The organism is Streptomyces sp. NPDC126497 (assembly GCF_040302425.1).
GTDB lineage: Bacteria > Actinomycetota > Actinomycetes > Streptomycetales > Streptomycetaceae > Streptomyces.
This window is the reverse complement of sequence record NZ_JBEORT010000004.1, coordinates 10,448-67,467: the sequence shown is the minus strand read 5'-3', so window position 1 is coordinate 67,467 and position 57,020 is coordinate 10,448. Positions and strand designations below refer to the sequence as shown.

The window sequence follows — 57,020 nt, the reverse complement described above, 5'->3', positions numbered from 1 at the left end:
CCGCGCAGGTGATCACTGCGGGCGGCCCGGCACGGGGAGGATCTTCCTGGAACAAGCCTTCGGGTTGCCACGACGATGAACCGAGGCGCCGGTCGTCCCGTTGAGTGGTCGAACGAACGTCTTCCAGAGTGAGGAAAACCATGGTCACCGTCGAAGGAACCAGTACCGCCCGGTTCGAACCGGTCCGAGCGGCACTGGCAGCGCACCTCAAGTCCGGCGAGGAGCTGGGGGCGTCGATCGCCGTCGACGTCGACGGCGTCATGGAAGTCGACCTATGGGGTGGCCACGTCGATGAGGCACGGGCCGTTCCGTGGAGCCGGGACACACTGGTCAGCCTGTGGTCGACCACCAAGACCCTCAGCAGTCTGGCGGCCCTCGTCCTCGTCGACCGGGGAGCGCTGGACCTCCACCGTCCGGTCGCGGAGTACTGGCCCGAATTCGCCGCCGGCGGCAAGCAGGACATCGAGGTGCGGCACGTCCTGGGGCACACCTCGGGGCTCTCCGGCTGGCAGCAGCCCTTCACCATGGACGATCTGTACGACTGGCCGACGGCGAGCGCCCGGCTGGCCGCACAGGCGCCCTGGTGGAAGCCGGGGACCGCCTCGGGCTATCACATGCAGACCCAGGGGCAGCTCGTGGGAGAACTCGTCCGGCGGGTCAGCGGCCGTACCCTGACCGAGTTCGTCGACACCGAGATCGCCGGACCGCTGGACGCCGACGTCCAGATCGGTGCGCGGGAGACCGACTGGCCGCGTATCGCCGCGCTGGTGTCGCCGACGCAGATCTCCGCGGTACCGGCCGGTCTCGATCCCGACGCGGTCCTCACCAGGACGATGCTCGGAAGCCCCGCCCGGGACGAGCACGTCGACACCCCGCAGTGGCGCCGCGCCGAACTCGGAGCCGTCAACGGACACGGCAACGCACGCGGCATGGCCCGCGCCCTCTCCGTGATCTCACGACGCGGCGAGGCGAACGGCCACCGGCTGCTCTCCCCGGACACCGTGGACAAGATCTTCGACGTACAGGCCGACGGAGTGGACCTGTTCCTGGGCGTTCCCGTGCGCTGGGGCGTCGGCTACGCACTCGCCGACCCCAGGACGATGCCGGGCATGCCCACCGGAACGATCTGCTTCTGGGTCGGCTGGGGCGGGTCGGTCGTCATGATGGACCTCGACCGGCGCGTCACGTTCGCGTACACGATGAACCGGCTGGGTGCCGGGATCCTCGGCTCGGAGCGCACGCACAGCTACATCCGGCACGTTTACGAAGCCCTCGACGCCGCGAACTGACCCCCAAGGGCCCGTTTGTCCCGGGAGGGCGGACGGCGGGAACCCGTACGGTCCTCCCTGCCGGGGACGGACCGGCATACGCCCCGAGGGCTCCGGCCCGGGAGGATGTCGCGGGCCCGCTCCGGTGCGCCCCCGGCGCCTGCTTCCTTCCCACACGGGCTTCCGCAGCACCTGCGGACGCGCACGGCACGCCGGCCCGACCCCTTCTTCAATCCCTCTGGCACCATCCACAACGCCCGCAACGTCGGGAAGGTGACGACGATGATGCTGTCCGCCTACGTCGTCGACGAGACCAAGCCTCTGGTAACCACCCCCAGCCATTGACCGAGCCTCCTCCGTCCTGTCTTCGAAGGACGAACGGGCTGGTCGGGCAGGTGGTGGCGTGACGGGGGTCCTTAGCCGTCCCCCCGTTCCAGCGGTCATTGCGTCACCTCGGCCCAGAGGGTGCGACGGACTTCGGGATCCGCCGGAACAGGAAGCCCCGGGCTGGGAACTCGGCCCGTGAGCGGGCCGCGTGCTTCCAGCTCGTGGAACAGGAGCACAGCACCCAGGAAGCGGCCCGGCCTCGCCCCGGGCCGGACCGGCGGTCGGGCCTTCGACCGGCGTCTGTGACGGCACCCTTCGGGCCCGGTAGCACCATCCCCGGGTCATCCGGTCGGCAGGGGACACAGTCGTGCCGGGCCCGGGGACCGGCGGCCCTCTTGCAGAACCGCGAGAACATGACGGGGCGGGATCCGCCGAGATGTGAGGGCGGGGATGACGGAGGGAAAGGTCGCACTGACCCGTGGACGGGCGGAGATCCGCGCGAGGATGCCCACGGGAACGGGGCTGCTGCCCGCGATCTGGATGCTGGGCGACAACGGAGCCCAATGGCCCGGACAGGGGGAGATCGACATCTGCGAGGTGGTCGGCGGAGAACCGCGGACGGTGTACGGCACCGCCCACGGACCGACCTACTCCAACGAGAACGGGATCGGCGGAGCCGCCACCTTGACCGCGGATGCTTCGACGGCCTTCCACACCTACGCCGTCGACAAGCAGCCGCACCGCATCACCTGGTCCGTCGACGGAAAGCCGTACTTCACCCTGACCCCGTCGAAGCTCCCCCCACCACGCGACTGGGTCTTCGAACAGGACATGCACCTGCTGCTCAACGTCGCCGTCGGAGGAGACTGGCCGGGCCCGCCCGACGCCTCGACGCCGTCCCCCGCGACGATGACCGTCGACTACGTCCGCCTCTACGGCGAGGGCCACGCCCGAGGGTCCGAGGGGCCCGCCGGGCCGGACGGCGGGAGCGCCGGCCCGCAGGCTTCCGATTCGGCCATGCGCGTGCCGGAGAGGTCCTCCGGAGGGCCGGCGCCCCGTTCGCCGCAGCCGGAACCCTCTCGTCCCGCTTCCATGACCGGCGTTGACCGCTGTCTCGCGATGGTGGCCGCCGTGGCGGCTGCCGGGATACTCGGTTCCTCGTGGCTCGGGGGTGACGCCGAGGCACCGGTCGTGGGTCCGGCCCGGGCCGTCCGGACGGGCACGGATCGCGGCCGGGCCGGACACGGCGGGGTGGGCGCCGTCGCCGAACCAGGTCGGCGGCGGGAGTGCGTGGCCAGGTGTGGGGCCGAGAGATGACGTGCACCGGCTCATTGACGTCCGGCCGTCATCTGCCTGCGCCCGACGAGAGGGCGTCCGTGGCCGGAGGCGGCAGGACACCGTACGCAAGCACGGCATGACCGCTGTTCTGGCCGGCTTCGACCGGGCAGAACTCGTCACCGAGTGTGACTTCGCAGGGCCGCTTGTCACCGAGGGTGCAGGTGACGGTGTCGCGTGCCCTCGTCCGCGGCATCCGCGCTGCGGGCGAGGGCAGGGAGCCGCCCGCGCGCCGGGGCGGGGTGGCCCCGGTGCACGGCGTCCGTCCGACGTGGTGGGTCAGCGGATCTGCAGGATGTACAGCGTCGAGTTGAGACCCTCGACGTCGACGATGCTCGACCACTTGGGCAGGGTCCGCACCTCGTTGCCCAGGACCACGTCGATGTGGTTGTCGCCGGAGCGGATCCGCGAGACGTTGGGAAGCTGGGGGGCTATGACACCCTGGTTGGCGTAGCACGCGGTCTGGCCGCCGTTGTACCAGACCTTGACGAAGTCCTCCCTGTCGCCACAGCTGGTCTGGTTGATCGCGGAAGCCGAGGAGACAGGCGCCAGGACGGTGATGACGCCCGCCGCCGCTGCGGTGAGCGCGATGCGCGAAATGGAGCGCTTCATGGGGGAACTTTCCTTCCGTGGAGGTGCGGTACTGCGGAGCAGCACGGTGCACGGCCGACGTCCGCCCTCGCCGTTCGCGTGAGGGACAGCCGGGTGATTCATGAGGTGAACGGGTGGCCGACCGGCTGCGGTCGGCCGTTGTGCCCTGGGGCGGCGAGACGAGGAGTCGTTCGCCTGGTCCCGCCGACCGGATGCACACATGTCCAGTCGGTTCAACGCCGTGTGAAGGGTTCCGGTTCACCCCGCAGGCGAAGTCATGTGTCGAGTTGTCGTCCCGGATCTCATCAGGTGCAGCGACCCGTCTCCCGTGCGAGCGCCACCCGCTCCTTCCTGCACGAGCCGGAGCCAGGAGGCCCGTACCAGCGGACTCTGCTCGGAGTGCGGGAAAACTCCATGACGGTGGCCCTCACGACCTGCCGCGACAGCCGTCCGCACCCGCGGCGGCCCGGACGAGGCCACGCTCTCTTCCGACCACGGGGCGCCCTGCCTTCCCCGGGCCCTTGCCGACCCCTGCGACCGGCTCGGGGTCCCCCACCGGCATGCGCCTCCGAGCAGAAGACCGCACGAGCCGCCGCGCATCCGGGTGCGCCGGCCGATTCGCGCGATCAGGAACTGACGAGAACGGAGGCCTGCCCTGGAGCGCTGACGGAGTCGGCATCGGGTTTCTGGAACGTCGTGACGAGCTGTCCCGAGCCGTCGGCGAAGTTCATCGCACCGCCGGAGACGGTCCCGTGGTACTTCACCTCCGGCCGGTCTGCGAAGGGCGCCACCGTCAGAGGTGACGCGGTGTACTTCGCCCACACCTGGTTGATGTAGTCATCCACGGCATTGCCCGGCAGCACACCGGAAGTGACGCCGTGGCCCGGTGACAGAGCCCGCGGTACGGTGCCGTCGGCCCAGGTCTGCGCCAGCTTGTCCCATCCGCCGGGCTGACTGCGCAGGCCCTCGAAGAAGGCCCGATGCCCACCGGGCTTGAGCCGACCGGTCTCCGCGACGCTTCCGTCGGAGCGCAGCAGGCCGACGGCGTAGGGGGTGGACGGCGCTGTCACGTTGGCTGATCGGGTGGAATCATTTTCTGGTTGGTCGTGCCGGGAGGGGGCGTCCGTGGACAACGCACCGCCGTCGTACGAGGGGTACCGGTACCCGGTCGAGGTGATCGCGCACTGCGTGTGGCTGTACTTCCGCTTCCCGCTCGGCTTCCGCGAGGTCGAGGAGCTGATGCTCGAGCGCGGCGTGATGATGTCCCATGAGACGGTCCGCCGCCGGTGCGCGAAGTTCGGGCAGTCCTACGCCAACGGCCTGCGCCGCAGGCGGCCCCGGCCCGGGGACAAGTGGCACCTGGACGAGGTCTTCCTCAGGGTCAACGGCGAGTGGAAGTACCTGTGGCGGGCCGTCGACGCCGACGGCACCGTGCTCGACATCCTGGTCCAGAACCAGCGGGACACCGCTGCGGCCCCGCGGTTCTTCCGCAGGTTGCTCAAGAAGGCCTGCTCGGTGCCGCGGGTGGTGGTCACCGACAGGCTCCGCTCCTGCAGCGCGGCCCACCGCGAGGTGATGCCCTCCGTGGAACACCGCTCGCACAAGGGCCCGGACAACCGGGCCGAGAACTCCCACCAGCCCACCCGGCAGCGCGAGCGTGCCATGAAGGGCTTCCGCAGCGTCGGCGGAACCCAGCGGTTCCCGTCCGCGTTCAACGGCATCTCACCCCATTTCCGGCCCCACCGCCATCTGATGACCGCCGCCCACTACCGCGTCGAGATGACCATCCGCTTCGCCATCTGGGACCAGATCACTGGCGCCACCGCCCCGCCCACCGCAACGTAATCCAGGCCCCGCCCGCCCCCTCCACACCCTGGCACGCCCTCAATCGGTCAACACCCCACCAACGTGACAACGCCTTCGCGCGGCACAACGCGGTAAGGGCGGGGCCGGTTCAATGAACCCCTCGCAGCGAGGTCATGTAGCCGCGTTGGACAACTGCAGCTGCGCCCGGCCGCGCCCCCACCTTCCAGAACTAAGTGCCTGAGCCCTCGCTGACGAGGACCCGCTGTCACCTCATTCGCGGCAACAGGTGCTACCAGATCCTGATCTTCGTGATCTTGTGGATGGGTTCACCGGGGACGTTACCGAATTGCCACTTATCCACGGTCGCGCTGGTCGCCGGCGCGCCCAGCCTCGGCACGTACTCCAACGTGACCTTGTTGTCTCCGGTCCAAATCCGGTCCACGCCGTAGATCGCCACGCTCTGCTCGCCCGCGTTGGCGAAGCAGAGGGAGCCGCCTGCGTTGTGAAGCAACAGGAGACCCAATCCATTGCAATCGGTGCGGTTGATGGCGGACGCCGACGAAGTAGGCAGCACAACGGCCATAGCTCCGGCCGCCGCAACTACCGCGAGGCGTGTGATGAAACGCTTCATGATGAGTTGTTCCTTCCATGGTGGTGTGGTACCGCCGAGGGCCACAGCGCACGGCGGCATCGCAGGGACGCACGCGCGTCCAATCAGCGCAACGTGGGAAAAGGCGCTCCCGTTCACCACTTGAGCGCCTTTCTTCGGACGCAGTCGCGACCTCCCTCAATGTCTGTTGGCCCCTCGCCCGAAGGCGCGTCTCCACGCTCCCTGCGAAGTGCCGGAACCGGTCGCGCCCCGCCGGCCGGATGCCCGACCATCCAGCCCTGCGCGACCCCTCCGGCGTCACCCCCTGTCCTACGGCGCCCTGGACGCACGCCTCGCGCGGCGTGCCCTGGCCGCCCACCTCGCAGGCGAGGCCCTGCCCGAAGCGTGGATGGAGGAGATCACCGTCCCCGGCGAGGACGACGAGGACGAGCAGCGCACCTACACCAAGCTCCTGACCGCCATCGGCGACTACCGACGCCGTCACCACCACGCCGGCCCCGACATCCTGGGCCCGCGCCCGGCGGGCCTGGACGGCGAGGAATGGGACCACCTCACCGCCGCCATCGACCTCTACACCCACGCCCGCGTCCAACGCCGCCTGGAACAGTTGCGCGCCCGCACCGCCGCCGCCTGCGCCACCCTCCTGCCCCCCACCTCACCCCTGCACCCCCGACCACCGAACGACGCCCCCGGCCCGGCCGACGCCCCTCAGGACGCTGACCTGACGTCCTCGGCCGGGGTCCGAACGGTGTCCCGGCTGGTGACGGTGCCGTGGTCACCATTCGCACCACCGGCCCAGTTCGTCCGGCGCCCCTGTCCGGATGAAGGCGTTCACGAGGACCCACGCGCGATCGACCGTCAGGACGAAGTCGCCGCTGAAGGCAGCCGAATCGTCCATCACCGGGACGTCGACCATGGCATCCGCCGCGACGCTGCCGTCCCCGACGAGCAGGAACGACCGCTCTGCATCGTCGAACAGATGGATGACCGCCCGGTCACCTCGAAAGCCAAGAGTCAGCCAGGGGAACTCACTACCGGACGGCCGGACCTCAAGGTGCCCCTGACCGCGGGAGCGCAGTTCGGCGAAGTGCTCCGCCAGCTCCCTGAGGACCGAATCCCTCTCCACGACGCAGTGCCCTCCCGACGGCTCCAGTGCCGTCGCCGTTCACGTCACGCGCATCCCCGCTCCTCCACCCCCGGGCCGCCTCTGCTTCACCGCCCCTCTGAATAGTGCCCGCCCGCGACCGCTGCCCGCGGCCGTCCGCGGGACGGGACGCCGCACCGGCCGACCGATTCACCACCTCGAACCCGCGCCGCTCCCGACAGGAAAATGCTGCACGGCCGACGGGCGGGTATCCCATAGTGAACCGACACCCTTCGACCCACCAGGAACGGACGGCCGTGACCACCGCCTACAGCGAAACTCCCACCGAGCGCGTCCCCGGACGGGCCTGGACCGTCCGGCTCACCGGACACAGCGACCGCACCGCCACCGTCTCCTGCAGCACACCCGCCTGCCGGATGCCGCCCCGCTCCAAGGACCTCGCCGCCTTGCGCGCGTTCGCCGCCCGGCATGCCGCCGCCCACGCCAAGGCCGCCACCGTCCGCCCCCACGCCTGGTGCCACTGCGGTTTCCAGCGCTGCGCCGCCCACCCGGAGACGACAACGCACTGCGCGGGCGCCGTGCTGCTCATCCTGCGCCACGATCCGACCGTCGGACGCGTCTGGAGCGTTGAGGAGGTCTGCGAAACCTGCGCCCCGCTTCTGGCGCACGCCACCGTCCTGGCCCGCGCCGCCCAGCCGCGGCGCCGCACCGACCGGCCCGCCGCCGTGGTACCGGCCGCCCGGCCGGGCGTTCCGGGCGGCTTTTCCTCACCTGCGGCCGGGCCTGCCGAGGCCGACAGCCGTACCACACCGGCACGACGCTCCTCTCGCCGCGCACCACAGCGCACCCGCGGCCGGCGCCCGGGCCAGAGCCGCTGACCTTCGGGCCGCGCGGTGAGGCGCACCGCCGGCCCTGCTCTCACCTCACAGGCGCCTCACCGCGGTGCGTCTCACCGGGTGGGCGCGCTCGAAGGTGCGCCGGCCGCGCATGTCTTGTCGGGAAGCTGCCGCACGCAGACGCGCGGGGCCCCGTGCGCGGGCGGGGATATACGGAAGGCGTAACAGCCCTCCACCACGGTCTCGTGCACGAAGATGAACGTCCTTGGCGGTCCAAGGCCGAGCATCTCCGCGATGACGGTGACCGATTCCCCCTGCCTTCTGATGTCGACCAGTCCCTTGGCCGGCTTCCCGGGAGGGAAGATCTGGACGATCTCCGCATCGTGCAGGACCCCGTCAGCCGCGGCCCGGACGAGGCGCTGCTGGCGTGCTTCCACGTTGGCCCGCAGGTCCGCGCGGGCCTTGGCCTCGTCACGCGCTGGTCGAGTCGCCACCCAGATCCAGGCGCTGACGACGGTCACGAGCAAAAGGACACACAGGGTCAGACACCCGTTGAATAAGCAGCCGCCGGCGGTGCCGGTCTGGACCTGCGGTCTTCTCGCCATGCACGCAGCCTCCGGCACGAGCACGCCCGCACGCGGGGCGCGCTGCCGAACCGTGACGACAACGAGCCGTCGAGGTGACAGGCGATGCGGTCCCTCACCGGAGAACCAGCCGGAACTCGAAGATCGAGCGTCAGGCTGAGCCGGAGCGGCCGCCTGCAAAGCGTCGCAAGCCGGCTCGACCACGCGCCGCCTAGCTCTGTCCATGACAACGGGTTCCGGCGCGAGTTGTGTGACGCGGGCGCACGTTCAACGACGGCGCTGTGCCTAGGAGATGTGGTCGTCGGCGCGTTCGTCCTCGGGCGTCCGTCGGAGACGCCACGCACCGAAGCCGACCCCAAGAGCCCCGCCCATGAGAGCTGCCGCTCCTGCCCACACGCCGCTGGGCGAGAGCGCCGCAGCGAGCAAGCCGGCCAACAGGGCGCCAACCAGCAGGTACATGACGACGATAAAGCACGCAGCGAGGTAGCGATTCCTCAGAGGCGTCATGCCACCTTGCACGAGGTCCTCCTGTCCCCTTCGGCTGGTTCCCTTCTCGCATGTCCCCGAACGTTCACGACAATCCGGCTCACGGGGTCCAGCGGATCCGAGCCGGCGGCACCCAGCCGGGCCAATACGTCCGCCTCCCCCAGGCCCCGGACCGCTGTCACGCAGAACCACTCGTCCCCAGCACATCGAACGACGTGGAAGCCATGACGGCCCGCACCCTCCTGGGAGGCATCTGCCTGGCGACCGCCAACGCTGCGACACATACCTGGACTCCCGGTGACGAACGCTGACACCATGAAACCGGCAAGGGGCTGGTAGCCGATCCTCCGGTTCCCGGGCCGCAACAGACCGCTTCGCTTCGGATCCCCGTCCGCCGGGCCAGCTGGGCCGAACCCTCCTCCGACTCGACAGCAGGCCGACGGGACGGCATGAAGCGCTCCGGGTCCGTTGGATCAGTCAATTCTCCAGCAACCCGACTCCGTCAGACCCGGGGCGGACCACCTACGCACCCGCATCCTCGGCGGAGTGATCAACGAGTACCGATATGCGGCTTGACCAGCAGCGAGGACTCTCCAAGCGGCACAGGCTGGGTGAAGGTGCCGGCGGAGGCGCCCACTTGGGGTGTCGCGGGCCGAGTGCGGCAGTCCGTCCTTCAGGTGCGCAGGAAGTCGGCATGGCGGGCGTGGGGTCCGGCCGTCTTCCGGCCGACGACGGTGGAGAGCACGCTGCGGTGGAGCCGGGCTCCCTGCCGGTCGCACCGGAGCCGGTACGGCACTCGGTTCGACGGTCCGGTCGGCGTCCAGCCGTGCGTGGACGTCGAGCGGTACGTCTTCACGGAGTCCGTCTTCACGGAGTCCGTCGAGAAGGTGGCTCTCCCGGCACCGCACCCGGCTGCACGTGCGACTCCGTGTTTCACTTCCGAACCCCGAGTATCTGGTTGGTATTAATCATTTGTAGATTGAATGTAAATCGGGGCCCATGAGGATGCCTGTGCCGTCTGATCACAGACTGCTACGCCAAGAGGAAAGGCATACTCATGAGATACGGCAGAACCAGCCTGTGGGCTGCGGGTTCGGCCCTGGCCGCGGCGATGGCGCTCGTCGGCACCCTCGCCCCGGGCGCCAGCGCCGAGCAGCAGCGCGACGGTAACAGCGAGAAGAGCGTCCCGATCTCACAGGCTGTCGGCGCCGACAACCTACGGAAGATGAACGAGCAGCGACCCCTCGTCGCCGCTGCGAGCATCCTGGCCAAGGCCCAGGAGCGGGGCCACTACGGGGGCTACACGGGCATCGGCCTTCAGGAAGACCACGTCACCCTGTGGTGGAAGGGCGACCTGCCCGAGCCCGTACAGCGGGCCGCGGAGCGGGCCCGCAGAACCGCCCCCGTGCACATCGTCGCCGCGGACCACTCGTTGGCCGAACTCAAGGACGCCTCCGAGCTGTTACAAGCCCGGCTGGAGAAGGACCCCTCGCTCGGTCACAGCGTCAAGATCCCCACTGACGGCAGCGGACTGGTCCTGGCACAGGACGCCACCCGCGCAGCACGCACCGCCTCCGTCGCGCAGGACCACAGCACGGTCGACCGGATCGCCGGCGTGTCCGTGAAGACGATCAGCGAAGAGCCTCTCCAGGAACGCTCGCGTGTGAACGACGGTGCGCCGTGGTCGGGCGGAGCGCAGATAAACTTCAATGGCGGGGCGTGCACGGCCGGGTTCGGTGTGCGTGACGCAAGCGCGACCTACCTGCTCACCGCTGAGCACTGCGGTCGGAGCGGCAATCGGTTCACCAACCCGCAGGGCACCTACATCGGCACCTCCACCAAGTCCAGTGACGCCCACGACGTGATGCTCATCCCCACGAACTCCGACAACTTCATGTACACCGGGGGACCCGACAGCGACGCGGGCGTGCGGGTCGACGGCTGGGACCACGTCTTCCCGGGTGAGTACCTGTGCCAGTCCGGAATCACCAGCGCACGGGCCACGGGCGGCCCGGTCTGCAACATGAAGGTCCTCTTCTTCTACAACGACTCCGAAGACCTGGTGGAGGCGGAGCAGATGGACGGCCGGGAGGCGGCCCGCAGCGGTGACAGCGGCGGCCCGATCTACACCGCCTCGGCCGCCGGCGGCGCGATCGCCAAGGGCACGGTGACCCGTAGTGCGGGGGCGCGCCTGGGCTTCCAGGACTTCTACACGGCCACGCGGGACTTCGGCATCTGGATCAACAGGTAGATCCGTCCTCGCGGCCCGTGCCAGGGCCCGCCCGGCGTCCTCGGCGGCCGTGAAGGTCGGGAGGACGCCGGCTTCCGTTGGCTGATCAGCGGCCTGGCCGCATTCAGGCGCTTGTTGTAGGCGGACTGCTGGGGCAGGTAGCGGAACAGGTGCCTCAGCCGGGCATGTGCGAAGCGGATCCAGTGGCGAGCCGAGGGGAAACCGAGCAGGACCTGGGCGACCGCGAGGCACAACAGTTCGGCGTCCGTCAGTTTCGGGGGTCGCCCGATCCGGCGACGGGGAGCCACATGGTCGTCGATGAACACGTACAGTGCCACCAGAAGGGCGTCCAGGTTCGTGTTCACACACTGACCAATGGGCGCCCTTCGCCATAGTCGCGGCCGGCACAAACATCGGACTCACCCATCCAGGCTCTCGCACGCGGCAATGAAGGAACGGGAGACAAACACCGCACCTTGGTCGACCACCACCGTCTCCGGCATGATCACCGACCGGGCCGCTGCCCCTTCCAGCCGCGCATCCAACGACACCAACCGCTCACAGGGGATGACTGACCGGGACATCGCCAGCGCCGTCTCCCACCCCGGGCGCATCCGCATGGGCGTGACCATCTGCGCCGGCAGCACCGCCGCATCCACCGATCTCGTGCCCACCGGACGCACGACCGCAGCACAGATACTGCGCGTTGCCACGTCCAACGTGATCGACAACTCAACCGACCCCGTCACCCCGTCGGCGAGCACCACCAGCACATCCAGCGGCGTACTGTCCAGCATCACCAGCTCACCCGGCCGCAGCGCCACGGTCGGGGTGAAGGGAGGGGCCGCCCGCGACGTGCGCTGCTGCTGCGCCGCCGACCCCAGCAGCCCGTGGCCGTCGGCGAGCGCGTGCGCCAGCCGGTTGAACGTCGTCACCGGCTGCAGCTCCACCGCGCCGGGACCGTGGGCTTCCTCCAGAATCCACCCGACCATGCGCCGCAGCCGGCTCAGCGTGCCACTGGAGCGTTCCCGCTGCTCCTCCAGCACCTGAATGACCGCAGCGACCACACGCTCATCGGCCCGTCCCACCGCAGAACGCCTGCGCGCCGTGCGCTGGTCGACCAGCCCCCACAGCCCCTTCTCGCGGTAACGGGCCCGCATCCGCCGCACGGTCACCGCACTCGTCGGCTGCCCCGCCGCGGTCAACTCCGCTGCCTTGGCCTCCTCCCGTTCCGCCATAGTCCGATGCGCCGGATCGAACTCCGTCCGCGGCACACCGCCCTGCCCCGGCACAGGAAAGCCGGTCTCCACCTCGAGCACGTGCCGCTCCCAGGCCTCAGCACGCTCGCGCGCCTGCGCAGGCAGTTCCTCCAGGAGGCCGAACGGAGGCACGTGGCGGCGGGATGCTCCTACGAGGTCGAAGTCAGGAGCAGCGAACAGATGGTTCACCAGCACCGTTGCCGTGGAGTTCTCCGAACCGACCAGCCGTACACGGGCCCTTCGAGCATCACCACCGTCCAAGAGCGGTCCTCGAACCGCACCTGGCTCCCCACCTCAAGGACTGCCGCCGTCACGCAGACGCCCAATCGCCCGGGCCTGCTGTCACGGTCACCCGTTCATGCAAGGGCTCGTTCAGCGGGGCTGGCAGTGCCCCGGTCCATAGGGCGTGGAAGAGGGCCGGGAGAAGCCTCATGGTGTCCCCGAGGTCACGCGCCCCTTCGATCAGCGGCCGAGGACGGGCAAAGGCCCGCACCGCCCCCTCCATGAGCTCGGTGTCCCGGTAGCGAGGGTGCCGGTATCCCGACAGCCGGCTCAGGTTGGCAGCGACAACCGGTTCGGGAGGCGAGGCGACCCTGTACTGCCATCCCACCGCACGTGCCGCCGCCGCCATGACGTCAGCACGGTGTGCAAGCCGGGGAGAGATCTCCCCTCGTCCGGCGCAGTCGAGCAGCAGACCGCCGCCGTCGCCGAACCGTGCCATCAGATGCGGCGTATGCGACAGCACGGTCCCATCAGATTCCCGCCAGGACAGCTCTACAGGGCGGCATGCCATCGCCATGACCGAAGGATCATGGTCCAGCAGCATCACCTGGGTGCGCATGACACCCGACCCGTAGTGCACCGGTCGCCCGGTGGTAGCCGACCACCACCAGCCCGGCGCGAAACGACGGCCAGGACCCACGGGAAAAGGCCGCACAGGGCCGCGGTCCTCCAAAGCGACACCGCGCGACGTCCCGCCAGCGCATCAGCCGCTCGTCCCCCACGGGATCGACGAAGCGCGCCATCAGGTGATTGCCGGTCTCGTCCGCGAACTCCCCGCCTGCTCTGCAGCCTCGTTGCCTCACGTCTGACAGCCAAGTGCATGCCAGACGGCCGAGGGTGCGATCCGGCTGCTCCCGCCCTGAACGGGTGAACGCACCGCGATCCGCCGCCGAAGACGGAGACCCCAGTGAACCTCTTTCATCCTGTGCTGGAGGGTGAAATGGGCTGGTCAGCGGGTGTCGTGACGAGGCAGGGCCCCTCGTCGTTGGCGTGGTGATTCCACTCAGCACACCGGCGACCGGAGGGGCCCTGTTGGTTCCGTCTCCTGCTACGCTCGACGTCCCGCACGAGCTCGTCGAACATGTTGCCTGGCTGCTGTACGAACACCGCCGGGCCCGCAACACACGCCGGCGCAAACTCGGCTGCTTCCCTCAGGCGTTGCTCACGCTGGTCCATCTACGTAAGAACGAGACGTTCTCGCAGCTCGGAGCAGGTTTCGGGATATCCCAGGCCACCGCCTGGCGATACGTGGACGAGGCCCTGGACGTTCTGGTCTCCTGGGCGCCCGGCCTCCACGAAGCCCTCACCGGTCTCGGTGAGGGCGACCACGTCATCGTTGACGGCATCCTGATTCCCACCGACCGGATCCGCGCGGACGAGCCGTACTACTCGATGAAGCACCGCAAGCACGGCATGAACGTGCAGGTCACCGCCCGTCCCGACGGCACCTTGCTGTGGTTCTCCCGCGCGACGCCGGGCAGGACCCATGACCTGACCGCAGCCCGTGCCCACGGCACCGTCCAGGCCTGCCTGACCCGGCAGATCCTCGTCCTCGCGGACCGCGCCTACCAGGGCGCCGGCGCCGCCTTCCGCACCCCCTACTACCACCACAGCGAACAACCCGAGCACTACCAGCAGTTCAACCGCGACCACCCGACTGAGAGCCCCTGGCGAACGCGCCTTCGCGCAGTTGAAATCCTGGCGGCTGCTCCGACGAGCCGGATGCTCCACACGCCGCATCGGCACCATCGTCCAAGCCGTTCACACACTGCTGATCTGCAACTATTCAGAATGAAAAAGGTTCATTGATCATGTTCTGGACACCCGTGCGGGTGGCTGTTCCCCGGCGCGGTGCGGAGGCGTGCCGTCGAGCAGGCGCGGAGCCGACCGCGCGGTGGAGTCGTGACGTACCGGTGTCCTGCCCCACCCCCGTGCGTGGTCACCGCGAGCCTTCCGGTGCCGCGTGGGTCCGCGACCTGATCCGTGGTGCCGGCAGGATCGCCACCGGCGACGGCCTCGCGGGGCGCGGCGCCCGCCGTCGGCCGGGGTGTGTTCCGGAGGGTCCCCCTTGGCAACGTGGTGCGGCCGGCGAGCGAACGGGACCTTGTGTCGCCTTCCGTTCATCTCGCCAGGGTTTGGATGCAACCAGGTGTCATTCAGAGTTAGTTGAGTGAGTCGTGAGCCGACGGAGCGGCCGTCCGGCCCGGTGCCGTGCACGGATGACCGGCCGGCGGCACCGGCGGCACCGACGACATCGCACCGTCCGCCCCCACCTTCGACAAGGAGCAGTGCTCATGCCGCGTCAGCATGAACCCCGGGCCGGTGAGACGACGCCTTCCCTGGCCGTCCGCCGCGCGGTCGCCGTACCCGTGCCGGGCGAGGATCCCGGCGCGGACCTGAGACCGCGCACGCCGGAGTCCGCCCCGGCTCCCGACTCCGCCGCCGATCCGGACGCCTCGGTGTCGACGGTGTCGTCCTCCGAGCCCGCTCCCGGGCGGAGCACCCGATGGGGCTTCCGGTCCACCACCGAGGAACCGGCGGCAGCCGAGCAGGAGGAGGAACGGCAGGAGAAAGAGCGGCAGCCGGAGGAACAGCGGCGGCAGGCGGCGGAGCCCGGCGAAGCGGGAGCCGGGGTGGTGGCCGGTGCGGTCGCGGCCGGGAACGGTGACGGCGGGAAGGCGGACGCGGACGCCGCCGGGACGGGGCCGGGACGTCTGCGCGGGCCCATGGTGGCCGCGGCCGCCATCATCGGGGCGGTGCTGATCTGCGTACCGCTGTTGGTACTCGGACTGAACCGTGAGGACGAGCGCACGGTCGAGACGGCTCCCGCCGGCGGAACGACGCTCGACCCCGGTACGTCCGACGGCATCCCGGCCGTCGACTACCAGGCCGCGTCCCCGTCCCCCTCGGCGTCGCCGAGCGGATCCGAGTCCGCGTCCGGCTCACCGGCCGAGTCCGAGTCCGAGGCCGAGCCCGAGCCCGAGCCCGAGCCCGAGTCCAAGTCCAAGTCCAAGTCTGCGCCGCCCCGTTCGGCCGAGGTGAAGGGGGCCGAGGCACCGGAGAGGAGCGCGGCGAGCGCCGTCCAGCGACTGGCCGCGGAGGATCCGGGCGGACGACACATCTGCTACCGGGTCCATGTGGCGGGTCGGGGCTGGAGCGATGCGGTGTGCGACGGCGGGACAGCGGGCACGGCGGGCTCGGGGGCACCGATCACGGCCGTCAACATCGCCGTGTCCGGAACCAGGGGCACGTCCGGCGGTGCCTTCGTCCACGACCCCGCGTCGACCAACGGCGAGGGACACTTCCCCGAGCCGTGGTCGAACGCCGTCGACGGCATCGACAACTACGTCGGCAGTACCGAGAAGGACGCCCCGCACATGCTGGGGTTCACCATCAACGTCGACGGTGGCGCCGGCGCCGTCTGCCAGTCCTCCTACGTCCACGACGACGCCTGGCTCGGCCTGGCGTGCGACGAGCCCGGGACCGGATACGACTTCACCTACGCCGGCACCCACGACAACGAGTCGTGGATCGAGGCGGTCCGGCTCACGGTGTGATCCGGGCCGTCCGCGGGGGCCCGGCAAAGGTCTGGAGGGCACATGCCGTTCAGCCCGTTGACACAGGAGCGCGACAACGGGGCATTCGGGACAGGGAACCTCTTTCATCCTGAATAGTTGCAGAAGGTGGCGCCGGCGCCCTGGTAGGCGCGGTCCGCGAGGACGAGGATCTGCCGGGTCAGGCAGGCCTGGACGATGCCGTGGGCACGGGCTGCGGTCAGGTCATGGGTCCTGTCCGGCGTCGCGCGGGAGAACCACAGCGGGGTGCCGTCGGGGCGGGTGATGACCTGCACGTTCATGCCGTGACCGGGCCTTGCGCCGCGACGCTCGCCCTGCCGAGGAGCCACAGACCCACCTCGCAGCAGCTGCTTGACATAGGAGCAAGCGGACGTGACCCACGTTGGCTGAGTTGGTGGGATGATCTTCTGGTTGATCATGCGGAGGGGTTGTCCGTGGACAGCGCGTCGCCGTCGTACAAGGGGCACCGGTACCCGGTCGAGGTCATCTCCCATTGCGTGCGGCTGTACTTCCGCTTCCCGCTGTCGTTTTGGGAGGTCGAGGAGCTGATGCTTGGACGCGGTGTGGTCGTCTCGTACGAGACGGTCCGGCGGTGGTGCGCCGAGTTCGGGCAGGCCTATGCGAACGGACTGCGCCACCGCCGGCCGAGGCCCGGGGGCAGATGGCATCTGGACGAGGTGTTCGTGAAGATCAACGGAGAGCGGAAGTACCTGTGGCGGGCCGTCGACCAGGACGGCACCGTGCTGGACATCCTCGTGCAGAACCGGCGGGACACGGCCGCCGCCAGGCGCTTCTTCCGCAGGCTGCTGAAGAGGACCGGTGCGGTGCCGCGGGCGGTCGTCATCGACAAGCTGCATTTCTACGGCGCCGCCCACCGCGAGGTCATGCCCTCGGTCGAGTACCGCTCCCACAAGGGCCTGAACAACCGGGCCGAGAACAGCCACCAGCCCACCCGGCAACACGAACGCGCCATGAAAGGCTTCCGCAGCACCGGCGGGGCGCAGCGGTTCCGGGCCGCGTTCAGCGGCATCTCACCCCATTTCAGACCCCGCCGACACCTGATGACCGCACACGACTACCGCGCCGAGACGACCGTCCGCTTCGCCATCTGGGACCAGGTCACCGGCGTCGTCGGCCTGCCCACCGAGGCCTGAGCCCGGAACCGGAACCCGGCTCCACCACACACGACATACCGTCAGGCACTCGCACACTCAACAACGTGACGGCGCTCCCGTACGTGCCTCGTCCCCACGGGACGAGGCACGTACGGGATCCGGCTCAGAGGCCGATGGTGCCCGGGCCCGCGCCACGCATCACGGCGTCCTTGACGGTCCGGGGGTCGTCGACGGTGTAGTCGTAGTAGTCCGCCGGGTCCTCGACGCTGCCGCCCGTGACCGGCTCACCGGTGTCGCCGACGAAAACGTTGTTCCGTTCGACGATGTTGCCCTCCGGCCCCGAATAGCTGTTGGTCATGGGCTCTTCGACGTCGTCGAAGTGGTTGCCCTCGATGAAGCAGCCGGAGTCCGCGTTGCAGGCGGGGCCGGTGTCGCTGTTGTCGAGGAAGTAGTTGTTGTAGATGTGCACGGGGTCGCCGAAGCGGGTGCGCGGATTGCGCTGCGGGGTGCGGTCGTACCAGTTGTGGTGGTAGGTCACCTTCAGCCGGCCGGTGTCCTGGGCGCTGTTCTTGTCGGAGTGGCCCAGCAGCATGTTCTTGGCGTGGTGGTGGGTGTGGTTCCAGGAGACGGTGATGTAGCTGGAGCCCCGCTTGATGTCGAGCAGCCCGTCGTATCCGGCGGACAGGTCGTTGTGGTCGATCCAGATGTGGTGCGAGAACATCTGGATGTTGATGGAGTCGTCACTGGCGTTCTTGAACGTCAGGTTGCGGACGATGACGTTGTGCACGGCGTTCGCGGGCGGTGCGGTGACGTTGTCGCTCGCCGGGAGGCCGATGTTGAGGCCGCCGCCGGTGATGCCGGAACTCGCGCCGACGCCGACGATCGTCTTGTCGGAGCTGACGTCGTACATGCCTGCGGGCAGCGTGATCATGCCGTCGACGCGGACGGTGCGCGGGCCCTCGGCCCTGACGGCGGCGATGAGGTCGGCGGCGGTGGAGACGGTCACGGTCGGTCCGCCCGCGCCGCCGGTGGTCCCCTTCTGGCCCCATGCGTCGACGCTCGCGAATCCGGTGGGTGCCGACTCCGCCAGTGGGGCAGGGGCCGCAGGGGCGGGTGAGGGGGCGGCGGCCGTGGCGGTCAGTGCGGCCAGGGCCGTGAGGAGGAGAGTGTTTCCGCGGTGCATCGTGTGCCTCCTGGTCAGGCGATCCTGCCGACACCGACGCCGGCCGGGACGGTGGTGGGGATGGTCGACGGGGCGTCGAGGGTGTACGTGTAGAAGGTGCGCGGCTCGATCACCGTGCCCAGCGTCTGGGGCGCCCCGGAACCGACGTAGAGGTTGTTCCGCTCGACCACCCGGCCGGGTCCGCTGTCGTCGTAGCCGGAGTAGATGGGGTGGGCGACGTTCTCGAAGTAGTTGCCCTCCACCAGCACGCCCGCGTCCTCGGTGGAGGCCACGCCGTAGAGGGTGTTGTTCCGGTAGTAGTTGTTGTAGACGTGCACCGGCTCGGCGAACCGGACGCGCGGGTGGCGCTGGTCGGTGCCGTCGAAGAAGTTGTGGTGGTACGTCACGCGCAGCCTGCCCCGGTCGGCGGTGTAGCTGTCGTTGTGGCCGAGCAGACACGTCTTGCTGTGGTCGTGGAAGTGGTTCCAGGAGACGGTGACGTAGTCCGACTCCCGCTTGATGTCGAGCAGTCCGTCGTAGCCCTGCGAGAAGTCGCAGTGGTCGATCCACACGTGGTGGGCGCGGTTGGTGACGCTGACGGAGTCGTCGGAGGCGCGGGTGAAACGGATGTTGCGGATGATGACATTGTTGCCGGGCCTGGTCGTGGAGCCGAGTTGGAGACCACCGCCGGTGATCTCGGCGGCGGAGCCGACGCCGAGGATCGACTTGTCGGCCACCACGGTGATCATGCCGTCGATCTCGATGCGGCCGGAAACCAGTATGGTCCAGGGGGAGTTGCGGCCCGCGTAGTTGGCGAGCTGGGCGCCGGTGGTCACCGTGACGGTGGGCCCGGCGACACCGCCCGTGGTGCCGGTCAGACCGAGCGCGCTGACGCTCGCGAAGCCGTCGGCGCTCTGTGCCGCCGTGGTGGCGAGCAGGCCCGGGACGGTGGCGGCCCGGGCGCGCGGGGCCGCGCCGACGGCCAACAGGGCGGCGGCCGCGGTGGCGGTGGTGCCCGTGAGCAGGCCGCGGCGGGTGATCGGTGGAATTTCTGACACGAGGACTCCTTCAGATCCGGCCGGCGCCGGCACCGGCGGGAACGATGGCGGGGAGGTCTACGGGGTCGTCGAGGGTGTACGCGTAGTAGGTGCGTGGTTCGACGACGGTGCCGAGCGTCTCGGGCTGTCCGCAGCGCACGTAGAGGTTGTTCCGTTCCACCACCCGGCCGGGTCCGCTCTCGTCGTAGCCGGAGTAGATGGGGTGGGCGACGTCCTCGAAGTAGTTGCCCTCCACCAGCACGCCCGCGTCCTCGGTGGACGCCACGCCGTAGAGGGTGTTGTTCCGGTAGTAGTTGTTGTAGACGTGCACGGGTTCGCCGAAGCGGACGCGTGGATGGCGCTGGGCCGTGCCGTCGAAGAAGTTGTGGTGGAAGCTGACCCGCAGCCTGCCTCGGTCCTGACTGCCGTTGGCGTCCGAGTGACCGATCAGCATGGTCTTGCTGTGGTCCTGGAAGTGGTTCCAGGAGACGGTCACGCAGTCCGCGCCGCGCACGATGTCGATCAGACCGTCCGCGCCCGTGCTGAAGGTGCAGTGGTCGATCCAGATGTGGTGCGAGGACTGCTGGATGCTGAGGGAGTCGTCCTCGGCACCGGTGAATCGCAGGTTCCGGATGATGACGTTCTGCCTGCGGTACATGTCCAGGCCGCCGCCGGTGATCTCCGCGTCGGTGCCCAGACCGATGATGGTCTTGTTCGAGCGGACGCCCTGCTTGCTGCTGATGCGCAGGGTGCCCGAGACCTGAACCACGTAGGGCTCGTTGCGGTCGCAGTAGTCCAGGAACGTGTCGGCGTCGGTGACGGTGACCACCGGGCCGCCCGCGCCGCCGGTGGTGCCGGACAGGCCCAGCGCGGGGACGCCCGCGAAGCCGTCGGCGGTCTGCGCCGCCAGGGCGGCTCGCGCCCGCCGTACGGCAGCGGGCGCGGCGGCCCACGCGCGCCCGCCCGTGCCGGTGGCCGGCAGGGCGGCGACGGCCGCGGTGGCGGCGGTGCCCACGAACAGGCCGCGGCGGGTGAGGGAGGGGAGGTTCCTCATCGTTGTCTCCGTTCCTCAGATCTTTCCGACGCCGGCGCCGGCCGGGACGACGGTCGGGACCTCGGCCGCCCGGTGCGGGGTGTAGGGGTAGTACGTGCGCGGCTCGACGACCGAACCCCGCGTCTCAACGGGGTGGTTGCACTCGACGAGGACGTTGTCGCGCGCGACCAGGCGGCCGAGGTCACCGCTGAAGTCCACGCGGGCGGGGTTGTTGACGCTGTGGAAGTAGTTGCCTTCCAGGACCACCCCGGCGTCCATGGCGGAGGCGACGCCGTAACTGTTGTCGCGGTAGTAGTTGTTGTAGACGTGCACCGGCTCGGCGAACCGGACGCGGGGATTGCGCTGGTCGGAGGCGTCGAAGTAGTTGTGGTGGTAGGTGACGCGCAGCCGTCCGCGGTCCTGTGCGGCGTTGTCGTCGTCGTGTCCGAGCAGCAGGGTCTTGTCGTGGTCGTGGAAGTGGTTCCAGGAGACGGTGACGAAGTCCGAGCCGCGCTTGATGTCCACGGCGCCGTCGTCGCCGTCGGAGAAGTCGTTGTGGTCAATCCAGATGTGGTGCGAGAACATCTGGACGTTGATCAGGTCGTCCGTGGCGCCGTCGAACGACAGGTTGCGGATGATGATGTTGTGCACCGTGTCAGCAGGGGGCGAGGTGACGGCGTCACTCGCCGGGAGGCCGATGTGCAGCCCGCCGCCGGTCAACCGGGCGGTGCTTCCCAGGCCGACGATGGTCTTGTCCGAGGCGACCGGGTGCATGCCGTCGCGGGAGCCGGTGGGCAGCGTGATCGTGCCACTGACCTGCACGACCAGGGGTTCGGGGCGGGAGATGTAGTCGAGGAACTGTGCGGTGGTGGCGGCGGTGACGACCGAGCCGCCCGTGCCGCCAGTGGTGCCGTTCTGCCCCAGTGCGCTGACACCCGCGAAGCCGTCGGCGGTCGTGGCGGAGGAGGAGGGAGGGGCGGAAAGGGCCGCGGTGGGGGAGGGGGAGCCGAACGGCGGGATGGTGAGGGCGGAGGCGATCAGCGCGGCGGCGATCAGTCCGGCTCGAGACGCGCGGCGTCTGAATAATCGCATGAGAGATAGCCCTTTCTGTACCGTCTTTCGGACGTGCCGAAGATGACGTTCCTTAACGGGCTGTACTGAGCGAATGACGACTCTCTTGAGAGCAAGCGCTTTCTGTGGAAAGTAGGGGCCTTGTCCTGGGCGCGTCAACAGGCGTGCACGCATGTGAAAGCGGACGTTCTCAACAGGAGCAGACAGGAGCGTGCGTGAGTGAACAGACGTCACACCCGTGGCGGCAGTCCGTGTCCGTACGGCCCGGCCACCCCGGCTTCCGGCAGGGCGCACCGGAGTGCCGCAACAGGTCGTCGCTGTCGCTGGTTCGGATGCCGGCTGATCGCCGTCCCGGTCTCGTCGCGTCGGGTGATGACGGCCCGGTCGCCGCCGTCGTACGCGGCCGCCAGGTTCACTTCCGGGGCGAAACGACGGCGGGGCACCGTCCGCAGCGCGTCGCGGACGGGCTCGGACGGGGCCCAGCCGCCGTCGACCACCGTCTGGGCCATCACCTGGCGCAGCCGGACGGCCTCACCCGGCTCACCCGGCCGGGCGCCGTTCGGGCTGGTGGCCCGCTGGCTGCCGTCGGTGCCGAACTGGAGTCGGAAGACCGCCGGTGCACCGGCCCGCCCGCCACCGGCCGGCGACATCCTGGATCTCCGCCCAGATGTCCCGCGGCCCCGAAGTCGTCACGTCCCACCGGCGGTGGCCGACAGCCCGCACGCGCATCCACGACCGGCACTCGGGCGCGCCGATCGTCAGGTTCTCGGCGCCGAAGTCGCGCACCAGGCCCGGATACAGGTGGTCCAGGGCCTTCCGTAGGGCGCGGATCGGGGAGCGGGCGAGGACGACGAGCGGGATCAGGAGCAGGAGGGTTCCGGCAGTCAGGGCGGGCCGGACACCGATCCACGTGCCCAAGGCGCCGGCGAGGAGCGCGGCCACGGGCCGGACGCCGGACGTCAGACAGGTGCTCACCACTTGCATCCGCGCCTGCATCCCGGTCGTGGTGACGATCTGGCGGATTGATCGCTGGGTGGTGCCCGCGGCACCGGCGCGGGCGAGTTGCAGGAAGAGCGCCGCACCGATCGTGATCTGCCAGGTAAGGCGGGGGGAGGCGAGCAGCAGCAGGAGCTGGGTGAGCGGGGTGACCGCGAGCGCGGCCAGCCCGCCACAGCGAGGTGTCGGCGGCAGAGGGGGGGCTCAGTGCAGGGCGGCACGGGGCACCTCCCTCGGCTCCGCCAGGAGCCCCCGCAGCACGTACCCGGGCTCGGCCTGGGCCAGCGGGCCGGGTCCGCTACCGGTGGATGTGCTCACCCTTCTCACCAGCCCAACTGAGAATAAATGGGGAGGCCTTCGGCGATCGCGGTGATGGCCGTGCGGGTATAGGAGACGATCGGGTCCGGCAGCTCGTCCCGCGGCCACCACTGCCAGGTCAGGCACTTGTCGGACTCGCGCACCTTGGGGGTGCCCTCCCAACGGCGAGCTCGGAGGACGAGCTGCATCAGGGGCAGGCTGCCCGAGGTGCCGCCGACGTGGACAACGTGTACGAGCTCCACGTCGGCGGGGTCGATGACCAGCCCTGCTTCCTCCCACGCCTCGCGAAGCAGGCACGCGAGGGCGGACTCCCGCTCGCACCGCCCGGCGAGGTAGTGCCAGGTACCGCCCGGGTATTTCGAGTCGGGGTGACGCAGGCCGAGAAGCACCCGGCCTTCGGCGTCTTCGAGGTGGAGGTGGACTCCGATGCCGTTCAGTACGGTCCGGCTGCCCCCGTCCCACACAGCGGGGGCCGCGACCGGCTTGTTGTCCGGGAGGTTCTCGGCCGCGTGCTGGTGCATCAGGTCCCGGTGGCGGGGCTTACAGGCCATCTCAATTGGCGAAGACGCCGCCCGTGGGAGTGCGGCGCAGGCGCGAGGGCTTGACCGTGATGTGAGACTTTCAGCATGGACATGGGGCGTGAGTCGCGGTGGGAGAAGGACGCGATGACGGTGGAGATCGTCTTCGCCCTGGTGACTGCCGCCGTGCTGGCTGGGTTGATTTTCGCCGTCGCCTGGACTCTCGCCCTGACCCTTGACCTCTCTGGATCGGCAGAGAGACACGTACTCGCGGGGGGCGTGCTGCTCGGAGCGATGGCCGGAGTGTGGCGTCTTGTGCGGGTGTTGCTTCGGTTCGACAAGCAGCGCCACTTGGGCCGCTGACCACGGATCTTTCCATCAGGGCCGGTAGCCTCCCAGCGCGGGGATCGTTGAGCGGCTGGTGCCGGATGAGCTGTGGGAGCTGTTCCAGCGGGTGGTTCCGGAGGCGCCGTCACGACCGCAGGGAGGCGGCCGGCGCCGTCACGGCGACCGTGAGGTGCTGGCTGCGATCGCGTTCGTGGCGACCTCGGACTGCACGTGGCAGCAGTTGCCGGCGGCGTCCTTCGGGCCGTCCGGCGCGACGGCCCACCGCAGGTTTACTGAGTGGACGAAGGCCAGAGTCCGGGCCAGGCTGCACCGCCTGGTCCTCGACGAACTCGGTGCCCGTGGCGACCTGGACTGGTCGCGGTGTGCGATCGACTCGGTGAACATGCGGGCCCTGAAAAAGGGGGACCTGACGGGTCAGAATCCTGTTGACCGGGGCAAGCTCGGCTCGAAGATCCACCTGATCACCGAGCGGACCGGTCTGCCCCTGTCCGTCGGCATCTCGGGTGCCAAGGTCCACGACAGCCGGGCCCTGATCCCGCTCGTGAAGGGCATACCCCGATCCGGTCCCGTCGAGGACCCCGTCGGCGCAGGCCCGCCAAGCTCCACGCCGACAAGGGCTATGACTACCGCCACCGGCGGCAATGGCTGTCACGGCGCGGCATCCAGCACCGCATTGCCCGCAAGGGCGTTGAGACCTCACAGCGACTCGGCCGGCACACTCCCATGACACGTCCCCCGGCGTCCGCCCTCACCTTCAGAGCCTCCCGCTGGTCAGCAGAACAGAGGTGCAACCGGCCTCCGAGTGCTCACCCCCACCCAGATGAACAGCAGTTGCATCGACTAACCTTGTTCCTTAACTACCAAGATCTTCCGGTCTTGCCGATCGCCTTGAGGGTCTCGGGGAGTTTGACGGTCCTGCCGACGTCGTAGCGGGGTGCCCGGTGTCTCTTCCTGGCGCCGGGTGGCCGTCCGGGGCCGGCGCCGCGGGGTTTGGGAACACGGGCCGGGCAGGCGAGGTGAGCGCGGATGTTCCTGAACTCCCGGCCGACCCGGGCGGGGGTGAGCCGGCCGGAGACGGTGGGCCTCTCCCAGGGCCGGCGGAGGTCCACGGCGACGTGGGCGCGGGCGATGGAGTGCAGCATCCGCAGCCCTCCGGCGGTCTTCGACAGCACGTCCAGCAGGTTCACCGGCTCGTCCGGAAAGACGCACTGCCACTGCCGCGGTCGGTGTCCTCCTTCGATCCGCGGTCCCGGGTGATGTAGCCGTCGAGGATCGCGGTGGTCCCGCCGAGCACGGTCAGCTCCACCACCGCGCCCACGCTCACCGCGCGGGCGCCCCCCGAGCCGTTGTCCCACGACGTTCGCGAAGACCGCGACCGCGGCGTTCAGGGCCGGGAAGACGGTGACGCGTGCGCCTCGCATCGTGGGAGTGAAAGGGTGCGCGGGACGGCCGGGACAGGAGTACTCGTGTTCGATGGGCCCCTTACCATGGCGCGGGGCAGCGGACGTGCAAGAAGGTGCCGATCCCGGCCGGCAGCCTGCCCGGTCGGCAGGACCGTCTGTACATGCGGGATGCCCGGCCGAACTCTTCTCAAGGACGAATCAGAACCATGCGCGTGCTCCTGGTCGAGGACGAAGAAGATCTGCGGTATGTGATTGCGGCGGGGCTGAGGGACGCCGGGTACGCCGTCGACGCCGTACCCGACTGGCCCGACGCGGACGTCATGCTCGACCTCGTGCCCTACAGCTGTGTGGTGCTCGACCGCATGGTTCCGTCCGGGGACACGCTGTACCCGCTCCAGGAGCGCCGCCGCCGTGGATGGAGCACGCCGGTGCTGTGCCTCACGGCCCTGAACGAGGTTCCGGACCGTGTAGACGGCTTCCGTTCCGGAGCCGACGATTATCTGGCGAAACCGTTCGCCATGGTGGAACTGGTACTGCGCGTCGGCAGTCTTGTCCGCCGCGCCCCGCAGCGGCTGCCCGTTCACCTGAGTCACGCCGACGTCGAGCTGGACGAGGCCCGACGCGAGGTGCGCCGCGCCGGAGTCCTGCTGTATCTGACTCCCAAGGAATACGCGGTCCTGCGCCAGTTCCTGCTGCACCGTGACGAGGTTCTCACCCGCACCACGCTGATCGAACGCTGCTGGGACGAGATGGCCGACCCGGTCTCGAACGTCGTCGACGCGGTCGTGGCGGGTCTGCGGCGCAAGCTCGGCCCTCCTCCCCTGATCCGTACTGTGCGCGGCCACGGGTTCCGGCTCGCGGACGGCGCGGAACAGTCATGACGGGCGGCGCCGAGGACAGCGGCCGGCGCCTGCGGCCCGCAACGGCCCGCAGGCGTCTGGTGCGTCTGCAACGGCGGCTGACCCTGGCCTACACGCTGATCACACTGGCCGGGGTGGGAGCGCTGTGCTGGCTGGTGATCCGCACCGACGGACGGTCCTGGCAGGCCGCCGAGTACGAGGAGATGCGCCGCCGGGCGGCGGTGACGGCATCACTGCTCTACTACACCGACGCCGGGCTCCAGCTCGACGGCCTGTACGACGACGAGGCGACCAGCGGCCGTCCCCAGGTGCTCGTGCTCCAGGCACGGGGCGACGAGATGCGGCGTGTGTTCGTCTCACGCGGTGCCGCAGCGGACGCCCGGCCCGACACGGTCACCCGGGTGGCGCGTACGGCGATGGCACGCGACGACACCGTACGCGCGAAGGGCCGTACGCGTGCGGGACATCCGGTGTACCTGCTGGCGCTGCCCTTCTACCACGACGTCACGCAGAAGACGTCGGGTGCCGTGGTCGTGGTCGGCGATCCCGCGAAGGGCCAGGCTGAACACCGCCGACTGGTGGTCGCGGTGCTGTCCGGTTCCGGTCTCCTGGTGCTGTTGGCGGCCGTGACCGGCCACGTGCTGTCCGGACGGAGTCTGCGTCCCGCGGCGGAGGCACTCGACGCGCAGGAGCGGCTGCTCGCCGACGCGGCACACGAACTGCGCACTCCCGTGGCCGTGATGCGCGCCTCGGTGGACCTGGCGGACGCCGACCCGGACGGGCTGCGCCTGCACCTGCCGCGCCTGCGACGGGCCACGGACCGCATGACGGGCGTTGTCGACAACATCCTCACCCGCGGCCGGGTCCAGGCGGGGAACGCCTTCCATCCCGTCCCGCTGCGTCTGGATCAGCTCGTGGAGCAGGTCTGCGAGGAATTGCCGCCCTCCCGGCACACGGTGACACCGCACCTCGAGCCGTCGGTGGTGACGGCCGATCCGGAACTGGTGCGGACCGCGGTGCACAACCTGCTCGTGAACGCGCTGCGGCACGGGCGTACCCCTGGCGACCCGCAGGCCAGGGCCGAGGTGGACGTCACGGTCGGCGGCGCAGCCGTGACGGTGGCCGACCGGGGCGTCGGGGTCGACCCGGACGCCCTGTCCGGCCTGCTCGTCCGCTTTCGCTCCCCCGGCGGCGGCACCGGCATCGGCCTGTCGCTGGTGCAGGAGGTCGCGGCTGCGCACGGCGGGAACATCACCGTACGGCGGCGGCCCGGCGGCGGGGCTGCTTTCGTCCTCACGCTGGAGCCGGCGCAGCGATCGGCAAGATGCCGCTGGGCACCGCGACGGTCCCCGGACCGGAATCCCGCCTCATGAAATCCTCACGGTCCGCGGCTCAGAATGTGCACACCATTACGTACCTTGCACAGGAGACCGTGTGTCGAACCATGCCGCTGTACCTTTCTTCCGCCGCAGGAGTACCGCTGTCGCCGGGGCGGTCGGTGCCGCGACCGCCCTGGGGATCGGTATGACACTGTCCAACGTCTTCGCGGCACCTTCCGTCGGGACGGCGGCGCCGAAGGTGGTGCTGCCCACGGCCAACGCGACGTTCGACTATCAGATCGGCGGCGCGTACACCCCTGCCAAGGGGGTGACCGCCCTGTCGCGTGACCGGTCGGCCAAGCCCGTGGAGGGTCTTTACAACGTCTGTTACATCAACGCGTTCCAGGCGCAGCCCGACGCCCTGGACTGGTGGCAGAAGAACCATCCCGACCTCGTCCTGCAGGATGAGGACAAGCGCCCGGTGATCGACGAGGACTGGGACGAAGCGCTCCTGGACACATCGACCGCGGACAAGCGCGTCCGGCTCGCCGACGTGGTCGGTCAGTGGGTGGACGGCTGCGCCAAGAGCGGGTTCCAGGCCGTGGAGCCGGACAACCTCGACTCCTACGAGCGTTCGGACGGTCTTCTGACCAAGGCCCACAACGAGGCGTTCGCCGAGCTGCTGGCCAAGCGGGCACACGCCGCGGGGCTGGCCATCGGCCAGAAGAACACCGTCGACATGCTGGCGGACCGCGCGAAGATCGGCTTCGACTTCGCCGTCGCCGAGGAGTGCGGTCAGTACAACGAGTGCGGCGACTACGCCAAGGCGTATGCCGATCGTGTCTTCGTCATCGAGTACAAGAACAGCGGTTACAGCAGAGCCTGCGCGGACTTCGGCGCGAAGCTGAGCATTGTCCAGCGCGACCTGGACGTCTCCCCGCGCGGCTCCGCTGGTTACACCTTCCGCACCTGCTGACGTGAGGTGACGGCCCACGGTTCCCTCCGGGTGACAAGGCGGAGGAGAGCCTCGTCACCCGCCGTCCCATCGTCTCCGGACGATGGGAACAACACAGCTCGCAGCGGCAGAGCTATGCCGAGTTCCCGCATGGCGGTCGACGGGTTCGCCTTCCGAGGTCACGTCCGCTTGCTCCTATGTCAAGCAGCTGCTGCGAGGTGGGTCTGCGGCTCCTCGGCAGGGCGAGCGTCGCGGCGCAAGGCCCGGTAGACGACGTCGGAAAGCCTGCGTTTGAAGGCGCGGATTGATGTGAAGTTTCCCCGTGATCTCGGACACGTGATCGTTATGCTGCGAGGGCGTGCTGATGCCGCTGCCTGGTCTCGCCGGGGTGGGATAGCCGAAGGTCTTGTGCTTGAGGCTGTCCCGTAACTGCTGGTCAGAGGCGAGATGATCTTGTCGTGGCTGGTGTGATCACGGCGTCGGAGCCCTCGTGGACAGGCCCGTTCACCGGGCTGAGCCCGCGACAGTTCAACAAGCTGATCACCGCGCTGCGGCGCGAGGGGGCCGATCCGGTCCGCAAGGGCCGGCCCTGGTCGCTGCCGTTGGAGGACCGGGTGCTGCCGGTGGCCGCGTACTGGCGCACCAACCTCACCCTGCGCCGGCTCGCCCCGCTGTTCGGTGTCTCGAAGTCGGCGGCCGACCGGATCGTCGCCCACCTCGGACCGGCTCTCGCCCTCCAGCCCCGGCGGCGCTTCCGCAAGGACACCGTGCTCATCGTGGACGGCACGCTGGTCCCCACCCGCGACCGGACCGTGGCCGCCTCCGGCAAGAACTACCGCTACTCCACCAACCACCAGGTCGTCATCGACGCCGGCACCCGCCTCGTCGTCGCCGTCGGCAAGCCGCTGCCCGGCAACCGCAACGACTGCCGGGTCTGGCAGGAATCCGGCGCGAAGGCCGCCGTCGGCACCACCCCCACGGTGATCGCCGACGGCGGCTACCGCGGCACCGGCCTGACCATCCCGCACCACCGCCGACACAAGAACGAGGAACTGCCGGATTGGAAGGAGGAGCACAACGCCTCCCACCGCAAGGTCCGCGCCCGCGTCGAGCGCACCTTCGCCCGCATCAAGAGCCGGAAGATCCTGCGCGACTGCCGCCTCAGAGGCGACGGAGTCCACCACGCCATGCTCGGCATCGCCCGCCTGCACAACCTCACCCTCACCGGATGACAGGTAAACAAGCAGGTCAACCAGCATGTCCCAGAGCATGTACGGGACACCGTCTAGTCTTCTGAGACAGGAATTCCATTTAGAGGTCCTGACAAAGGCGTTGGACGTGTCGGTGGGTGATGAGGCAGGTGGCGAGGCCGAGGAAGGCTTCGTGGATGTCGTCACGTCGTTCCCAGCGGATGCGCAGGCGGTGAAAGCCGTGGAGCCAGGAAATCGTCCGCTCGACGACCCGGCGGAAGATGCCCAGGCCGACCAGCCAGTCGATGTCCCCGGTGGCGTCCGCCTGGGCCTGGATCTGCTGCAGGGCCCGGGTGAACACGCCGTCGATCGCGTAGCGGCGGAAGCGGGTGTAGACCGTCTGCCACGGCCCGTAGCGTTCGGGCAGGTCACGCCACGAGATGCCGGTGCGGATCTTGTAGACCATCCCGTTGATGACCTGGTGGTCCGACACCCGGGGCCGTCCCGTCGCGGCCCGCGGTATCAGCGGAGCGAGCAGCTCCCATTCCTGATCAGTGAGTTCATGACGGTGTACCACCCCACCATGCTCCACCGCCCGATGATCCTTGAAGACGGACCCGAGTTCGCCCACAAACACGGCATGCGCCGCTGCCGCTACCGAGGGCAGGGAAAGGCACACGTCCAGCGCGTTCTGACGGCCATCGCCGTCGACATCGAACGCCTCAGCGGACTCCCACCCATCGAGGAAGCCTCCATGCCCCGCCGGCCACCGCCTTCCAGAACTACCTCGACCGACGCGAGATCCCCCGGCCGAAGTCGTGGCGAAGCCTGGGCAGCTGACCTCGACGACTTCAAGGTCCCCGACTTAAAGATCCCCGCTTCGTCGCGCGCGAGGTCTACCACCACCTGACCAGCGCATTCAGCGGCACACCCGGGCCGTCTCCTACAGCTTGACGATCTATAGAAGCTTCAGAGTCAAGTGATCGACTGTCGTCGGTCATCGAGGAAGCCGGCCTGTTGGTGACCTCGCGTGATCTCCCGGGGCGTGCCGGCTCCATGACCCGCCCGCCTCTCCGATGAAGCGGCTGGTGGTCTTGTCGTGGTAGCCGGGGGCGTCCGCGACGACGGGGCCGGGTGGTCCGAGGAGTTGCCGTCGAGCGGCCGGCAGCGGGCAAGGAGCCGGCCGTGCACGGTGGGCACGGCGCTGACGCGCAGGGTGCGGCCCTGGCCGCATCGGCAGGCGGGACGCCTCCGGGACCTCACTCGAAGCAATTACTTGGCTAGCCACACAATCGGTGTTACTTTTATGTGGTCGGCCACAGAAAGTGGTCGGTGCGGCACCCCACACGAGGAGACCCCCGTCATGAAGGCCATCGTTTTCGACACGTTCGGCGGCACCGAGGTCCTGCACGAGGCAGAGATCGACATTCCGCAGCCCGGCCCCGGCCAGGTCCGTGTGCGGGTACGGGCCGTCGGCGTCAACCCTGTGGACGGCAAGATCCGCTCCGGTGGCATGGAGGCCATCTTCCCCACCACGCTGCCCGCCGTGCCCGGCGGGGAGATCGCCGGTGTGGTCGACGCCGTCGGCGAGGACGTCGACCACCTGAAGGTGGGGGACGAAGTCCTGGGCTGGTCCGACACCGGCTCCTACGCCCAGTACGCCCTGGCGTCCGCGGCCGTCCTCGCGCCCAAGCCGGCCGGCCTGGACTGGACACACGCCGCCGCCCTGCCCGTGGCGAGCGACGGTGCCGAACGCGTGCTGGACCTGCTCGGCGTCACCTCGGGTGAGACGCTGCTGATCCACGGAGCGTCCGGCGCGCTCGGCACCATCGCCGTCCAGCTCGCCGTCGCACGCGACGCCCGCGTCATCGGCACCGCCGGACCGGCCAACCAGGAGTACGTCACCTCGCTCGGCGCGACCGCGCTGGTCTACGGGGACAACCTGGTCCAGCGGGTCCGCGAGCTCGCCCCCGACGGGGTGGACGCCGTCTTCGACGCCGCGGGCAAGGGCGCACTGGAGGACTCCATCGTCCTGCGCGGCGGCACCGACCGGATCGTCACCACCGCCGACTTCCGCGCCCGTGAACTCGGCGTCGTCTTCGCCGAGGGCCCGCAGCGCCGCTCCGCCGCACGGCTGGCCGAACTGGCCCGGCAGGCCACCGACGGCACACTGGTGACCACGCTCAGCGCCACCTACCCGCTGGCGGAAGCCGCCAAGGCGCAGCAGGCCAGCGACGGCGGCCACAACCGCGGCAAGATCGTCCTCACCGTCAACTGACCACCCACCCGCATGACCAGGGAGCAGCAATGACCGACACCACCTCACCGGAGCTACCGGACGCGGCGCGCGACGGGCGATTGAGCTACGCCATCTTCCAGCTCGCCCGTGCGCACCGCGGCCACGCCGCCGCCATGCTGCGCGCCCTGAACCTGCACCCGGGACAGGAACTGCTGCTGATGCAGCTCTTCGACCGCGACGGCCGGACACAGGCGGAGCTTCTGGAGCGGGTCGGCCTCGACCACTCCACCGTCTCCAAGTCACTGCGCCGCATGCAGGAGGCCGGACTGCTCACCCGGGAGCCCGCTGCCCACGACCGGCGGGTCATGGTGGTCAGCCTCACCGATGCCGGCCGCGCCCTGCGGGAGCCCATCGCCGACATGTGGCGCACCCTGGAGCAGATCTCCGTACGCGATCTGACCCCTGACCAGGTCGAGATGTTCACCACGTGTGCGCGCATCATCGAGAAGTCGGTCAGGGACCACAGCCGGCAGGCACCCGCCGAGTGATCAGGCACGGGCGGGCGGCCCGCTTGCCGGTCGCACCGCCCCCACCCCGCGCGGAGCGAGGGCGCCCCGAGGGCAGCCCTCGCCGCCCGGGGCGACAAGGACCCTCCGCGGACGCCTCGACGCCGCGTAGGAGCACGCATCACCGCGGCGGTGGAGGAATGCGCGTCCACGCACGTCGGCGCGCCGCAGACCCGCCGACGCCATACGGGTGCAGATCCCACCGTTCCGGCCGGTGCACCGAAACCACTCGCGGAGCAGCCGCGCCGCGGTCGGCTCTTCTTCTCTTCCATCCTCCGTGACAGCAGGGAGATTTCCATGACGGACGCATTCACCCCGATCGATGTGGCCGGCCGGTCGATGGCCAACCGCATCGTGATGGCGCCGATGACCCGCAGCCGGGCCTACGGACCGGGAGCCACCGCGACCGATCTGATGGCGACCTACTACAGCCAGCGCGCGAGTGCCGGCCTCATCGTCACCGAAGGGATACAGCCTTCGCCGGTCGGCCAGGGATACCCCGACACATCGGGCCTGCACGCGCCGGAGCAGGTGGCCGCCTGGCGCAAGGTCACCGACGCCGTCCACCGTGAAGGCGGAGTGATCTTCGCGCAGCTGATGCACACCGGCCGCATCGGCCACCCCAGCCTGCTTCCCTCCGGCATGACCCCCGTCGCGCCCTCACCCGTCGCCGCGAAGGGCCAGGTGTTCACTCATCAGGGGCCGATGGACTTCGTCACCCCACGAGAGCTGGACGCCGACGCCATCGCCCGCACCATCGCCGACTTCACCGACGCGGCACGCAACGCGATCGCCGCCGGCTTCGACGGGGTGGAGATCCACGGTGCCAACGGCTACCTGATCCACCAATTCCTCGCACCCAACACCAACCGGCGCACCGACGACTGGGGCAGCGACGTCGCCGGCCGGGTCCGCTTCGGCCTGGAAGTCGCCACCGCTGTTGCGGAAGCGATCGGCGGCCACCGCACCGGCTTCCGCATCTCGCCCGGAAACCCCTACAACGACATCGCCGAGACGGACGCGGTGGATGTGGAGAACACCTACACCACCCTGGTCACCGAGCTCGGCAACCTGGACCTCGCCTACCTGCACATGATCGAAGGCCCCGACCGGACACTGACCACACGTCTGCGCAAGACGTGGCCCGCCACGTTCGTCCTCAACCCGCTCACCCACCCCGAGCCCACCGGCCCGGACGCACTCGCCCTCGTCCAGAACGGCACCGCGGACATGATCGCCTTCGGAGCGCTGTTCCTCGCCAACCCCGACCTGCCCGCCCGCCTGGCCGCCCGGGGCCCGTACAACACACCGGACCCCGCCACCTTCTACGGCGGCGACCACCACGGCTACACCGACTACCCGCACCTGTAGGGTGCCGACGCTGGAGCGGGGAAAGCCGGGCGACGTCCTCGTCCCGGACCTCGCAGCCCACGCAGAACACACCTGATGAGACGCTGTTCGCGGCCATCGTCCACTCACAGATGGCGGACGGTGAGTACCAGGAGACCTTCGGAACGGCGCTGAGTTTCACCGTCGATAAGGGCGTGACCGCTGGGTGTCTCCATCTAACCGCGGGAGCCGGCTCAGGTGGTTGCGACCTGGCGGGAGTGACAGCGGGCGAGGGGGGCGGGGTACGTGCACGGCAGAGCCAGGAAGTAACCAGAAAGCACAGCCGAGCAGAACTGAAGGAGCGGGGTGTGACTCCGATGCGACAGAGTAGCGACTGGACTGTACTGGCATACAAGGGCCTGGGCGGAGCCCCGATGTGGGTCGTGATCGGCCTCCTCGTCCTGGGGCTGGTATGGGTCGCCGTCGCGGCATCGAGGAAGCGCAAGTGACCGGGTTCGACACCCGCCGGTAGCGGAGACTTTCGGCTCCGTGGAACCTCACTGAACGCCCTTCTGGTCCTACGACCGGATCGGCAACGAGACCGTCGGCGCCTCCATCTCCGAAGGAACCCGCACCGGCGAAACCTGGACCGACCACAGCCGGATGACGTCGATCACCGTCGGCGGCACGACCTGCACCGGCCAGTACGGCTCCACCGACCGGAGCGAGCGCATCAGGCTCGGTGACACGTTCTTCCACAACGGCCCGCTCGGGCTCTCCGCCACGACCACGGCCGACATGGACATGGGATTCAACCGGGAGCCGGGGGCACGTTGAACTCCATGACGACCGGGGGAAATTCGTACTACTGAGCCCATTCCGGCTTCAGGTGACAGCCGATCGGCGCTGTGTCGCGGACATCTGGTAGACCCTGGCCATGACGTTCTTGGCGGTGGTCGAGGGTGATGTGGGCGGGTGGCGCATCGATCGGGATGCGCTGACCGACGCGATCCATGCCCGGTGGTCTGAGGTAGAGACCGACTCGATGCACCGCAGCGAAGTGCGCAGCTTCATATGGCAGTTCAAGACGGAGAACGGCCCAGGTGAGGCGTATCTGCACGAGGACGATACCTGCCTGTACATGGACGTCTGGGAGCAAGACGCGATCTGGTTGGCGATCGTCTTCCGCAGGCTGACACCCATGGACCTTGACCTGGTGTTCTGCGATGAGGGCTATACCTTCGACGTTCGTCTGCGGGCTGGGACGACCGAGGCCGAATTGACGGACCTGGTGAATGCTGCGGGTTGATCTCAGCCCGTGGCGGCGAGCTGGAGGACCAGAACGGCTTGGACGAGGCTCGTGATCCGGGTCGTCGAACAGCGGAGTTTGCGGAGGAGGCGCCAGGACTTGAGGGTGGCGATGGCCTGCTCGACCAGTGCACGGATCTTTGCGTGGGACCGGTTGACGGCCTGCTGGCCGGTGGAGAGGCTGCCCCATCGGCCGCGGTAAGGGAGACGGACCGTGCCGCCTGCGCCCTGGTAGCCCTTGTCTGCCCAGCAGGTGATGCCGGCCTCGGCGAGTGCCTCGATGATGCTGTGCTCGCGTGCGGCCCGGACGTCGTGGACGGCGCCGGCCAAGGCTGGTGAAACCCACATCAGACGCCCCTTCGGATCGGCGATTCGGTCGATGGGCAGGAGCGTCCCGCTCAGGATCACGTACGCCTTCGCCGACGCCGCTCGTACGGCTTCGGTGAGGGCGGCCAGGAGGTTGACGGCCTCGGTGATGTATCGGTAGGCGGTGGTGGTGCCGATCCCGAATCCGGCCGCGAGCTGGGCGTAGGGCTGGCCGTTACGCAGGTGGGCGAGGGTGAGCAGGGCCTGTCGGCCTGCGTTCAGGCGCCGCCATCGGGTTCCGAGAGCGCGGCGGTGCTCCCTCAGGCGAGCGGCGAGGAAGCGCAGGGCAGAGCTGAACACGTCGACGCCGGACGGGTAGACAAGCATGCGAAGCCTCTGGTGGACACGGTTCTCTTGGCCGAAAACCCATCTACCAGGGGCTTCATCTGTTTGTCATCCCAACTTCCCAGCTGGCATGGGAGGTTGGAAAGGGCTCCCTACGTTGTTCTGCGGGATGCGGTGGGCCCCTCGTATGGTTCACCCACCCAGGGGTGCCGGGTGTGGTTCAAAAGGCTCTGCCGCTTGTGGCTCTCAGTGATTGGCCGCCCGATGCCCCACGACGACTCGGCTGCCAATTAGGAATTGCGAATGATTGCTGAGTAGGGAATCGACAGCGAGGTCGTCCGTCGGGAGGCATCAGAACCACCCCTCACGGAGGCACCACATGGCCATGATCTGGGCCGGCATCGACGCGGGCAAGACCCACCATCACTGCGTCGCGATCGATGAGAGCGGCCGCCGGCTGCTGTCACGACGCGTCGCCAACGACGAACCCGAACTGCTCGAACTCCTCAACACCGTCCTGACCTTGGGTGACGACGTGACCTGGGGCATCGACCTGGCCGACGGCGGCGCCGCCCTGGCCATCACGATCCTGTTCAACCGCGGCCAGCAGATGTATCACATCTCCGGCCGGCCCATTCATCGCGCCTCCGAGAGCTACCGCGGCGAAGGCAAAACCGACGCCAAGGACGCCGCCGTCATCGCCGACCAGGTCCGCATCCGCCGCGACCTGCACCCTTACGCACCGGCGACGAGACCGTCACCGACCTCAAGATCCTCACCGGCCGGCGCACGGACCTGGTCGCCGACCGCACCCGCACCATCAACCGGCTCCGCGCCCAGCTCACCGACATCTTCCCCAGCCTGGAACGGGCCCTGGACCTCACCAACACCGGCCCCCTCATGCTGCTGACCGGCTACCAGACCCCGGCCGCGCTCCGCCGGACAGGCAAGAAGCGGCTCGAGACCTGGCTGCGCAACCGCAAGGTCCTGCGCGCTGACCGGCTCGCCGAAACAGCTCTGGAAGCCGCCGGACGCCAGCACACCAGCCTGCCCGGCGAGAAACCGACCGCCCAGATGGTGCACACCCTGGCGGCGGAGGTGCTGTCCCTCAACCAGCAGGCTGCCGAGCTCGACAAGGCGATCGAGGCCCGGTTCCGCGAACATCGGGACTTCGAAGTGATCACCAGCATGCCCGGCCCGGGCGTGATCCTCGGTGCCGAGTTCCTGACCGCCGGGCCGCAGGAACCGGGGGTCCTGAACGGCGGGCCCGTAGCGCGGCCGAAGTGGTAGAGGGCCGAGCTGGCCTACGGGGCCTGCCCCCATCGGCATCGTGCACGTCAGACAGCAGCAGTATGGCTGCCTGTGCCCGTGAGGGTGGCGGGTCGTGCGAGTGGTGTGGATCAGTGGGCCGTGTCAGCCGGCTGACGGGGTGAGGCTGGTGCGGTCGAACGGGCCACCATGCGCGGCGGCGTACGTGATGGCGTCATTGACGGCATCGAGGCCGAACGGCCGGACCCGTTCGGGGGCGAGATCCAGAGTGCCCGAGGCGAGGAGCCGGATGATGCCGACATTGGCTGGGCGCGGGTACATCCACTGCCCGCGCACGGTGACCGAGTTGCGCATGATCCACGGGTACGGGAGTGCGAGGTCGTCGCCACCGAGCATGCCGACGCCGCCCATGAGGACGACGCGGCCGTACTCGCGCACGCTCATGGCCGCCGCACGCGAGGCCGAGCTGGGTGCGCTCGGCGGGAGCAGGTCGATCACCATGTCGATCGGGCCGTCGGCTGCTGCAGACATCGCCGCGCGGTCGGTGGCCTCGTCCCCGGTCAGCGGGACCGGGCGCAGACGCGGACCGAACCGGTCGGCGAGCAGGTCGAGCGCGGCCTTGTTGCGGCCGGGGGCGACCACGCGGCCCGCGCCCATCGCGAGCGCGACCGCGACAGCGCTGCTGCCGAGGTTGCCGGTGGCCCCGCTGACGAGCAGCGTCTCGCCGGCCGCGAGCCCGCCTGTCAGCAGCCCGCCGTAGGAGATGGTGTGCACCGTGAGCGCGGCCCAGCGGGCCGGATCCTCCCCGGCCGCGGCGGGCAGCGGGTAGACGTTCTCTGTCGGGACCCGCATGAGCTCGGCGAACGCGCCGTCGTGCAGGTACTCGGCGAGCCGCGCGCCGCCCTCGCCGCGCGAACTCCAGCCCTGGAGCGTGATGTCGGGCGTCAGGGCGTCGTCCCGCGAGCGCACCGTCGAGTCGCACCACACCAGGTCGCCGGCCTGCAGCCGGGTGGCGTCCGGGCCGACGTGGAGGATCCGCCCCACCGCGCCGACACCGGGTACGACAGGGGGGACAAGAGGGTAGTTCCGTTTGCCGCTGAAGACTTCGGCCGCGTAGGGCGCCACGTTGGCGGCGAGGACCTCGACCACCACCTCACCGCCCCCGGCCTCGGGGTCTGGTACCTCCCGCACCGCGAGTGGGGCGCCGAACCGCGTCAGAACTGCTGCTCGCACGTGATGACCTCCGTGTTGTCCGTGCTCTTGAGATCGACACTAGGAGCGGGACGAGCATGCAGGAAGCGAGGATCCGGCATCTGTGGTATGCGTATCCCGCATGGACGTCTCCAGCGCGGGACTGCGGGTCCTGCGGCAGATCGCCGAGTCCGGCAGCTTCACCGCGGCAGCTGCCCGGCTCGGATACACGCAGTCGGCCGTCTCCCGCCAGGCCGCCGCCCTCGAACGCAGCGTCAGTACCACCCTGTTCGAACGCCGCCCGGACGGGGTACGGCTCACTCCCGCCGGCTTGACCCTGCTGCGGCACGCCCACACGGTCCTCGCCTCGCTCGCGGCGGCCGAGCGTGAGCTCACCGGGACCGTCCCACGGACCGAACCTGTACGGCTCGGGGCAGTCCTGAGCGCGGGTTCGGCGATCCTGCCCGCCGCACTCGCACACCTCGCGGTGGCCGACCCGCAGATCACGGTCACCACCCGCGAGGGCACCACACCCACCCTGATCCGGGCGCTGCGCGCGGGCTCGCTCGACCTCGCCGTGCTGACATCCCGACCACCCCACCGTCCCTTCGACGGCGACTCGCCGCGTCTGCACCTCGAGGCCGTCGCGGACACCGAACTGGTCGTGGCGGTGCCTTCGACCGGAGAGTTCGCCGGGCGCACCACGGTGCACGTCGACGAGCTGGTCGACGCCGCTTGGATCGCCACCTCGTCATCAGGCGGCGAGCCGCTGCTCGGCGTCTGGCCCGGCCTGCCCGGACGGCCGCGCATCATCCACTCCGCGCGCGACTGGCTGACCAAACTCCAGCTGGTCGCCGGCGGCTTCGGCGTGACCACAGTGCCCTTCCCCCTCTCACCGGTACTGCCGCCGGGGGTAAGCCTGCTGCGCGTCGACGGCGCACCCCCCGAGATCCGTCGTGTGCTCGTGGCACGCCTCGGCGGCCACCCCACTCCGGCGATCACGGCCGTCACCCGAGCGATCACTTCGACCGCCTGAACCGCCGCCACCGCCGGCCTGTTCTTCGCGGTACTGACGCCCGGCTCCGCCGCCGTCACAGCATGGCATCACGTACATGACGGTCCAACCTGCGGACACGCGAGCGAGCTGGTCCGGGCTCGCAGCCCGGGGCGGGCTGCTACAGCGAACTCCAGATGCTCCACGCTGCCCGCGGCTACGCCTGAGCAGTGGCGTGGTGGCGTGGACAAGTCAAGGGGGATCCGGGCCGCTGCCCTCACAAGTCGAAAAGGCCCGAAACCGCCTGTCCCAAGCCGAAGAATCGGAACGCTCAAACGGCCGACTCGCAGCTCACCGGCAACTTCAGTCACTCAGTCGCACCAGCCCGGTGCACTCCGTCTGAGGGGCCTGGTGACAACACGCTGCCTCGGCGACAGCTATCGTGCTTCGGCTCAACAACTGTGCCGAAGCACGGCAGTTGTTACCATTGGCATCCTCTGGCCTGCGGCTTCAGTAGGGCAAAGCATGGTGGTTGTCACCGATGCGGCGCACTGCCTGTCACCAGCGGCAAGCGAAGCAGGGGCGATGTCACCGCGTTCGGCTTCTGGTGAGCAGGGTGCCGAGCGGCGGCCCTCGGCGATCACGGGCCATATTTCCCGCGCCCTACGCGAACCCCGCCTCCTACGATCACCTGGTACGACTGCTGGAGGGGCGGGAATGCTTGAGGACATCGAGGACGGGACAGCGGCAGCAACGCGGCTCGCGGGTGGTGCGCCGCTTCACAGCACGCTTGATGTCGCCGACCCCGCTGACTGGCTCGCGCTGGACGCAGGAGTGCGTGAGGTGGCCTGGCACCGCCCGCAGTTCCTGCCGGGGTGGGAGCACTCCGCCCCACTGCCCGCCGACCTGACTCAGCTCGGCGAGTCCCGGCTCGCACTCGCTCTCTGCCACCGCGACGGGCGGATCCGCCAGGAGGCGGTGCGTCAGTCGGTCCGGTACCCCGGTCTGCTGCCGTTGGTCGTGATCCGTTGCGCCGACTGGGTCGGCCCGGTGCGCGAGCACGCGCGGCGGCTGCTGTGCGAGGCACTGAACGTGGACTCGGCCCTCCACCTCGCGCCGCTCATCCTCCGCGTCGGCCGCCGCGACAGAGGTGCCTTCGGCGTCGATGTGCTCAGGCAGATCCTGTCCCGGGCATCCCACGGGCAGCTCGCTGTTCTCTTCGCTGACCCCGATCGCATCGTCCGGCGGTTCGCGTACCGGCTGGCCATCGAGGGCCGACTGCTCCGTCCCGCTGAGCTGGCCCGCGCGGCCGCCGGGGACCAGGACACCGTGGTCCAGGACCTGTGTGCCACAGCGGCGCTCACGGCTCTGGGGGATGAGGGTGTTCACGAGGGTGTGCTGCCTCCACTGCTGTCCGCACGCAACCCGCGTGTCCGTTCGGCCGGCGTCACCGCGCTGAGACGGGCAGGGCGACCGAAGCAGGCGGAGCCGTTTCTCAGCGACCGCTCCGCGCTCGTGCGTGCCTGTGCCCGGTATGTCGTACGACAGCAGGGGGGTGACCCGGCGGCCTGGTACCGGGAGCAGTACACGGCACCCAACGACCCCGAGTTGCCGCCCGGCGCGGTCATCGGGCTGGCCGAGTGCGGGAACCGCGCAGACGCCGGGCTGCTGCAGCCGCTGCTCACGCACCCGGCGGCCGGGGTACGGGCGCGAGCGGTAGCAGGGCTGCGGGCACTGGACTGCGCGGATGCGAAGCAGATACGGCCGCTCCTCGACGACCCTGCCGCCGAGGTCGTCCGCGAGACCGCCGCCACCCTACTGCCCTCGGCCAAGGAGCTGCCCGCCGACTGGCTACTGGAGCGCATCAGCTCCGAGCGGCCGCGGCACGTCCGCGTCGGCGCGTTCCGGCTGCTCGAGGCGCACGGCGGCATCGTGGCGCTACGGGCGGCGGTCGGTCTGCTCGAGGACCCCGATGTGAAGCTGCGCACCTGGGCCGCGCAATCAGTGCAGCGCTGGCATCCGTCCCCGGACGAGCGGCGCGGCGACGCAGAGGTGGGTGAACTGCTCGACCGGAGCCGACACCTCTTCAGCGACCACATGCTGCACCGGCGCAAGTGGGAAGCCGGGGTGGACAGCTGAAACTGCACCGCGGTACAGGTCTCTGCTCAGCACTCGCCGCCAGGTGGCCCTGGTGACAACCATCGTGCTTTGGCTCATCTACCGCAAGTTGGAAAGGGCTCCTTGTCTGTCCCGCCCGCTATTGAGCCGTAGGCGATGCTGGTTGTAAGGCCTGAGAGAGCGGTTCGTGAGCTGATGTCCGTTTCTGTGTGAGGCAGGGGCGGGGCCGCTCATGTGGTGGGAGAGAGTTGTGCACGCACCCATTCGGGATCGGGGTTGACATGCGGCTGGCCCGCCACCATGACGGTCGGCACAGTCTCGGCGTCGTCATTGGCTGCCCTCACCGCCGTCGCCCCAGCCGGGTCGCGCCAGATGTCGACCCAGTGCAGCCGGTTGGCGCTGCGGCCCAACCGGATCCGCAGGCGCAGGCAGTACTTGCAGCCGGCCCTCCAGTAGACGATCGGTCGGCCGTCGACCGCGCTGCGGCGCTGAGCCTCCATCGCGCTGATCGACCGGGGGAACGCCAACGGTGAGTTCAGCCCGCGAGCAGGACAAACATCAGCAGTAGCAGGGGAACGGCGGCGCCGGGAAACCCCCTGACCGCCCACGCGGTCGCAACGAGCGAGCCGCAGACCAGGAACAGTATCGGCAAGATCCATGCGCGCGTCATGATGACGCAGGCTATCGGTGGCGCGTGAGAGGGAAGCGTGCGTTGGTGTCCATTTCCAGCTGATCAGGAGCAGGGTCGCTGGCCGCGGTGCTCGGCCGCTACTGCTTCCTGGTGAAGCTGCCGACGTCTACCTCGGTGAGGATGCCGAGCTTGACCAGGCGTTTCAGCTTTGCGCGGGTGCCTTCGACGTTCTTCGGCAGCAGTGCGTGGCCGAGGGCTTCGCAGACGTCCTTGGCCCGCAGCGGTCCGGTCGCCCCGTTGAAGAGGGCGAGGATGCGCGGGTAGTCCGGATGCTCGGGCAGGTCCGGTGGGGATGCGGGGAGCCGGTCGGCGAGGCTGGTGATGGTCTTGCGGGTGATCGCGAGGTGCTCCAGGTGCGTCTCGGCCTCCCGCAGCCGGGTCTGAAGGTCGTCGATCTGTGCGCGGAGGTCGTCGGCCAGGGCCCGGGCGGCGTCTTCCTGGAGGTCCAGGGCGTCGAGCAGGGGCTGGAGGTTCACGCTGCCATCGCCTGCGCATCGCGCCAGGTGGGGGTGTTCGCGCCGGTGAGGCGGCGGGTCATCACATGGGTCATCGCCCAGTAGACGCGGGAGACGGAGGAGGATGAGCGGTGCTCGTAGTCGCGGACCAGGCGCCGGTGCAGTATCAAGATCCCGTAGGTCTGCTCGACCCTCCACCGCTTCGGCTGCGGCACGAACCCCTTGACCTGCGGGTCGCGTTGGACGATCTCGACATCGATTCCCAGGTCGGCGCCGTGCATGACGACCTGGTTCTTGAAGCCCTGGTCGACCAGGGCTTTGCGGACGCTTCCGCCGACGTGCTCGGCGACCTGGTTCAGCAGGACGATGCCCGCGGCGTTGTCGTGGGTGTTCGCGGCGAGGACGACGACCGCGATGACCAGGCCGAGAACGTCCACGGCAAGGCCGCGCTTGCGGCCGGACACCCGCTTGGCCGGATCGTGGCCGCTCGTGGCGGCGGGGACCCCGGCGGCCACATGGACACTCTGGGTGTCCAGGACCACCAGGGTCGGGTCCTCTAATCGCCGGGCGCGTTCGCGCACCTGGCAGCGCAGGAGTTCATGAATGACCTGGTCGGTCCCGTCGTCCCGCCAGGCGGCGAAGTAGTAGTACGTCGCACTCTTCTGCGGCAGATCGTGCGGGAGATAGGCCCACTGGCAGCCGGTCCGCCCCTGGTAGAGGATCGCGTTCACGATCTCCCGCATGTCGTAGGCGCCCTGGTGGCCGCTGACCGAACGGTGCCGGTCCCTCCACGCCGTGATCACCGGCTCGATCAACGACCACTGCTCGTCCGATAAGTCACTCGGGTACGGCTTGCGTTCACTCACCCGCCCACATCACCAGATCAACAAGCGCGGACCGGCAGATTCCGCCCCGCAGCCACACCATGAGGTGACAACAGATCCACCCAAAGACTTACGAACCACCCACTCAGGACACAACCCCACTGTTCGTACCAGTCGAGGAAGTCGGTGGCGGAGGGGCCCGCCGCTGTTCGCCAAGGACTACTGGCTTAGGAAGGTCAGAGCGGCCAGGCTCAGGGTCAGGGCTGCTGCGAAGGCGATGCCGCTTCGCGAGAGGGCCGTTGGAACGGCGGCTCCCTCCCACCGGGCAAGGCCGAAGGCGATCACCGCGGTGACTGCGGCGAACAGTACGGCCACCGCAAGGACGAGAAGCAGGAACGCCGTGGAGCCGTAGTTCACGGATGCACCGCCTTGATGAGATTCCACTGGAGAGATTGGGGCGATCCTGAGTAAAACCTGCTGGTGAGCCGATTGAATGTTCTCCAGTGACAACAGGGGGTTGTCCGGTGAACAACTGAGTGGGAGGGCGCGTGGGCGGCAAGGGGAAGCGACCGGGCCGGCCGTGGGCACCACCGCGGGGATCATGTGCCGAGATCAACGAGCTAGTCGTGCAGGTCCGATCCTGGCTAGGCGAGGCCTCCATCTCAGTGGGTCAGCTACACCAGCGTCTTACGCCCGACCACTTCACGTCCGGTGCCGTGCCGGAACTACGCCGTCTGCGGGACCTTTTAGCCGGAGAAGCGCTGACGTGGGACTTGGTTGAGGCAGTAGCTGATGTCTGCTTCCCTCACGAACCGGCCGGTCGTGCCGAAGAACGTCTCCAGGTGGCCCGGAGTCTGTGGGAACGCGCTCGGGACAGCCCGACTCCGCTCGCGGGAGGTACGCAAGAGCTCGCCCTCGCCCATCAACTGCTGGCTGCCAAGGACCGCACCATTGAGGTGTATGAGGAACTGCAGGTCGTCCGGCAGGCCTACGAGGCCAGCGAGCGCAGCCGGGCTCAGGCACTGCAGATCGCCACGCTCCTGTTCGCCATGCTCGGTCAAGCACAGGCGAAAGCAGCGGAACTGAAACGCCGGGTGGATGCCCTGCAGGAGCTGCCACCAAAGGACCTACAGGCGCATACAGCGCTGGAAGTACGCCTGTCCCGCGCGGAACGTCAACAGACCGACCTGCGCCAGCAACTGGCTCGTGCTGAACGGGAGAGGGACACCGCCCAGCAAGTAGCCGACCATGCCGCCCGCCGCATTCAGAGTCTGGAAGCCGAACTGGCTGCACTACAGGAGTGGGCAGGGGAGGAGAAGCGTGACCTTGCGCAGGAGCAGGCCCCACGGATTGCTCAGCCCGGGCTGCAAGCGATCACTGACGATGACGCGGCCCTCGATGACGTCGATATCGCCTTGGAGAAGGCGCGGGCCGTGCTTGACGAAGAGCACCATGCCGTTCAGCAGGCTGCTCACGACATGGGCTATCAGACTCCACCGGCTTCAACATCTGCCGGTGCACGCACGACGACAATTGTGCCTGGTCAGGTTCAGCACGGGCACGAACCGCTCCCTCTCCATCGAGAGTCCGAAGCACTTGCCGGGTTGTCCCGAACAACTCAGGACAACCCGCCGTCCCGTACTACCGCCCTCGTGCCCGTCACAAAATCACCGCAGCGCCTATCCGGTGATCGGTTACTCTTCGTGGGCGCGGCGACCCGGCGGATCGCCCGCGGCATCGACCTGGACGAGATTGTGATGGGACTGTGCCGGGCGACCGTACCCACGTTCGCCGACCTGATCCTGGTGTACCTGCGGGACCCGCTGCCGGTCGGCGACGAGCGACCGACGGGCCCGCTGGTGCTGCGGCTGCGCCGCAGCGACCGGATCCCGGCGGAGCGGAACAGCGAGGGCGGGCTCGCGCCGGTCGCGCCGCTGGAGCCGTCAGAGCTGGACTCGGTCGGCGCGGAGCTGTGCACGGTGCGGCCCGGCAGCGCGCTCGCCGAGGTGCTGCGCGAGGTCCGCCCGGTGTTCACAGACGCCCCCGCCGCGCGGGCGGCGCTGCCCGAACTTCTCGGCGAGCAGGGCGCCGCGGCCGTGCCGGAGGGACAGCGGGCGATCCTGGCCCCGCTGCGCGGCCGGCGGCGGGTGATCGGGACGGCGCTGTTCCTGCGCGGTCCGGAGCGCGTTCCGTTCGAGGCGGACGACCTGCTGGTGGCGGCACAGCTCGCCACGCACAGCGCGCTCGGAGTGGACCGGACCGTGATGGACAGGTATACGGCGAATATCGCCGGAGAACTCCAACGCAAGATGCTTCCGGTGGCACTCCCGCGCTGCACCGGCGTACGGCTGGCGTCCCGCTACCTGTCGGCCGCGGAGACCGCGCGGGTCGGCGGCGACTGGTACGACGCCATCCCGCTACCCGGCAGCCGGGTCGCGCTAGTCGTCGGCGACGTCATGGGCCACTCCATGACCTCGGCAGCACTCATGGGCCAGCTCCGCACCACCGCGCAGACCCTCGCCGGGCTCGACCTGCCCCCGCAGGAGGTGCTGCACCACCTCGACGAGCAGGCGCAGCGGCTCGGCGTGGACCACATAGCGACCTGCCTCTACGCGGTGTACGACCCGGTCGCACACCGCATCACCATCGCCAACGCCGGCCACCCGCCGCCAATCCTGCTGGAGCTGGGCGGCCGGGCCGAGGTGCTGCGGGTGCCCGCGGGCGCCCCGATCGGCGTGGGCGGGGTGGACTTCGAGGCCGTGGAGCTGGACGCGCCCCCCGGGGGCACCCTGCTGCTGTACACCGACGGCCTGGTGGAGTCCCGGCTGCGGGACGTGTGGACCGGCATCGAGCAGCTGCGGGAGAAGCTCGCCGCGACCGCGCAGCTGACCGGCCCGGACCATCCGCCGCCGCTGGAGGCGCTGTGCGACGAGGTGCTCGACATGCATGGCCCGGGCGACCGGGACGACGACATCGCGCTGCTCGCCGCCCGCTTCGACGGGATCGCGCCGAGCGACGTGGCGTACTGGTTCCTGGAGCCGGAGGACGCCGCCCCCGGCCGGGCCCGCCGCCTGGCACGCAGGACCCTGTCCCATTGGGGCCTGGAGGAACTCAGTGACTCGGTGGAGCTGCTGGTCAGCGAGGTGGTGACCAACGCCGTGCGGTACGCCACGCGGCCGGTCACCCTGCGGCTGCTGCGCACCGACGTGCTGCGCTGCGAGGTCGGCGACGACGTGCCGCAGCTGCCGCGGCTGCGGCAGGCCCGCGCCACGGACGAGGGCGGGCGCGGGCTGTACCTGGTGAACCGGCTGGCGCGGCGGTGGGGTGTGACCCGGCTGAGCACGGGCAAGGTGGTCTGGTTTGAACTTCGTCGCTACGAGTGAGAGGGACCAGGGCGCTGCCGAAAATTTCCCAGAGCCCAACCCGGGTTCCGAGTGCGAAGGCCGGAGGCCGCCTGATCCGACCCCCGGCTCGATGTCCACCTTCCCCACTGCGGCTGAAGCATGGGGCTGGTCGGGCGTCACGTACTGGACGAGAAGGGCTGGCTGCCAGTCATTCGACGTCACCGGTGTCGCAGGCTGGGCACAGTTTCAGATGAATCGGTCGCCCGTGTTCGTCGTTTTGCGGCGTCCCTCCGCTCATGATGAGGTCACTTGACGCCATCGTCGGTCCGATCCCCGGATCCTGTGCCGTTCAAAAACGCGTCGCTGCTGGTCAGGCTGCGTATCCGTACTCGTTGATAACGCCGCCGAGCACTCGGGTGCGGAGGAGTCGGCGCGCGGCCAGGTCGGTCGGGGGCGCTGGGTGCTTGTGGGCGAGGGGTGGAAGCTGTTCCCGGGCCTGGTGCGGGCGATGACGGTTGTAGTGCCGGGCGTAGGTGTCCAGGGCCTGTCGGGCGTGGGCCTCGCTGCATATCAGCAGGTGGTCGAGGACCTCGCGCCGCAGGGTGCCGATGACCCGTTCGCAGTGCGCGTTCATCCGAGGAGCTCGCGGCGTAGTCCTCACGACCTCGATGTCGTCGGCCGCGAAGACTGCATCGAAGGACTCCGTGTACTTCGCGTCCCGGTCGCGGAGCAGGAAACGCAGCGAGTCGGCCCGCACACCCAACTCGATGGCCAGGTTTCTTGCCTGCTGCACCGTCCGGGGCCCGGTGGGATGGACGGTCACGCCGGCGATGTGCAGGCGGCGCGTGCCGTGCTCGAGGAAGACCAACGCGTACACCCGGCGCAGGTCGACGAGATCGATGTGCACGAAGTCGCAGGCGATGATGCCCTCGGCCTGCGCGGTCAGGAACTCACGCCATGTCGGCCCGCCGCGGCGCGGGGCGGGATCGATTCCGGCCTGGCCCGCTCTGAAACACGATTCTGGGGCCTGACCTGGAAGTTCCCAGATCACAGGACTGGCCGGCACAGCATCTGCGACGATCCTTCGATGCCGCTGTCCATCGTCACCGCGCTGGTCCGGAATCTGATCACGGTGCCCGCTGCCGTGCTGCGCAGCCGCGTAGCGAAGGATGCGGAGGTGCTGGCGTTGCGGCACGAGAACGCGGTGCTGCGCCGTCAGATCGCCCGGGTTCGCTACGAGCCCGCCGACCGGGTCTGGCTCGCCGTGCTCTCCCGGCTGATTCCACGCGAGCGCTGGCGTCAGGTGTTCGCGGTCACTCCTACCACGCTGCTGGCCTGGCACCGGCGATTCGTCGCCCGGAAATGGACGCATCCTCAGCGCAGCCGCCCAGGACGGCCCTCCACCGCGCCCGCCATCAAGCAACTCATCCTGCGCCTGGTGAAGGAGAACCACGCCTGGGGCCACCGCCGGATCCAAGGCGAACTCGCCCGCCTCGGCTACTCGATCGCCCGGTCCACGGTCTGGGAGATCCTGCGCGCCGCCGGCATCGATCCCGCTCCGCAGCGCTCCGGCCCGCCCTGGCGTGAATTCCTCACCGCCCAGGCCCACGGCATCCTCGCCGCCGACTTCCTGCACCTCGACACCATCTCCCTCAAGCGCCTGTACGCCCTGGTCTTCATCGAGCACGACACCAGACGAATCCACCTTCGCCGGTGTCACCGCGCACCCCACCGCCCAGTGGACCGTTCAACAGGCGAGGAACCTCGCCATGGCACTGGACCGCCGCATGGATTCTCTGCGCTTCCTTCTCCGCGACCGGGACAGTAGGTACACCAGCGCCTTCGACGCCGTCTTCGAGGCCGACGACGTGGAGGTCCTGCTCAGTCCACCGCGGGCACCCAAAGCGAACGCGATCTGCGAGAGAGCCGTGGGCACCCTGCGCCGCGAGGTCCTCGACCGCGTGCTGATCTACAACGAGGCCCATTCCGTAAAGGTGCTGACCGAGTACAACCAGCACCGGCCGCACCAGTCCCGGCAGCAACTATCCCCCGATAGCACCGAACCACCTGCCCCGGCCATCGTCGCCGATCTCCAGAACCACCGGGTCCGACGAGAATCCATCCTCGGAGGATTGATCAACCAGTATCACCACGCCGCCTGACCGAGCGACATCTCCACAGCTCACTGCATCGAATCGTATTTTCGGACGGGACAGGGTCGTGGTGTCGGTGCAGGTCCGGCGTCTGGTCTGCCCAGTCCTGGGCTGCCCCCGGCAGACGTTCCGTGAACAGGTTCCAGGCCTGATCGAGCGTTATCAGCGGCGCACATGCCGGCTCGCCGACCAGCTTGGCTCTGTGGTGAAGGAGTTAGCGGGCCGGGCGGGCGCCAGCCTCTCTCGTGTCCTGGCTTCCGCGATATCCCGTTCGACCGCCCTGCGGCTTCTGGCCCGCCTGTTTTTGCCCGTGGTGCGGGTGCCACGCGTCCTCGGTGTCGATGACTTCGCGCTCAAGCGCCGCCACCGCTACGCGACTGTCCTGATCGATGCCGAAACCGGCGAACGCATCGACGTACTCCCGAGTCGCGGCGCCGACGCCCTGGAACGGTGGCTACGCGAGCACCCCGGCGTCGAGATCGTCTGCCGCGACGGCTCCGGCGCATACGGGGAGGCCGTGCGCCGGTCCCTGCCAGCTGCAGTGCAGGTCAGCGACCGCTGGCACCTGTGGAAGAACCTGTGCGAGAAGACGCTGGCCGAGGTCCGCTCCCACGGGGCCTGCTGGGCCACCTCGACCGCACCCCGCCCGGTCGGCGTCCACGAGCAGACCACCCGCGAACGCTGGCACCAGATTCACGATCTCCTCGGCAAAGGCGTCGGCCTGCTCGAATGCGCCCGCCGCATGAACCTGTCCCTCAACACCGTCAAGCGTTACGCGCGCACCCGCGAACCCGAGGCCCTGCGTCGGGCGCCCCGTTACCGGCCCACCCTGGTCGACCCCTACCGCGACCACCTGCGCAAACGCCGTGTGGCCGACCCCGCTGTCCCCGTGAAACAGCTGTTCCGGGAGGTCCAGGAGCAGGGCTACACCGGCAGGTTCAACCTCCTCTACCGCTACATCACCCAGGGACGAGCCGAAGGCGACCGGCCCGTCACCACCTCGCGATGGCTGGCCCGCCTCCTGCTCACCCGTCCCGACCACCTCCGGGACAAGGACACAAGCCTCCTCGCCGACCTCACCAAAGCCTGCCCAGAGATGAGCCAACTGGCCTCGTTTATTCGCGAGTTCGCACAGCTCCTCACGCCGGCCGCAGGCAACGACAAGAAGCTCACCGCTTGGATGGTCGGCGTCCGCACGGCCCAGCTGCCCTACCTCCACGCCTTTGCGAACGGTCTCGAACTCGACCGTGCAGCCGTCCACGCCGGCCTCACCCTCCCGCACCACAACGGACGGACCGAAAGCGTCAACACCCGCACCAAGCGGATCATGAGGCAGATGCACGGCCGCGCGGGTTTCGACCTGCTCCGCCACCGCATCCTCCTGCACCGACTGTTACCCTCCGTTACCACCGATTACGGGACAGAGCCACAGCCCGGCCTGTTCGATGTTTGATATTCCGCGCCCTGCGGCGTCGTCGGAGATCGGTGCGTACGCCTCCGCCGGGAGCACGAACGCCTGCTGTGCCTGGATGTACTGGGTGGAGGAGTTGTTCACGTCCCGCTGGCAGCGATCGCACCGTCGCTCCCGTGTAATCCGTCGGACGCCGTTGGCTGCCCGAGCGGAGCATCTGGTTTTCGGATCACGAGCGGTAGTCCGTGTGCGAGTCGGTGACGTCTTCGCCAGCAACGATCGCGCCGTCCCGTCCTGTCAGTCCTTCCGGTGCACTGGGTGGTGTCGCGACTGTGGGCGGTGTGGCGGGTGTGCCGATGTACCGGGTCAGGAGTCGCTCACGTTTCCTTGCGTCACGATCGCTCCTCGCTCACCCGTCGCCTGCTCCCTCGGCGCAGGCGACGCAGCAGGCGGTACAGGCCCAGGGGGCGAAGTCGGGGCAGGCGCCGCGCGCAACTGCCGCAACGACACCCCTACCGCGGCGACTCCGGCCACCGCTCCAACCGCACCCCAGGCTTGGCCGGCCCCCTCCGGGTGCGCGGCCGTCACCCACACCACCAGCCCGACCGCCGCACCGGCCCCCAGCACGGCAAGCCCCCACCAACACGCACGTACTCGCCCCGTCATGCCCCCATGCTCCCCCAAAGACATGATCATTTCCGCCCGTCTGGGAGGGAAAGCCTGGTCCGCAGGAGTGGACGGCTCCCAGGGCGCGGGATGATGCGGCGGTGAGCGATGAGTGGGTGACCCTGCACAGCGGGCCGCTGGACGGCGAGCGCATCTCGGTGGACCCGGACGACCCGGCCCCCGGGGTGGCGATGGTGGCCGACGGGTGCGCGCACCCAGGCGGCCGGTCCTGGTACGCGCCGGACGACACCGGCCGGTGGACGTGGACGGGGACCCCCGTGACCCGCCGGGCGCTCGGCACCGGGCCGACGACGACAGCGGCGGCCGGGGCGGCGGCGGGGGAGCGGCTGCTCCCGGTGGAACGGCTCGCCGTGGTGCCAAACGACCCGGAGGCGATCGGCGGCGGGCAGCAGCTGGCGCAGGACGCCCCGCGGCTCGGACGGCGCGCACTGGGGCCGCGGGGCGCCGGCCTCGAGTAGCGCCCGGGGTTGTGCTGGATGTCGGGGTGTCGGTAAAAACCCTGTCACCAACCGCAAACGGCAGGATGCGCACCATGAGCGACGCAGCGGCAACCATCTTCACTGCCATAGCGGGCGGACTGTTCGCTCTCGCAGTGGCATACATCGGCTACAGGGCTGGTCGGCGGCAGACCACCGACCAGGCCACCGTCGAACACGGCCAATGGCTACGCGGGCAACGCCAGCAGGCCTACCTGGCGTTCCTAGATACTTGGGACACCACGGTGGACGGCTTCCAGCGCCTGCAGCAGTCGTGGGAGCAGCGGGTACGTGAATACCAGCAGGGCGACCAACTCGACGACCCGACTGAGGAACCAAGCCGTCTGCTGGGAGATGCGCGGCACGCGGTCCGTAGGGATCTCGAACGTGTGGAGTTGTTGGGCCCTCGGCGGATCGACGTCGCGGTACGGGCGATGGAGGACGCCTTCCGGGAGATGCGGGACGTGATCGCAGCTCAAATGGCGACCGGCGCGACCTGCCCGCACTGGGATGAGTGGAACCCGGTGACGGTCCGGGCTAACACGGCACGGTTCAACTTCCACGCGGCGGCGATCCGGACGTTGCGGCAGCCGCCAAGCCCGGAGGGGGAGAGTGAGGTCCTGGAGGAGTACTGACTTCGGCTTGTCAGGGTGAGGCTGGGTCGTCGAGGGTCAGACCGGTGCCAGCTATAAAGCCGTCGAGGGTGCCGGGCTGGTACTGGAGGCGCTTGAGCCGGTTGCGTACGAGTGCTTCGAGTCGGTCGAGGGCGACGACGGCGAGGTTGGCCAGGCTGCGTTTGACGTGCGCCCACACCCACTCGACGGGGATGAGGTCGGATGAGTAGGCGGGCATGAGGAACACCGTCAGCCACTTCCACTCGGCGATCAGCTCTCCCATGGCGCGGGAGACGTGGGTGTTCAGTCGGTCCCAGACCAGCACGATGGGCGCCTTGACGAGCTGGTGGACGCCGTCGATCAGCGCGGTGAAGTCCCGCTCTCCCATGCTGCGGCGCGTGCTCTTGCCCGCTCGGTGGGTGCACAGGCGGTGGCACAGCCGGGTCCGGGAGCCGGACCGCATAGCGATCAGCCCGGCCACCGACAAGCGTCCAGAGCGCCGCCCGCTCACCATCACGACCGGGGTGTGGCCGCGCCGGCCCCAGGTGCGTCCCCGGGGCGGCCGACGGGTGAACCCGGCTTCGTCCTCGAGGCAGAGGTAGCCCCCGCAGGCCGCCCGGGCTCTTTTACCTCCGCCCAGGTCGCCTCCCTCCACACAGTGATGGCCCGCTCGTCGCGCTCAGCAACCCCTGCGTGCGGGCACCTGCAGACTGAAGCCGAGCCGGTGCATCAGCCGCGTGGCACCCGAGACGCTGTAGGAGACGTGGAACTTCCGGCCGATCAGCGTGGCCACCCGCGCCGCCGTCCACACCTGGTCCTCCACCCAGCCGTGCGCGGCCGGACCCTGCTCCAGATACCGGGCCAGTTTCTCCAGACAGTGCGGGGACAGACGGCACCGCGAACCGCTCGGGCCACGCGAGACCAGAGCTTCACGACCACCCGCCTGCCACAACTGGTGCCACTGGTAGGCCAACTTCAAGCCCTACCTGCACGAGCGATGGGCCGAAGGCTGTACGAACGCCTGGACTCTCTGGGAAGAGATCAAGACTCACGGCTACACCGGCGGCTACGGAGCCGTCCGCGCCTACCTCCAGCCGTTCCGCACAACCCCGACCGCACCAGCAGCCCGCCCGCCGTCCTCACGCACGGTCACCAGCTGGATCCTGACCCACCCCGATACTCTGCCGGAGAGCGAGCGCCTGAGGCTCAAAACCGTCCTCGCCAGCTGCCCCGAACTGGATGCCGTCACGGGGCATGTCCGCGCGTTCGGGAAGATGCTCACCCAGCTCCAGGGCGACCAGCTCCCGCAATGGATCAAGGCGGTTCACGCCGACGCCCTGCCCAGCCTTCACACCTTCGTCAACGGCCTCGAACGCGATCTCGTAACCGTCACGGCCGGCCTCACCCTGCCGTGGAGCTCCGGCTTCGTCGAAAGCTACGTCAACCGGATCAAAATGATCAAGCGCCAGATGTACGGCCGGGCCGGCTTCGGCCTCTTGCGGAAACGAGTCCTGCTGGCGTCCTGACGGGCCCGTCACGAGCTCTGCTGGAGTCGCTCCGCAGTCTGAGCAGGGGTGTCGTAGTAGCCGGCCGTGCCAGCAGGACCGAGCTGAAGTGGTAGCCCTGCTCTTCCTCGGGCTCATCGTCGGCTGCGAACGGACGCCAGAAGCTCAGCAGCAAGTCCGGGGCAATGAATGAAGCATCGTCGTCAGGATCTTCCTCAATCGAGGTGAACTCGCCCATGCGCTGGACAACCTCGCGGGCCGGAAGCGCGAACACGTCCACACCCTGAAACAACACTCGGTCCGTCTGGGACGACGGCCTTCCCAACTCGATGGCTTCAAGCATGTCTCGCATGCAGTGGATGCTGATCATCAGTCCGCTGGGACGGAAGACGTGCTGCCCCGGCCGATCAGACTCCGAGACCGCAGAGAGATCGCGAAGCGAGTCCAGCGCCGTGTTGGCCGCGTGCCGAGTCATACCGATCCGCAACGGGCCACCGCCGGCCGGTGGGACGAGGTCGAAGTCCATGTGGGCATGATCCTAAACAGGTCTGTCAACGAGTCACGAAAGGGTCATCCAGTCCCGGCAGGTTACAGAGCGTGATAGCTCCACAGAAGTTGGACCAGAACCCGAAGCCATCGACACTCTGCGCCGGGCAGCGCCTCCCGAACTGCCCGAGAAACGCTGCTCCTCGTCATCGGCAGAGCCAGACCATGAAGTGCCTCCGGCCGCGGGTGCTGATCGTGGACATCGCGTTCAGGAGACCGGTTCCCGGCGCGGCGGACCACAGGAGTCTTCCCCGGAGGGCTCTCGGAACGGACAGATCCGCCCCACCGCGGGCTCACCTTTGGGGCTGGTCGGCGTAGGTCTGCACCTGCGTGCGCCGCAGGGTGGCGTACTCGCCGCCGACTGCGAGGAGCGTGTTGTGGGTGCCCTCTTCCAGAAGGCGTCCGCCGTCCAGGACGAGGATACGGTGGGCGGCTCGGGTAGAGCCGAGGCGGTGGGTGATCAGGATGACGGTGCGGCCCTCGCTCAGCGTGCGGATGCGGTCGTAGACGGCTTCCTCCGCGCGGCGGTCGAGGGCGGAGGTCGGCTCGTCGCAGATCAGGACGGGTGCGTCCTTGCGGTGGAAGATTCGGGCGTCGGCCAGGTGCTGCCATTCGAGGGCGAGCCGCTCATGGAGAGCGCCGGGGTGGTGTCCGGCCGGGCGGTCTGGACACGGGTGGTGACCAGATCGGCGACAACCGCCCGGCCGGCGCGGATGAGCCAGGCCGTGGCGGCGCCGCTTGCACATCAGGTGAGCATCTGCGCAGCCGACGTCCTGCCGCCGGACTGGGCGGTGTGCTCGGGCCCGACGGTGATTGTGTCCGCCAGGGTGGCGAGCGCCTTCGGGTAGGGGGGTGCGCTGCGTGCGTGCGGCCTGCCCGAGCACCGGCCACAATGCGGCGCGGCGTGTGCGGGCGAACACCGCGGTACGGCCGCTGACCTTGCCGCAGGTGAACCCGGCACCCCACCTGGCCCCGCACCGCAGCACGCGGTACGGGGCCCACCCGCGTCCGCAGGCGACAACCCGCAAGCCGACTTCCTCGTCCTGATAGCCCTGGCCACACCGGGCAAATGTGTACCGCGCACGGTCGAGCAGACCGTCTACCCGCCAGCACACCGCCCGGCCGGGCCCTGCCGCGCGAGCGCCGTCCTTGCCGCTTGCATAACTGCCCCACCGACCGGACGCGCACGCGAGCGGACCGGTCACATAAATCGACCTACCTTGGTGGACATACCGGGTCCACTGACTGATCCGGCAGGTATGCCGTCCGTTCCTGTTGGGTGAGGTCCCGGTTGATGGCACGACAGATCTTTTCGATCGCTTCGGAGGGAGAGTGGAGGGTTACGTTCCATAGTCGCGCGGTGTAGTCGGAATTACCGGTGGCGAGAGTGCGACCGTCCGGGCTGAGGGCCATCGACCATATCGAGCTGATGCGTTCGGTCAGGGTGGCGACGGCCTCTCCGGCGCTGACGTCCCACAGCCGCATGGACGCCTCGCTGGAGGTAGCAAGAATGCGGCCGTCGGAGTTGAAGGCCACTGAGTTCACATCGTTGGTGTGTCTGGTGAGGATGGTGCGGGTCTTGCCGGTGGCCACGTCCCACAGTCGCACGGTGGCGTCGGCGCTGCCGGTGGCGAGGGTGCGGCCGTCGGAGTTGAAGGCCACTGAGTTCACATCGTTGGTGTGTCCGGTGAGGATGGTGCGGGTCTTGCCGGTGGCCACATTCCACAGTCGCACGGTGGCGTCGGCGCTGCCGGTGGCGAGGGTGCGGCCGTCCGGGCTGAAGGCCACCGAGTTCACCGAGTCGGTGTGTCCGGTGAGGGTGGTGCGGGTCTTGCCGGTCCTGGTGTCCCACAGCCGCGCGGTGCGGTCGGCGCTGGCGGTGGCGAGGGTGCGGCCGTCCGGACTGAAGGCCACCGCCCATACCTGACCGGTGTCCTCAGTCAGGGTGGTGCGGGTCTTGCCGGTCCTGGTGTCCCACAGCCGCGCGGTGGTGTCGGAACTGGCGGTGGCGAGGGTGCGGCTGTCGGGGCTGAAGGCCACCGAGTTCACCGAGTCGGTGTGGCCGGTCAGGGTGGTGCGGGTCTTGCCGGTGGCCACGTCCCACAGCCGCGCTGTGTCGTCATTGCTGGCGGTGGCGAGGGTGCGGCCGTCCGGGCTGAAGGCCACCGAGTTCACCTCGTCGGTGTGGCCGATGAAGGCTGTGCGGGTCGCACTAGTCACATCCCACAGCCGCGTGGTGCGGTCGGCGCTGGCGGTGGCGAGGGTGCGGCCGTCGGGGCTGAAGGCCACCGAGAACGCCACGTCGGAGTGCCCGGTCAGGATAGTGCGGATCTTGCCCGTGGTCACGTCCCACAGCTGCACTGTCTCGTCGCTGCTGCCGGTGACGAGGGTGCGGCCGTCGGGGCTGAAGGCCACCGCCCACACCGCACCGGTGTCCTCAGACAGGATGGTGCGGGTCTTGCCGGTCCTGGTGTCCCACAGCCGCACGGGTTCGTCGGAACTGCCGGTGGCGAGGGTGCGGCCGTCGGGGCTGAAGGCCACCGAGAACGCCACGTCGGAGTACCCAGTCAGGGCGATGCGGGTCTTGCCGGTGGTCACGTCCCACAGCCGCACGGTTTCGTCGTAACTGGCGGTAGCGAGGGTGCGGCCGTCGGGGCTGAAGGCCACCGACAACACTCCATAAAGGTGTCCGGTGAGGGCGGTGCGGGTCTTGCCGCTGCTGGTGTCCCACAGTCGCACTGTCTTGTCGCTGCTGCCGGTGGCGAGGGTGCGGCCGTCGGGGCTGAAGGCCATCGAGTCCACCGAGTCGGTGTGTCCGGTGAGGGTGGTGCGGGTCTTGCCGGTCCTGGTGTCCCACAGCCGCACGGTGCGGTCGGCGCTGGCGGTGGCGAGGGTGCGGCCGTCAGGGCTGAAGGCCACCGCCCACACCTCACCGGTGTGTCCGGTGAGGGTGGTGCGGGTCTTGCCGGTCCTGGTGTCCCACAGCCGCACGGTGCGGTCGGCGCTGGCGGTGGCGAGGGTGCGGCCGTC

General features: G+C 69.2%; 45 protein-coding genes and 15 pseudogenes. 30 read left to right on the top strand and 30 right to left on the bottom strand.

The window, feature by feature from the left end; all coding sequences use genetic code 11:
- Nucleotides 1-140 precede the first annotated feature (140 nt).
- Nucleotides 141-1,289, top strand: coding sequence for a serine hydrolase domain-containing protein (locus tag ABTY20_RS03850; protein WP_351995407.1), 1,149 nt, complete (start codon nucleotides 141-143; stop codon nucleotides 1,287-1,289).
- A gap of 756 nt (nucleotides 1,290-2,045) precedes the next feature.
- Nucleotides 2,046-2,912 carry a glycoside hydrolase family 16 protein gene (locus ABTY20_RS03845; protein ID WP_351995406.1) on the top strand — a complete coding sequence of 289 codons (867 nt, stop codon included), beginning with the start codon at nucleotides 2,046-2,048 and terminating at the stop codon, nucleotides 2,910-2,912.
- 297 nt (nucleotides 2,913-3,209) lie between these two features.
- Here ABTY20_RS03845 and ABTY20_RS03840 read toward each other — a convergent pair whose 3' ends face one another.
- Both ABTY20_RS03840 and ABTY20_RS03835 read right to left on the bottom strand, forming a co-directional pair.
- A complete protein-coding gene (locus tag ABTY20_RS03840) occupies nucleotides 3,210-3,542 on the bottom strand; it encodes a beta/gamma crystallin domain-containing protein (RefSeq protein WP_351995405.1) in 333 nt (110 codons plus the stop codon).
- A gap of 605 nt (nucleotides 3,543-4,147) precedes the next feature.
- Complete coding sequence (locus ABTY20_RS03835; RefSeq protein ID WP_351995404.1) at nucleotides 4,148-4,591, bottom strand: beta-1,3-glucanase family protein; 444 nt, start codon at nucleotides 4,589-4,591, stop codon at nucleotides 4,148-4,150.
- Nucleotides 4,592-4,646: 55 nt separating this feature from the next.
- Between ABTY20_RS03835 and ABTY20_RS03830 the strand changes: the two genes are divergently transcribed.
- The gene (locus ABTY20_RS03830) at nucleotides 4,647-5,366 is read left to right on the top strand and encodes an IS6 family transposase (RefSeq protein ID WP_351995403.1); all 720 of its coding nucleotides are present in this window, start codon (nucleotides 4,647-4,649) and stop codon (nucleotides 5,364-5,366) included.
- Nucleotides 5,367-5,616: 250 nt separating this feature from the next.
- Here the strand turns inward: ABTY20_RS03830 and ABTY20_RS03825 are convergent, their stop codons facing one another.
- Entirely contained in the window at nucleotides 5,617-5,958 is a 342-nt protein-coding gene (locus tag ABTY20_RS03825; protein WP_351995402.1) for a beta/gamma crystallin domain-containing protein, read from the bottom strand.
- Nucleotides 5,959-6,325: 367 nt separating this feature from the next.
- Between ABTY20_RS03825 and ABTY20_RS03820 the strand changes: the two genes are divergently transcribed.
- Both ABTY20_RS03820 and ABTY20_RS03815 read left to right on the top strand, forming a co-directional pair.
- Nucleotides 6,326-7,168, top strand: coding sequence for a hypothetical protein (locus ABTY20_RS03820; RefSeq protein ID WP_351995401.1), 843 nt, complete (start codon nucleotides 6,326-6,328; stop codon nucleotides 7,166-7,168).
- Nucleotides 7,169-7,338: 170 nt separating this feature from the next.
- Nucleotides 7,339-7,920, top strand: coding sequence for a hypothetical protein (locus ABTY20_RS03815; protein WP_351995400.1), 582 nt, complete (start codon nucleotides 7,339-7,341; stop codon nucleotides 7,918-7,920).
- 71 nt (nucleotides 7,921-7,991) lie between these two features.
- Here the strand turns inward: ABTY20_RS03815 and ABTY20_RS03810 are convergent, their stop codons facing one another.
- Entirely contained in the window at nucleotides 7,992-8,399 is a 408-nt protein-coding gene (locus tag ABTY20_RS03810) for a hypothetical protein (protein ID WP_351995399.1), read from the bottom strand.
- Nucleotides 8,400-9,621: 1,222 nt separating this feature from the next.
- Nucleotides 9,622-9,819: a hypothetical protein gene (locus ABTY20_RS03805; protein WP_351995398.1), complete on the bottom strand. Its 198-nt coding sequence runs from the start codon at nucleotides 9,817-9,819 to the stop codon at nucleotides 9,622-9,624.
- Between the two features lie 186 nt (nucleotides 9,820-10,005).
- Here ABTY20_RS03805 and ABTY20_RS03800 point away from each other — a divergent pair, with 186 nt between their 5' ends.
- A complete protein-coding gene (locus tag ABTY20_RS03800; RefSeq protein ID WP_351995397.1) occupies nucleotides 10,006-11,199 on the top strand; it encodes a trypsin-like serine protease in 1,194 nt (397 codons plus the stop codon).
- 56 nt (nucleotides 11,200-11,255) lie between these two features.
- Here ABTY20_RS03800 and ABTY20_RS03795 read toward each other — a convergent pair.
- From ABTY20_RS03795 to ABTY20_RS03785, 3 genes and pseudogenes are all read right to left on the bottom strand, one after another.
- Nucleotides 11,256-11,543 (bottom strand): annotated as a pseudogene (locus ABTY20_RS03795) (IS982 family transposase); the annotation flags it as partial.
- A gap of 54 nt (nucleotides 11,544-11,597) precedes the next feature.
- On the bottom strand, nucleotides 11,598-12,626 hold the full coding sequence (locus ABTY20_RS03790) for a helix-turn-helix domain-containing protein (RefSeq protein WP_351995395.1): 1,029 nt from the start codon (nucleotides 12,624-12,626) through the stop codon (nucleotides 11,598-11,600).
- Between the two features lie 121 nt (nucleotides 12,627-12,747).
- Nucleotides 12,748-13,359 (bottom strand): TnsA-like heteromeric transposase endonuclease subunit, encoded by a 612-nt coding sequence (locus ABTY20_RS03785; RefSeq protein ID WP_502991735.1) that lies wholly within the window; start codon nucleotides 13,357-13,359, stop codon nucleotides 12,748-12,750.
- A 350-nt stretch (nucleotides 13,360-13,709) separates the two neighbouring features.
- Here ABTY20_RS03785 and ABTY20_RS03780 point away from each other — a divergent pair.
- Both ABTY20_RS03780 and ABTY20_RS03775 read left to right on the top strand, forming a co-directional pair.
- Nucleotides 13,710-14,514, top strand: a pseudogene (locus ABTY20_RS03780) (transposase family protein).
- A gap of 499 nt (nucleotides 14,515-15,013) precedes the next feature.
- Complete coding sequence (locus ABTY20_RS03775; protein WP_351995393.1) at nucleotides 15,014-16,276, top strand: hypothetical protein; 1,263 nt, start codon at nucleotides 15,014-15,016, stop codon at nucleotides 16,274-16,276.
- 125 nt (nucleotides 16,277-16,401) lie between these two features.
- On the opposite strand, the pseudogene ABTY20_RS03770 reads toward ABTY20_RS03775, so the two are convergent.
- Nucleotides 16,402-16,581, bottom strand: a pseudogene (locus ABTY20_RS03770) (transposase family protein); the annotation flags it as partial.
- 147 nt (nucleotides 16,582-16,728) lie between these two features.
- On the opposite strand from ABTY20_RS03770, the gene ABTY20_RS03765 reads away from it, so the two are divergent.
- A complete protein-coding gene (locus tag ABTY20_RS03765; protein ID WP_351995392.1) occupies nucleotides 16,729-17,448 on the top strand; it encodes an IS6 family transposase in 720 nt (239 codons plus the stop codon).
- 124 nt (nucleotides 17,449-17,572) lie between these two features.
- Here the strand turns inward: ABTY20_RS03765 and ABTY20_RS03760 are convergent, their stop codons facing one another.
- From ABTY20_RS03760 to ABTY20_RS03735, 6 genes are all read right to left on the bottom strand, one after another.
- A complete protein-coding gene (locus ABTY20_RS03760) occupies nucleotides 17,573-18,592 on the bottom strand; it encodes a pectate lyase family protein (RefSeq protein ID WP_351995391.1) in 1,020 nt (339 codons plus the stop codon).
- Nucleotides 18,593-18,606: 14 nt separating this feature from the next.
- A complete protein-coding gene (locus ABTY20_RS03755) occupies nucleotides 18,607-19,629 on the bottom strand; it encodes a pectate lyase family protein (RefSeq protein WP_351995390.1) in 1,023 nt (340 codons plus the stop codon).
- Nucleotides 19,630-19,639: 10 nt separating this feature from the next.
- The gene (locus ABTY20_RS03750) at nucleotides 19,640-20,662 is read right to left on the bottom strand and encodes a pectate lyase family protein (protein WP_351995389.1); all 1,023 of its coding nucleotides are present in this window, start codon (nucleotides 20,660-20,662) and stop codon (nucleotides 19,640-19,642) included.
- 15 nt (nucleotides 20,663-20,677) lie between these two features.
- On the bottom strand, nucleotides 20,678-21,733 hold the full coding sequence (locus ABTY20_RS03745; RefSeq protein WP_351995388.1) for a pectate lyase family protein: 1,056 nt from the start codon (nucleotides 21,731-21,733) through the stop codon (nucleotides 20,678-20,680).
- 209 nt (nucleotides 21,734-21,942) lie between these two features.
- Complete coding sequence (locus tag ABTY20_RS03740) at nucleotides 21,943-22,362, bottom strand: hypothetical protein (RefSeq protein WP_351995387.1); 420 nt, start codon at nucleotides 22,360-22,362, stop codon at nucleotides 21,943-21,945.
- A gap of 669 nt (nucleotides 22,363-23,031) precedes the next feature.
- The gene (locus ABTY20_RS03735; protein WP_351995386.1) at nucleotides 23,032-23,577 is read right to left on the bottom strand and encodes an NUDIX domain-containing protein; all 546 of its coding nucleotides are present in this window, start codon (nucleotides 23,575-23,577) and stop codon (nucleotides 23,032-23,034) included.
- A gap of 75 nt (nucleotides 23,578-23,652) precedes the next feature.
- Here ABTY20_RS03735 and ABTY20_RS03730 point away from each other — a divergent pair, with 75 nt between their 5' ends.
- Complete coding sequence (locus tag ABTY20_RS03730) at nucleotides 23,653-23,907, top strand: DUF6332 family protein (RefSeq protein WP_351995385.1); 255 nt, start codon at nucleotides 23,653-23,655, stop codon at nucleotides 23,905-23,907.
- A 43-nt stretch (nucleotides 23,908-23,950) separates the two neighbouring features.
- Nucleotides 23,951-24,609 (top strand): annotated as a pseudogene (locus ABTY20_RS03725) (IS5 family transposase); the annotation flags it as partial.
- Nucleotides 24,610-24,749: 140 nt separating this feature from the next.
- Here ABTY20_RS03725 and ABTY20_RS03720 read toward each other — a convergent pair.
- Nucleotides 24,750-25,007, bottom strand: a pseudogene (locus tag ABTY20_RS03720) (NF041680 family putative transposase); the annotation flags it as partial.
- A gap of 68 nt (nucleotides 25,008-25,075) precedes the next feature.
- Entirely contained in the window at nucleotides 25,076-25,216 is a 141-nt protein-coding gene (locus ABTY20_RS03715) for a hypothetical protein (protein ID WP_351995384.1), read from the bottom strand.
- Between the two features lie 285 nt (nucleotides 25,217-25,501).
- On the opposite strand from ABTY20_RS03715, the gene ABTY20_RS03710 reads away from it, so the two are divergent.
- From ABTY20_RS03710 to ABTY20_RS03695, 4 genes are all read left to right on the top strand, one after another.
- A complete protein-coding gene (locus ABTY20_RS03710) occupies nucleotides 25,502-26,176 on the top strand; it encodes a response regulator transcription factor (RefSeq protein WP_351995383.1) in 675 nt (224 codons plus the stop codon).
- Nucleotides 26,173-27,528, top strand: a complete 1,356-nt coding sequence (locus ABTY20_RS03705) for a sensor histidine kinase (protein WP_351995382.1) — start codon at nucleotides 26,173-26,175, stop codon at nucleotides 27,526-27,528. Before ABTY20_RS03710 ends, ABTY20_RS03705 begins: the two co-directional genes overlap by 4 nt.
- A 61-nt stretch (nucleotides 27,529-27,589) precedes the next feature.
- On the top strand, nucleotides 27,590-28,450 hold the full coding sequence (locus tag ABTY20_RS03700) for an endo alpha-1,4 polygalactosaminidase (RefSeq protein ID WP_351995381.1): 861 nt from the start codon (nucleotides 27,590-27,592) through the stop codon (nucleotides 28,448-28,450).
- 437 nt (nucleotides 28,451-28,887) lie between these two features.
- Entirely contained in the window at nucleotides 28,888-29,661 is a 774-nt protein-coding gene (locus ABTY20_RS03695; RefSeq protein ID WP_351995380.1) for a transposase, read from the top strand.
- 79 nt (nucleotides 29,662-29,740) lie between these two features.
- On the opposite strand, the pseudogene ABTY20_RS03690 reads toward ABTY20_RS03695, so the two are convergent.
- Nucleotides 29,741-29,908, bottom strand: a pseudogene (locus ABTY20_RS03690) (transposase); the annotation flags it as partial.
- Nucleotides 29,909-29,980: 72 nt separating this feature from the next.
- Nucleotides 29,981-30,196: pseudogene (locus tag ABTY20_RS03685) on the bottom strand (transposase); the annotation flags it as partial.
- 786 nt (nucleotides 30,197-30,982) lie between these two features.
- Between ABTY20_RS03685 and ABTY20_RS03680 the strand changes: the two are divergent.
- From ABTY20_RS03680 to ABTY20_RS03655, 6 genes and pseudogenes are all read left to right on the top strand, one after another.
- Nucleotides 30,983-31,897 (top strand): NADP-dependent oxidoreductase, encoded by a 915-nt coding sequence (locus tag ABTY20_RS03680; RefSeq protein WP_351995379.1) that lies wholly within the window; start codon nucleotides 30,983-30,985, stop codon nucleotides 31,895-31,897.
- A 29-nt stretch (nucleotides 31,898-31,926) separates the two neighbouring features.
- A complete protein-coding gene (locus ABTY20_RS03675; RefSeq protein ID WP_351995378.1) occupies nucleotides 31,927-32,406 on the top strand; it encodes a MarR family winged helix-turn-helix transcriptional regulator in 480 nt (159 codons plus the stop codon).
- A gap of 315 nt (nucleotides 32,407-32,721) precedes the next feature.
- Nucleotides 32,722-33,795, top strand: a complete 1,074-nt coding sequence (locus ABTY20_RS03670; protein ID WP_351995377.1) for an alkene reductase — start codon at nucleotides 32,722-32,724, stop codon at nucleotides 33,793-33,795.
- Between the two features lie 335 nt (nucleotides 33,796-34,130).
- Complete coding sequence (locus ABTY20_RS03665; protein WP_351995376.1) at nucleotides 34,131-34,262, top strand: hypothetical protein; 132 nt, start codon at nucleotides 34,131-34,133, stop codon at nucleotides 34,260-34,262.
- Nucleotides 34,263-34,317: 55 nt separating this feature from the next.
- A pseudogene (locus tag ABTY20_RS03660) lies at nucleotides 34,318-34,622 on the top strand (RHS repeat-associated core domain-containing protein); the annotation flags it as partial.
- 68 nt (nucleotides 34,623-34,690) lie between these two features.
- Nucleotides 34,691-35,062 carry a hypothetical protein gene (locus ABTY20_RS03655; protein WP_351995375.1) on the top strand — a complete coding sequence of 124 codons (372 nt, stop codon included), beginning with the start codon at nucleotides 34,691-34,693 and terminating at the stop codon, nucleotides 35,060-35,062.
- 2 nt (nucleotides 35,063-35,064) lie between these two features.
- Here ABTY20_RS03655 and ABTY20_RS03650 read toward each other — a convergent pair whose 3' ends face one another.
- On the bottom strand, nucleotides 35,065-35,754 hold the full coding sequence (locus ABTY20_RS03650) for a transposase family protein (RefSeq protein ID WP_351995374.1): 690 nt from the start codon (nucleotides 35,752-35,754) through the stop codon (nucleotides 35,065-35,067).
- Nucleotides 35,755-36,091: 337 nt separating this feature from the next.
- Here ABTY20_RS03650 and ABTY20_RS03645 point away from each other — a divergent pair.
- Nucleotides 36,092-36,945, top strand: a pseudogene (locus ABTY20_RS03645) (IS110 family transposase); the annotation flags it as partial.
- Nucleotides 36,946-37,125: 180 nt separating this feature from the next.
- Here the strand turns inward: ABTY20_RS03645 and ABTY20_RS03640 are convergent.
- On the bottom strand, nucleotides 37,126-38,214 hold the full coding sequence (locus ABTY20_RS03640; RefSeq protein WP_351995373.1) for an alcohol dehydrogenase catalytic domain-containing protein: 1,089 nt from the start codon (nucleotides 38,212-38,214) through the stop codon (nucleotides 37,126-37,128).
- A 100-nt stretch (nucleotides 38,215-38,314) separates the two neighbouring features.
- Here ABTY20_RS03640 and ABTY20_RS03635 point away from each other — a divergent pair, with 100 nt between their 5' ends.
- Nucleotides 38,315-39,208, top strand: a complete 894-nt coding sequence (locus tag ABTY20_RS03635; RefSeq protein ID WP_351995372.1) for a LysR family transcriptional regulator — start codon at nucleotides 38,315-38,317, stop codon at nucleotides 39,206-39,208.
- Between the two features lie 675 nt (nucleotides 39,209-39,883).
- A complete protein-coding gene (locus ABTY20_RS03630; protein ID WP_351995371.1) occupies nucleotides 39,884-41,305 on the top strand; it encodes a hypothetical protein in 1,422 nt (473 codons plus the stop codon).
- 209 nt (nucleotides 41,306-41,514) lie between these two features.
- Here ABTY20_RS03630 and ABTY20_RS03625 read toward each other — a convergent pair.
- The 5 genes and pseudogenes from ABTY20_RS03625 to ABTY20_RS03605 form a co-directional block, all read right to left on the bottom strand.
- Nucleotides 41,515-41,954: pseudogene (locus ABTY20_RS03625) on the bottom strand (thioredoxin domain-containing protein).
- A 98-nt stretch (nucleotides 41,955-42,052) separates the two neighbouring features.
- Nucleotides 42,053-42,451, bottom strand: coding sequence for a hypothetical protein (locus ABTY20_RS03620; RefSeq protein WP_351995370.1), 399 nt, complete (start codon nucleotides 42,449-42,451; stop codon nucleotides 42,053-42,055).
- Nucleotides 42,448-43,296, bottom strand: coding sequence for an IS5 family transposase (locus tag ABTY20_RS03615; RefSeq protein WP_351995369.1), 849 nt, complete (start codon nucleotides 43,294-43,296; stop codon nucleotides 42,448-42,450). The genes ABTY20_RS03620 and ABTY20_RS03615 overlap by 4 nt, the downstream gene beginning before the upstream one ends.
- Nucleotides 43,297-43,473: 177 nt before the next feature.
- The gene (locus tag ABTY20_RS03610) at nucleotides 43,474-43,671 is read right to left on the bottom strand and encodes a hypothetical protein (protein ID WP_351995368.1); all 198 of its coding nucleotides are present in this window, start codon (nucleotides 43,669-43,671) and stop codon (nucleotides 43,474-43,476) included.
- 875 nt (nucleotides 43,672-44,546) lie between these two features.
- A complete protein-coding gene (locus ABTY20_RS03605) occupies nucleotides 44,547-44,729 on the bottom strand; it encodes a hypothetical protein (protein WP_351995367.1) in 183 nt (60 codons plus the stop codon).
- Nucleotides 44,730-44,864: 135 nt separating this feature from the next.
- Here ABTY20_RS03605 and ABTY20_RS03600 point away from each other — a divergent pair.
- Nucleotides 44,865-46,637, top strand: a pseudogene (locus tag ABTY20_RS03600) (SpoIIE family protein phosphatase); the annotation flags it as partial.
- Between the two features lie 331 nt (nucleotides 46,638-46,968).
- Here ABTY20_RS03600 and ABTY20_RS03595 read toward each other — a convergent pair.
- Nucleotides 46,969-47,595: pseudogene (locus tag ABTY20_RS03595) on the bottom strand (integrase core domain-containing protein); the annotation flags it as partial.
- A gap of 90 nt (nucleotides 47,596-47,685) precedes the next feature.
- Here ABTY20_RS03595 and ABTY20_RS03590 point away from each other — a divergent pair.
- The 4 genes and pseudogenes from ABTY20_RS03590 to ABTY20_RS03575 all read left to right on the top strand — a co-directional run bounded on the left by ABTY20_RS03590 (nucleotide 47,686) and on the right by ABTY20_RS03575 (nucleotide 51,960).
- A pseudogene (locus ABTY20_RS03590) lies at nucleotides 47,686-48,760 on the top strand (integrase core domain-containing protein).
- 52 nt (nucleotides 48,761-48,812) lie between these two features.
- Nucleotides 48,813-50,135: pseudogene (locus tag ABTY20_RS03585) on the top strand (ISL3 family transposase); the annotation flags it as partial.
- A 794-nt stretch (nucleotides 50,136-50,929) separates the two neighbouring features.
- Entirely contained in the window at nucleotides 50,930-51,307 is a 378-nt protein-coding gene (locus tag ABTY20_RS03580; protein ID WP_351995526.1) for a hypothetical protein, read from the top strand.
- Between the two features lie 74 nt (nucleotides 51,308-51,381).
- Complete coding sequence (locus tag ABTY20_RS03575) at nucleotides 51,382-51,960, top strand: hypothetical protein (RefSeq protein WP_351995366.1); 579 nt, start codon at nucleotides 51,382-51,384, stop codon at nucleotides 51,958-51,960.
- 10 nt (nucleotides 51,961-51,970) lie between these two features.
- Here the strand turns inward: ABTY20_RS03575 and ABTY20_RS03570 are convergent.
- Nucleotides 51,971-52,915: pseudogene (locus ABTY20_RS03570) on the bottom strand (IS630 family transposase); the annotation flags it as partial.
- Between the two features lie 10 nt (nucleotides 52,916-52,925).
- Here ABTY20_RS03570 and ABTY20_RS03560 point away from each other — a divergent pair.
- Nucleotides 52,926-53,465 (top strand): transposase, encoded by a 540-nt coding sequence (locus ABTY20_RS03560; RefSeq protein ID WP_351995518.1) that lies wholly within the window; start codon nucleotides 52,926-52,928, stop codon nucleotides 53,463-53,465.
- A gap of 818 nt (nucleotides 53,466-54,283) precedes the next feature.
- On the opposite strand, the gene ABTY20_RS03555 is transcribed toward ABTY20_RS03560, so the two are convergent.
- Both ABTY20_RS03555 and ABTY20_RS03550 read right to left on the bottom strand, forming a co-directional pair.
- Complete coding sequence (locus ABTY20_RS03555; protein WP_351995363.1) at nucleotides 54,284-54,736, bottom strand: ABC transporter ATP-binding protein; 453 nt, start codon at nucleotides 54,734-54,736, stop codon at nucleotides 54,284-54,286.
- A gap of 469 nt (nucleotides 54,737-55,205) precedes the next feature.
- On the bottom strand, nucleotides 55,206-57,020 hold a 1,815-nt coding region (locus ABTY20_RS03550; protein WP_351995362.1), incomplete at its 5' end, for a WD40 domain-containing protein.

What these genes read in the sequence shown, in the direction of transcription:
- ABTY20_RS03850 (WP_351995407.1), top strand. Translation starts at nt 141, where the DNA reads ATGGTCACCGTCGAAGGAACCAGTACCGCCCGGTTCGAACCGGTCCGA.
- ABTY20_RS03845 (WP_351995406.1), top strand. Translation starts at nt 2,046, where the DNA reads ATGACGGAGGGAAAGGTCGCACTGACCCGTGGACGGGCGGAGATCCGC.
- ABTY20_RS03840 (WP_351995405.1), bottom strand. Translation starts at nt 3,542, where the DNA reads ATGAAGCGCTCCATTTCGCGCATCGCGCTCACCGCAGCGGCGGCGGGC.
- ABTY20_RS03825 (WP_351995402.1), bottom strand. Translation starts at nt 5,958, where the DNA reads ATGAAGCGTTTCATCACACGCCTCGCGGTAGTTGCGGCGGCCGGAGCT.
- ABTY20_RS03820 (WP_351995401.1), top strand. Translation starts at nt 6,326, where the DNA reads ATGGAGGAGATCACCGTCCCCGGCGAGGACGACGAGGACGAGCAGCGC.
- ABTY20_RS03800 (WP_351995397.1), top strand. Translation starts at nt 10,006, where the DNA reads ATGAGATACGGCAGAACCAGCCTGTGGGCTGCGGGTTCGGCCCTGGCC.
- ABTY20_RS03775 (WP_351995393.1), top strand. Translation starts at nt 15,014, where the DNA reads ATGCCGCGTCAGCATGAACCCCGGGCCGGTGAGACGACGCCTTCCCTG.
- ABTY20_RS03760 (WP_351995391.1), bottom strand. Translation starts at nt 18,592, where the DNA reads ATGCACCGCGGAAACACTCTCCTCCTCACGGCCCTGGCCGCACTGACC.
- ABTY20_RS03750 (WP_351995389.1), bottom strand. Translation starts at nt 20,662, where the DNA reads ATGAGGAACCTCCCCTCCCTCACCCGCCGCGGCCTGTTCGTGGGCACC.
- ABTY20_RS03745 (WP_351995388.1), bottom strand. Translation starts at nt 21,733, where the DNA reads ATGCGATTATTCAGACGCCGCGCGTCTCGAGCCGGACTGATCGCCGCC.
- ABTY20_RS03740 (WP_351995387.1), bottom strand. Translation starts at nt 22,362, where the DNA reads ATGTCGCCGGCCGGTGGCGGGCGGGCCGGTGCACCGGCGGTCTTCCGA.
- ABTY20_RS03735 (WP_351995386.1), bottom strand. Translation starts at nt 23,577, where the DNA reads ATGGCCTGTAAGCCCCGCCACCGGGACCTGATGCACCAGCACGCGGCC.
- ABTY20_RS03730 (WP_351995385.1), top strand. Translation starts at nt 23,653, where the DNA reads ATGGACATGGGGCGTGAGTCGCGGTGGGAGAAGGACGCGATGACGGTG.
- ABTY20_RS03710 (WP_351995383.1), top strand. Translation starts at nt 25,502, where the DNA reads ATGCGCGTGCTCCTGGTCGAGGACGAAGAAGATCTGCGGTATGTGATT.
- ABTY20_RS03705 (WP_351995382.1), top strand. Translation starts at nt 26,173, where the DNA reads ATGACGGGCGGCGCCGAGGACAGCGGCCGGCGCCTGCGGCCCGCAACG.
- ABTY20_RS03680 (WP_351995379.1), top strand. Translation starts at nt 30,983, where the DNA reads ATGAAGGCCATCGTTTTCGACACGTTCGGCGGCACCGAGGTCCTGCAC.
- ABTY20_RS03675 (WP_351995378.1), top strand. Translation starts at nt 31,927, where the DNA reads ATGACCGACACCACCTCACCGGAGCTACCGGACGCGGCGCGCGACGGG.
- ABTY20_RS03670 (WP_351995377.1), top strand. Translation starts at nt 32,722, where the DNA reads ATGACGGACGCATTCACCCCGATCGATGTGGCCGGCCGGTCGATGGCC.
- ABTY20_RS03665 (WP_351995376.1), top strand. Translation starts at nt 34,131, where the DNA reads ATGCGACAGAGTAGCGACTGGACTGTACTGGCATACAAGGGCCTGGGC.
- ABTY20_RS03655 (WP_351995375.1), top strand. Translation starts at nt 34,691, where the DNA reads ATGACGTTCTTGGCGGTGGTCGAGGGTGATGTGGGCGGGTGGCGCATC.
- ABTY20_RS03650 (WP_351995374.1), bottom strand. Translation starts at nt 35,754, where the DNA reads ATGCTTGTCTACCCGTCCGGCGTCGACGTGTTCAGCTCTGCCCTGCGC.
- ABTY20_RS03635 (WP_351995372.1), top strand. Translation starts at nt 38,315, where the DNA reads ATGGACGTCTCCAGCGCGGGACTGCGGGTCCTGCGGCAGATCGCCGAG.
- ABTY20_RS03630 (WP_351995371.1), top strand. Translation starts at nt 39,884, where the DNA reads ATGCTTGAGGACATCGAGGACGGGACAGCGGCAGCAACGCGGCTCGCG.
- ABTY20_RS03575 (WP_351995366.1), top strand. Translation starts at nt 51,382, where the DNA reads ATGAGCGACGCAGCGGCAACCATCTTCACTGCCATAGCGGGCGGACTG.
- ABTY20_RS03555 (WP_351995363.1), bottom strand. Translation starts at nt 54,736, where the DNA reads ATGTGCAAGCGGCGCCGCCACGGCCTGGCTCATCCGCGCCGGCCGGGC.